The organism is Halopseudomonas sp. L-58, assembly GCF_056859475.1.
Genome location: NZ_JBSXON010000060.1, coordinates 1 through 44,509, shown reverse-complemented (window position 1 = coordinate 44,509; position 44,509 = coordinate 1). Strand labels below are relative to the sequence as shown.

Below are 44,509 nucleotides of genomic sequence, written 5' to 3'. Positions count from 1 at the left end.
GTTTGCCACTCACCTTGCATATAGCCTATTCGAGCGGCCGGCAGCGCTGCTGAAGGCTGACGAGCGAAGGCGGGACCACGCGCAATTGAGGGTTGCTATGGGGAGCCTTCAGCTATGAGCAACTTTCCCCGGACACTAGTGGACGCAGAGCGTGGGAACGATCAGTCGAGCAGTCGAGCGGTGGTGGAAGCAGCATCGGCACGGCATGCTGGGGCCCTACGGGGTGGGCTGCCCCTGCGTCGCCAGCGCCTTTATCGCTGCAAGTAACTCCCTGCGCGCAACCTCCTGACTCACCACCCTTAATCTCACCTTCTGCCCCGGCGCACACTGCGCCAACCGCGCCAGCGACAGCGGCGTCACCGCCCCCAGCCGCGGATAGCCGCCGATGGTCTGGCGGTCGTTCATCAGGATAATTGGTTGGCCGTCTGGCGGCACCTGGACGGCTCCGAGGGGGATGCCTTCGGAGATCAGCGGCTGGCCCTGATAGCGCAGCGCGGGGCCGGTGAGGCGCATGCCCATGCGGTCGGCGCGTTGGTCGAGGGTCCAGATTTGATTGAAGGCGGCGAACAGGCTGGCACCGGCGAAGGTCGCGATTTGCGCGCCGGGGATCAGGTCGAGCACGACTTCATTGCCCGGATACCAGAGCGCGCCTTCGGGCAGAGTGCGCGGTTCGGCGTTGCTGGCCTTGCCCTGCAGGCGGTCGCCGTTGTGCAGGCCGCGACCGTTGCCGTGCAGGCCGCCAAGCTGTTCGCGCATGACGGTGGCGACGGCGCCCATCACCGGGTCTGCCGCAAAGCCGCCGGGGGTGGCGAGGTAGGCGCGTACGCCGCGCTTGGGGCTGTTGAACCGCAGGGTCTGGCCGTGGCGCAGCTGAAATGCCTGGCCGGGTGCCAGTGGCTGATCGTCGAGTTTGGCATTCAGGTCAGCGCCGGTGAGTGCCAGCCAGCCGCTGGTTTGTGCGCGCAGTTGCAGGCCGCCAAGGGGGATTTCGATCACGGCGGCGTCTGCTGTGTTGCCGAGCAGCCAGTTGGCCTGCTGCATGGCGATCCAGTCCAGCGCGCCGCCCTGGGTGATGCCCAGATGGCGCACGCCAAAGCGGCCGCCGTCCTGCAGTTGGGCAAAGCCGAGGCTGTGTTCGACCAGCAACTCGATCATGCGCTGGCCTCCATCACGGTGTCATCTCCACCCAGGCGGATAAATTCGGCGTGGTCGATGGACACAAAGCGCACCCGGTCGCCGGGTTGCAGCAGGCTGCCGCGCTCGGCGCTGAACAGGGTCAGCGGGCAGCGGCCAATCAGGTTCCAGCCGCCGGGTGAGGTCAGCGGGTAGATGGCGGTCTGCCGTTCGGCGATGCCGACGCTGCCCTTGGGCACGCGCTGGCGCGGGGTAGCAAGGCGGGCCGAGGCGAGCGCTTCGTCTACCAGCCCCATGTAGGCAAAACCGGGCGCGAAGCCGAGGGTGAACACCGGGTAGTCGCGGCTGCAGTGTTGCTCGATCACCTGCTCGGGGCTGAGCCCGGCGCGCTGGGCGATGGTGGTCAGTTCGGGGCCGACGCTCTGGTGATACCAGACCGGGATGGCGTGCAGAGCGCCAGTTTCATTCGCCAGCGGTTGCAGGTTGCTCAGGCTGCGTTGAATCAGCGCGATGGCGCTCGCTTCGCTCAGGGCGTGCACGTCGTAATGCAGCAACAAGGTGGTGTACGACGGCACCAGATCAATCAGCTGCACGCCGAAGGCTTGGCGCAGCTTTGCTGCGGCGGCCATCAGCCAGGGCATGTTGGCTTCGTCGATCTCATCGAACAGGCGCACCATCAGACTGTCGATGGCTGCGCTTTCGATGCGCAGGTTCACAGCGCGTCCAGTGCGGCGCGGATGCGCGCGACCACGGCGACCGATTCGGCGTTGTCGCCGTGTACGCAGAGGCTGTCGGCGTGCAGGGTTAGCTGGCTGCCGTCGCTGGCGATGATCGGCTCGCCGCGGGCGAAGCTCAGCGCCTGGGCCAGGATACGCTCCGGGTCGTGGTGGACGGCGCCCGGCTGGTTGCGGGGCAGCAGGTAGCCGTCCGGGTCGTAGCCACGGTCGGCGAAGGCTTCAAACAGCAGGCCGATGCCCTGCTCCGCGGCCAGTTGTTCGGCTTCGTGGTTGTCGCGCCGGGCCAGCAGCATTAACGGCAGCTGCGGGTTGAAGCGGGCGACGGCCCGCATCACCGCAGTGAGCAGCGCGGGCTGCTTCATCATGTCGTTGTAGAGCGCGCCGTGGGGTTTGACGTAGCTGAGGCTGGCGCCTTCGGCGCGGCAGATGCCGTCCAGTGCGCCGACCTGGTAGAGCAGCAGGTCTTCCACTTCCTGGGCGGAGCAGGCCATCGAACGGCGGCCAAAGCCGACCAGATCCGGGTAGGCCGGATGAGCGCCTATGCGCACGCCGTGCTGCACCGCCAGCGCCACGGTGCGGCGCATGGTCGAGGGGTCGGAGGCGTGAAAGCCGCAGGCGATGTTGGCGCTGTGCACATGCGGCATCACGGCCTCGTCCATGCCCATGGTCCAGGCGCCGAAGCTTTCGCCCATGTCGCAGTTGAGTTGTAGCGGCTGCATGGTTGCTGGTTGTCCTGTGCTGTCACCGGCGCGGCGAGACTGAACCATTTGCGTCGATTGCTGCCGGATTTACTGTGTATTCATGCTGTCTGGCGCGCGTTCGCGTCACAGCCGTTGGTTCATCGATTGTAGAGAGGAGCGATATGAAGATTCTCATGGTTCTCACCTCACACGACAAGCTTGGCGATACCGGCCATAAAACCGGCTTCTGGTTGGAGGAGTTTGCCGCGCCCTATTACGTGCTGCGCGACGCCGGTGCCGAAATCACCCTGGCCTCGCCCAAGGGCGGCCAGCCTCCGCTGGACCCCAAGAGCGCCGAGCCGGACGCGCAGACCGAGGCGACCAAGCGGTTTGACGCCGACAGCGCCGCCCAGGCGCAGCTGGCGCAAACGGTGAAACTGAGTGAGGTATCGGCAGACGACTTTGACGCGGTGTTCTACCCCGGCGGCCACGGCCCGCTGTGGGATTTGCACAACAATCCGGATTCGGTGGCGCTGCTCAATGCCTTTTCCCGCGCAGGCAAGCCCATCGGAGCGGTGTGTCATGCGCCGGTGGTGCTGCTCAACGCCCGGGCGGCGGATGGCGAACCACTGGTTGGCGGCAAGCGGGTAACCGGCTTCTCGAATGCGGAGGAGGACGCGGTAGGCCTGAGCGATGTGGTGCCCCTGCTGCTGGAAGACGCGTTGAAGGACAAGGGCGGCGTCTACAGCAAAGGCGAGGACTGGGGCGAGTATGTGCTGGTGGATGGCCTGCTGGTCACCGGCCAGAACCCGGCGTCATCCGAGAAGGCGGCGCGTGAGCTGCTGACGCTGTTGAAGGTGTTGCCGGGGGTGTGAGGTGCTCCCGGGAGGGTCGAGCTCTCGCTCGACCAGCGGACGTGGGTGCATAGCGGTGGCCGAGTTGGAACTCGGCCTTCCCGGAGGCCACCATTCTTGAGGCTTGCCGCTTGCCGCTTGCCGCTTGCCGCTATCAGCTGAGAATCATATTGGTCGCCGTGGCGTACGCATACAGCGAGCCGCTTTCGTCGCGCAGATACCCTTCGCTGATGATCAGCCGGCGGGTCTTGTTGATGACCTTGCCTTCGGCGATCAGCGTTTTGTTGAAGGGCACGGGTTTGCACATCTTCACGTTGAGTTCGATGGTGCCGTAGCCTTCGCCTGCGGCTAGAGTCGTGTGCGCGGAGCAGCCGGTGACCGAGTCCATGACGGTGGCGGCAAAGCCGCCGTGTACGCCGCCGAGCGGGTTGGTGTGGCTTTCGTCGGCGGTGGCTTCAAATACCACGCGGCCCTCTTCGGCCAGCTTGACCTGCATGGGGATGGTTTTGGCAATCGGCGCTATCGGCAGGTGACCGGCTGCGGCGGCCTGCATGATCTGCAGGCCGGTCATGTCTTTGGGGTTCATTGCGTGTTCCTTGAGTCGATCAGGCCGCAGCGGCAGCCTGGGGTTGGCTGGCGAACCAGTCCAGCGCATCGCGCCAGAGCGGTTCGGCGTAGGGGCGGAAGTAACCCATGTGGCCCAGTGGCTTGAGGCCGAGGGCCTTGGGGTCGATATCCCGCGGTTGATAGGCGGCGCCGCTGAAGGCGCTCATAAAGGCGTCACGTGATTCGGGACCGGCCCACAGATCGTCGAGCGAGACGGCGCCGACAATCGGTGTGCGCACGGCGGCAAAGTGCTCGGTCAGCCAGGCCATCTTCGGGTCATCGAAGAAGTAGCGCGGGAAGCGGCACCAGTGTTTCCAGTCGCGGTAAACGCCCTTAGGCAGATCTTCACCGAGGCCCAGCCAGTTCCACGCCTGATAGCCCTTGATGGCGACGATCAGCGGCAGCACCAGATTCCACATGAACTGCACCTTGCGGCGCTCACCCTTGGGCATCCAGCCGTGCCAGCCGGCACCGGTGCCGAAGGTGTAGACGGCGTGGATGGCGTCGCGGTTGGGCAGCAGGCCGAAGGCGTGGCCGCCGAACGAGTGGCCGACCAGATACAGCGGCAGATTCTGCTGGCCGAGATAGTCGACGCCGGCGGCGAGGTCCTTGTCGGCCCAGTCCAGATAGTTCATCTCGAAGCCCTTGAGGCTGGCCGGGGCCGAGGCGCCGATGCCGCGGTAATCCAGCGTCAGGGTGGTGAAGCCGTTACGGGCGGCGAACTCGGCGAAGCGCCGGTAGAAGCCCTGCGGCACTCCGGTGGCGCTGCCGACCAGAATCTGCCCGCGTGGCTGGCTGGCCGGGTACAGGGTGCCGGCGAGCTGGTAACCATCGGCGGCGGTCAGGGTCAGGTCGCGCGGGGCGAGCGATTCAGTGGCCATTGGCAAACTCCTTTTGTTGCAGGCGAACGTGGCTGAGCAGAGCGCGAAACGAACGCTCGATCGGGTCGGTACTGCCTGCGGCGCGGGCCATCATCAGCCCTCCCTCGTAGCTGGTCAGCACCAGTGCGGCGAGATCGGCGGCGGCCTCGGCGGGGAAGCCGGCGCGGCTGATCTGTCGGGTCAGCAGGTCGCTCAGATTGTTGAACGCGCCGTTCAGCGCCAACAGCAGGTCGGTGTCCTCGGGCGAGCAGTCGAGCGCGGCGGCGGCCAGCGGACAGCCGAGCTTGAAGCTGCTGGCGGCGATACGCTGCAGCGCGCTGTCGATCCAGGCGGCAAGTGCCTCAAGCGGGTCATCGAAGCGGGCAAACATCTGCTCCAGAAACCGCGTCATCTCCTGCTCGGCGTTGGCAATGGCGGCCAGCGCCAACTCTTCCTTGCCGCCGGGAAAGTGGTAATACAGGCTGCCCTTCGGCAAACCTGCGGTTTTCAGGATCTCGTTCAGGCCAACGCCGTGCAGCCCCTTGCTTTGCAAGGCGCTCTGCATGGTTTTGACGAGGATATGGCGGCTATCTTCTTTACTCATGGTGCCAGTTATAGACCGATCGGTCTATGGAGTAAAGCGTGATGTACGGCTAGGCGACAAGCGTTTAGCTCTCCTGCCGGTCACGGCATGTCGTGACCCTGCGCAAGACGTGTGGGCGCTCGGTGACCTCTGCTGCTTTAAATTATGATTGACATTTAAATGCGTCCATTTAAATTATGACTGTAATTCAAAAGGCGTCAGCGCCCTCTTGCCCCAAGGAGCAATGCCATGACCTCCATCGTCATCGCCGGTTATCTGCGTTCCCCATTCCAGTTCGCCCGTAAGGGTGGGCTGATCAATCTGCGCCCGGATGATCTGGCCGCACAGGTGCTGCGTGGCCTGGTGGAAAAGCTCGATCTGGACCCTGCCCTGCTGGAAGACGTGATCATGGGGTGCGCCTACCCCGAGGGTGAACAGGGCACCAATGTCGCGCGTATTGCCAGCTTCCGTGCCGGCTTCCCCGAGACCCTGGGTGGCGTGACGGTGAACCGTTTCTGCGGGTCGTCGATGACTGCGATCCACTTTACCGCCGGGCAACTGCTGCTCGGCGCCGGAGAGGCCTATATCGCTGCCGGGGTCGAGTCGATGACCCGGGTGCCGATGGGCGGCTTTACCCCCTCGCCCAACCCGACCCTGCTGCAGCAGTTCCCCGAGGTCTACATGGCGATGGGGCATACCGCCGAGGAAGTGGCGCGGCGCTTTGATGTGAGCCGCGAGGATCAGGATGCGCTGGCGGTGCTGTCGCACAGCAAGGCCGCCAAGGCGCGTGACGAGGGCCTGCTGGCCGATGAAATCGTGCCGGTTACGACGCCGGATGGGGTGGTCAGCGAGGACGGCTGCATCCGCCCCGGCACCAATATGGAGGCATTGGCGGGCCTGAAGCCGGCGTTTGGCGGGGTTGTCACCGCCGGTACATCCTCGCCGCTGACCGACGGCAGCGCCGCGGTGCTGGTCTGCACCGAAGACTTTGCCCTACGCCACAATCTGCCGATGCTGGCGCGCATCAAGGTCACCGCGGTGGGTGGCTGTGCGCCGGAGATCATGGGCATGGGGCCGGTCGAGGCAACGCGTAAAGTACTTGCCCGCGGCGGTCTGACAATCAATGATGTCGACCTGATGGAAATCAACGAGGCGTTTTCCAGCCAGTCACTGGCTTGCCTGCGGGAACTGGGCATGCCGCTGGAACGCGTCAACCTGGACGGCGGCGCACTGGCGCTGGGGCATCCGCTGGGTGCGACCGGTGCGCGCATCACCGGCAAGGCGGCGGCGCTGCTCAAGCGCACGGGCGGCCGTTACGCTGTGGCCACCCAGTGCATTGCCGGTGGTCAGGGGGTGGCGACGCTGCTGGAAGCCATCTGACAGGCAGTTGAAAAGCTGGCTGCGTTGCCTGCGCGGTGTTGGAAGCACTCTCAAAATGCTCATTTACTATTTGTAAACTGCGCTTTTTCGACCGCTTCCGCCTAGCGCAGGCTGCCTCGCCGACGCTTTTAAACGCCTGTCTGAATTCAGATAACAACAGGGCCGGTAGCTGGCCCGCAGGGAGAACACATGAGGTCCGCAGCCAAACTGGTCGTGCTGGTAGGAATTCTGGGTGGATTGCTCGGATGCCGCGAGGAAGCGGCACCCGTTGCCGATAACAGCGAGGCTCCGGCGCGGCTGGTGCTGTCGATGGAGGTCCACCCGGTTACCCGCGATGGTGCCCTGTTTACCGGCGTTGTTGCTGCCCGCACCGAAAGCGAGCTGGGTTTCCGCGTCGCCGGTGAGGTGATCGAGCGGCGTGTCGATCCCGGCGACCGGGTCAAGCGCGGGGATGTGCTGCTGGTGCTGGATGTGGACGATTTCGAGCTGGCCCTGCGCGCTGCCCGGCAGCGCGTGCGTTCGGCCGAGGCGTCGGTGCGCCAGCTGCAGAATGACGAGCAGCGCTATCGTCAGCTGGCAGATAACGGTGCCGTCTCCCGCCAGGCCTACGATCAACTGGCAACCGAACTGCGCGTCGCCGAAGCCAATCTGGCCTCGGCCCGCGCCGACGCCGCCCAGGTGGAAAACCGCCGCGGCTATTCCACCCTGACCGCCGACGCCGATGGGGTGATTACCGAGGTGCTGGCAGATCAGGGGCAGGTGGTGGCTGCCGGTCAGGTGGTCGCCCAGCTGGCCCATAGCGGCGCCCGCGAGGCAGTGATCAGCATTCCGGAAACCCAGCGTGCGCTGGCCGACAGCCCGGCCCAGGCGTTTCTGTTCGGGCAACCCGATACACCCATTGGCGCGACCCTGCGTGAATTGTCGGCGGTGGCTGATCCGGTCACCCGCACCTACCGCGCGCGCTATGTGCTTGATACCACGGGCGAGCCGTTGCCGATTGGCTCGACCGTGAGCATTCGCCTGCAGGACAGCCAGAGCACGCCGCAGCTGCAGGTGCCGCTCGGCGCGCTGCTGGATCAGGGCGCTGGCACCGGCGTCTGGGTTATCGACGCGGATAATCGGGTGCGTTTTACCCCGGTTGAGGTCGCGCGACTCGGACAGGAGTTCGCCGTGATCAGCGGTGGTCTTGAGGATGGTCAGCGGGTGGTGGCGCTGGGCGCACACCTGCTGCATGAGGGGGATGCGGTGAAGCCGTTGCCGGAGGGCCAGCTGGCCGGGACCGAAACCGCGCGGAGCCTCTGACATGAGCCGTTTCAATCTGTCTGCGCTGGCGGTCCGCAACCCCGCCGTCACGCTGTTTCTGATCATCGCCGTGCTGCTGTCCGGGGCCTTTGCCTTCAGCAAGCTGGGCCGGGCTGAAGACCCTTCGTTTACCGTCAAGGTGATGACCATCACCGCCGTCTGGCCGGGTGCGACGGCCTGGGAAATGCAGGAGCAGGTCGCTGACCGGCTGGAAAAGCGGCTGCAGGAGCTGGACTACTACGACCGGGTGGAGACCACCGCGCAGCCGGGTTTCGTGTCGATGAAGGTGCAGTTTCTCAATTCCACCCCGCCGGCGCTGGTGCCCGAACTGTTTTACCAGACGCGCAAGAAGCTGAGCGATGAGGCCAGCAAGCTGCCCGATGGCGTCGCCGGCCCGTTCTTCAACGATGAATATAACGACGTTTACTTCGCGCTCTACGCGCTGGAGGCCGGGCAACTGCCACACCGCCAGCTGGTGCAGCTGGCCGAGCGCATGCGTCAGGACTTTCTGCAGCTGCCGGGGGTGAAGAAGGTCAACATCCTCGGAGAACAGGCGCAACGCATTTACGTCGAGTTCTCCTATCAGCGGCTGGCAACCCTGGGGCTGACGCCGGAGCAGATCTTTACCGCCCTGGCGCGGCAGAACGCAGTGGCGCCCTCCGGCTCGGTGGAAACCGCCGGGCCGCGGGCCTATATCCGTCTTGATGGCGCGTTCGACAGTCTGGAGCAGATCGAAAACGTACCGGTAGTCGCCAACGGCCGGGTCTTGCGCATCGCTGATGTGGCCGAGGTGCGGCAGGGCTATGAAGATCCGCCGAGCTATCGCATTCGCCATCAGGGTGAGTCGGCATTGATGCTCGGCGTGATCATGGAGAAGCACTTCAACGGGCTGGACCTCGACAGTGCGCTGCAGGCGCACGAGGCGCAGGTCCGGCAGAACCTGCCGCTGGGCATCGAGTTCACCAAGGTCTCGGACCAGGCCAGCAAGATTCGCAACGCGGTCGACGAGTTCATGCTCAAGTTCTTCGTCGCCCTTGGCGTGGTGATGCTGGTCAGCCTGCTGGCGCTGGGTTTCCGCGTCGGTCTGGTGGTGGCAGCCGCCGTGCCGCTGACACTGGCGGTGGTGTTTGTGGTGATGATGATGACCGGCCGCGAGTTTGACCGCATCACCCTCGGCGCGCTGATCCTGTCACTCGGGCTGCTGGTGGACGACGCCATTATCGCCATCGAAATGATGGTGGTGAAGCTGGAAGAAGGCATGGACCGGCTGAGCGCCGCTACCTATGCCTGGTCGTCCACCGCCGCGCCGATGCTGACCGGCACGCTGGTCACCATCATCGGTTTTCTGCCGGTGGGTTTCGCCCGCTCCGGTGCCGGAGAATACGCCGGCAACATTTTCTGGATCGTCGGCTTTGCGCTGATTGCCTCCTGGGTCGTGGCCGTGGTGTTCACGCCGTATCTCGGGGTGAAGATGCTGCCGAACATTGCCGCCAAGCAGGGCGGTCACGATGCCCTTTATGATGGCCCGGTCTATCAGCGCCTGCGCGGCGCCGTGCTGTTCTGCGTGCGTCAGCGCTGGCTGGTGACCGCCCTTGTGCTGGCGGCTTTCGTGCTCTGCGTGATGGGCATGAAGCTGGTCAACAAGCAGTTCTTTCCGAACTCCGACCGCTCGGAGGTCATCGTCGAGGTCTACATGCCGCCGGGCACCGCGTTCAAGAACACCGAGGCGGTGGTGGAGCGGGTCGAGCGGGCGATCATGGCCGAGCCGCAGACCCTGATGGTCGACTCCTACGTGGGTGGCGGCGCACCGCGCTTCTTCCTGTCGCTCAACCCGGAGCTGCCCGATGCCGCCTTTGCCAAGCTGATCGTGCAGACGCCTGACGCCGGCACCCGTGATGCGCTGATTGCGCGCCTGCGTGAGCGGGTCAGCGCTGGGGAATTCCCGGAGGCGCGGGTGCGGGTCACCCAGCTGGTGTTCGGGCCGCCGGTGCCGTTCCCGGTGGTATTCCGCGTCAGCGGGCCTGAGCTGGGGCCCCTGCGTGCCATTGCCGAGCAGGTTCGCGAGCGGGTTGAGGCCAATCCTCTGACCCGCGACACCTTTATCGACTGGGGTGAGAAGGCCAGCAGCTACCGGCTGGTGCTGGATCAGGACCGCCTGCGCCTGCTCGGCTTTACCCCGGCCCAGGTCAAGTCGCAGCTCAACGCGCTGCTCTCGGGTAACCCGATCACCGAGGTGCGCGAGGGCACGCGCACGGTGTCGGTGGTGGTGCGCGCGGTCGAGACGCAGCGCCAGAATCTGGACAGCATCGATGATCTGACCATCACCAATGACGCCGGTCAGGCGATTGCGCTGCGCCAGGTCGGGCAGTTCGAGCCGGTCATGGAGGACCCGATCCTGCGCCGCCGTGACCGCGAGCTGACCTTCGAGGTGCGCGCCGATATCGTTGCCGGGACCCAGCCGCCGGATGCAGCGATGGCCGCCTACCGGGATCTGGGCGATATCGTCGAGAACCTGCCGGCCGGTTATCACATCGTCATCGGCGGGCCGGTGGAGGAAAGCGCGATTGCCAACAAGGCACTGGCGGTGCTGTTCCCGATCATGATTCTGCTGATGCTGGTAGTGATCATGTTCCAGGTCCGTTCGTTCGGGCTGATGTTCATGGTCTTCGCTACCGCGCCCCTGGGCTTGATCGGGGCAGTGCCGGCGTTGCTGGTGTTCAACCAGCCGTTCGGTTTCAACGCGATTCTGGCGCTGATCGGCATTGGCGGCATTCTGATGCGTAATACGCTGATCTTTACCGACCAGATCCAGCAGAACCAGCACGCGGGCATGGCGATTCGCGAGGCGATCATCGAAGCCACGGTGCGCCGGGCGCGGCCGGTGGTGCTGACCGCGCTGGCGGCGGCGCTGGCCTTTGTGCCGCTGACCCTGTCGGTGTTCTGGTCGTCGCTGGCCTTTGTGCTGATTGGCGGGGTCACCATGGGGACCTTGCTGACGTTGCTGTTCCTGCCGGCGCTCTGTGCGCTGGTATTGGAGCGCAAGGCCGCACGTTCGTCGGCTCAGGTGGAATCGACAGAGGCAGTTGCCGGGCAATCGATGTAAGATGATGACCGGCATTCAATAACCGGAGGCGTTATGCGCTATTCAGAAGACCACAAGGCCAGAACCCACCAGCTGATTCTCGACGAGGCGGCGCGCCGCTTCCGCCGTGATGGCGTCGGCGCGACCGGCCTGCAACCGTTGATGAAGGCGCTCGGCCTGACCCACGGTGGTTTCTATGCGCATTTCAAATCCAAGGATGAACTGGTCGAAAAGGCCCTGCGCCACGCGGTCGACAACCTGAAGACCTCGCTGGCCATGCACACCGGCCCCGATGTGCCGCTCAGCGCTCTGCTCGATACCTACCTCTCAGACGGCCACCGGGCCAACCCCGATCAGGGTTGCCCGTTGCCGACCATCTCCGCCGAACTGGGCCAGCGCGGTCAGCAGAGCGAGATCACCGACGAGGTGGTGCAGGACCGGCTGGCTAACATCGCCGGCAAGCTGGACGGCGACGACAGCCGCGCACAGGCCATGCTGGTGCTTTCCGCGATGGTCGGCGCCTTGCTGCTGTCGCGTAGCGTCAAGGATGAAGCCCTGTCTGCCGAGCTGCTGAGCAGTACCCGCGAGCAGTTGAAAGCGCTGACCGGGTCGGCCTGACCGCCGTTGTGCTGGTGGACACGCCGTTGGCGCAGGGCGGACCAAGCGCAGCGTGTCCGCGCAATTGCCATACAAGCCGTTGCTGGCAGATTGGCGCGGGTTTGGTGCCGCTATGGTGGACACGCTGCGCTTAGTCCACCCTACGGCGCAGCGTGTCCGCGCAGTTGCCATACAAGCCGCCGCTGACAGGTTGGCGCGGGTTTGATGCCGCTATGGTGGACACGCCGTTGGCTTACTCCATCCTACGCCGCTGCTTCAGCCAAACAATTTCTGGGTGATACCCGCTACGTACTTGCCCTGGTAACGGGCGATGGCGCGCTCGCGGGCATCTGGCTGACGGGAGCCATCACCGCCGGCGATGGTCGATGCGCCGTAGGGTGTGCCGCCCTTGCCATGCTCGATATCGGCCAGTTCTTTGGTGCCGTAGCCGATGGGCACGATGACCATGCCGTGGTGCGCCAGGGTGGTCCAGGTGGAGGTAATGGTCATCTCCTGGCCGCCGCCGGTGCCGGTGGAGGTAAATACGCTGGCGATCTTGCCGTGCAGTGCGCCCTTGGCCCACAGGCCGCCCGTCTGATCGAAGAAGGTGCGCATCTGGCTGGACATGTTGCCGAAGCGGGTCGGCGTGCCCACGATGATGGCATCGTAGTCGGCCAGTTCACCCGGGCTGGCAACGTCAGCGGCCTGATCAACCTTGCCGCCGGCTGCCTTGAAGGCGTCTTCCGGCATGGTTTCCGGCACCCGCTTGATGGTGACCTCAACCCCCTGAACCTGCCGCGCGCCTTCGGCGACGACCTGGGCGAGGGTTTCAATATGTCCGTACATGGAGTGGTAAAGCACTAGTACCTTGGCCATTGCTGTCTGCTCCTGCTGTGATGGGCGTTGCCGCGCCGGCGCTCGGGTTCGCGATTGATCGGCGCGCCTCAAAGCATAGAGCATGATGTGCAGGGCAAGTTCAGGCGATCGCGCCGATCAATCCTGATAGCGGCGGTGCGGACCCTGACGCAGCGGGTCGAGCAGCGGTTTTAGCCCGTTGTGGTCGATCTCCTGCATCAGTTGCAGCAGGCGGCCGATCTCGCCCTTGGGAAAGCCCTCCCGGGCGAACCAGTTGAGGTAGTGGCCGGGCAGGTCGGCGAGCAGACGGCCCTTGTACTTGCCGTAGGGCATCTCGCGGGTGACCAGCAGCAGGAGGTCTTCGGGGTTCATGGCGGCTCGCGGGTGATGGTGGTGGGGAGGATTATGCCTGCGTGGCTTCGTCGGGTCATGTTGGGCAGGCGGTGGTGAACAGGGTATCCTGCGCGGCCGTTTTTCCCATCAAGAGAGTGATTGTCATGATCGTCAAGGCGCTGCGAGTCATCGTCGGCCAGCTGGTTGTCTTTATCAGCTTCATTACCCGCCCGAGCCCCATGCAGCGTGAGCCGGCCGCACAGGCTGCGGTCAATGACGCGGCGTCTGCGCTGGCGCTGTACCAGTTTCACGGCTGCCCGTTCTGTGTGAAGACCCGCCGCACCCTGCGTCGCCTGAATCTGCCGGTGGAGCTGCGCGATGCCTCCGGCAACGCCGAGCACCGTCAGACCCTGCTGAACGAGGGCGGCAAGATTCAGGTGCCGTGCCTGCGCATTGAGGAAGACGGCCAGACCCGCTGGTTGTACGAGTCCAGCGCGATCCGCAGCTATCTGGAAGAGCGCTTCGCGGCCTGAGCGGATGCGTCCAGACCCAGCCGCTTGAGCAGTCGGCTCAGGTTTGCCCGGTCGATACCGAGCGCCCGGGCGGTAGCGGCGCGGTTGCCCTGATGCTGTTGCAGATGGTGCTCGATCAGTTGGCGCTGAAAGGCGTCAGTGGCGGCGCGCAGGTTCTGCTCGGCGGGCAGTTCGGCGTCCGGTTGCGGCCGCAGCGGCGTCGTCTGGCTGGCCGCCTCGGTTGACTCGCCCAGATCCAGCAGCGCAGCTGCGATGCTGGCCAGCCGGCGGCGTGAGTCGACACCCGCCTGTGCCCTGAGCGCGGCGCGGCCGATCAGATGCTCCAGTTCGCGCACGTTGCCCGGCCAGCTGTACTGCACCAGCATCTCCCGCGCGGCCGGCTCCAGCCGCAAGCCGCGCAGCCCCAGCCGACGGCGGTTCTGCTCAAGAAAGTGACCAGCCAGCAGCAGCACATCGCGGCCGCGTTCACGCAGGCTCGGCACGCGGATCGGATACACGCTCAGGCGATGGTAGAGGTCGGCGCGGAACAGCCCGCCGGCGACTTCCTGCTGCAGATCGCGGTTGGTTGCTGCAATGACGCGTACGTCCACGTGGTGCGGGTGGTCGCTGCCGACGCGCTGGATTTCGCCGTTCTGCAGCGCGCGCAACAGCTTGGCCTGCACGGCCAGCGGCAGTTCACCAACTTCATCGAGAAACAGGGTGCCACCGTGTGCCAGTTCAAAGCGGCCGGCGCGTGATTGAGCGGCGCCGGAAAAGGCGCCGCGGGTGTGGCCGAACAGTTCGCTTTCGACCAGGTTCTCCGGCAGTGCGGCGCAATTGACGTAGACCAGTGGTGCGCTGGAACGGCTGGATGCGGCGTGCACCTGACGCGCCACCAGCTCCTTGCCGACGCCGGTTTCGCCGGTGATCAGCACGGTCAGATCGGAATGCGCGACCATGTCGATTTCCGCCCGCAGCGTCTGCATGGCCTTGCTCTGGCCGAGCAAGCTCTGCTGGCCGAGTTCATCAATCAGCACCCGCGCAACCTGCTGGCTCTGATCGGCACGTTGCTGCAGGCGCGCGATCAGGTTGGAGAGCTTGACGCTGGCCTCGGTCAGGCGCACGAAGGTGCGCAGCTCCTGCGGGTCGATGCGATCAAAGCTGCCGGGCTCCAGTGCGTCCAGCGTCAGCACGCCCCACGGCCGCTCGTCCACGTGCAGAGCGATGCCCAGGCAGTCGTGCACATGCAGCTGCTCGGGTGGCGCGTTGATCAGGCCATCGTAGGGATCGGGCAGCGGCGAGTCGGCGGCAAAGCGCACCGGCTCGTGGCTGAGCAGGATGCGGGCGAAGCGCGGGTGCTCGTCGACCACGAAGCGACGACCGAGGGTGTCCGGGCTCAGGCCGTCGGCCGCCAGCGGGATCAGGGTCGACTCGTGCAGCTGCAGCAGCGCCGCGGCGTCGCACGGAAAGACCTGACGCAAGCCTTGCAGCAGGCGCTGAAAGCGCTCGTGCGCTGGCGTCTCGCGGGACAGCTCGGCGCTGACGGCAAGGAACACCTCGGTCGCGCCGGATGTTGTCATTAAAACCTCATTGGAGTCATTTAGACTCGTTATTTTTGCGTGTCATAAAGACAGCATAGTTCGTAAGTTGCTGAATGGGTTATTTATTTTTTATGGCATGCGCTGTGCACTGAATAAGCCTGAAACGGCGGATGTGTTCCGCCTCCTCTCAGTCAGAAGGACAGCCCATGCTTTCACAAGCCAGTAAAGACATCATCGCCGCGACTCTGCCAGCCGTTAAGGCCTGTGCCACCGACATTACCGGGGTGTTCTACCCGCTGATGTTCGAGCGTTACCCCGAGGTCAAGGCGTTCTTCAACCAGACCCATCAGGCGCAGGGTACCCAGCGTCAGGCGCTGGCCAATGCCGTGGTTGCCTACGCGGCCAATCTGGATCGGCTGGAAGTGCTCGGCGATGCGGTATCGCTGATCGTGCAGAAGCACGTGTCGCTGGGCATTCAGCCGGAGCACTACCCGATTGTCGGCGAATGCCTGCTGGCGGCGATCCGCGAGGTGCTGGGCGAGGCGGCGACCGATGCGGTGCTGGGCGCCTGGGGCGAGGCCTACGGCCAACTGGCCGAGCTGCTGATTGGCGCTGAAGAGGCGCAGTATGCCGGCAACGCTGCCCGAGAGGGTGGCTGGCGTGGCGAGCGGGCCTTCAAGGTGGTGCGCCGCGAGCGCGAAAGCGAGGTCATCGAGTCGTTCTATCTGCAACCGGCCGATGCGGGTGCGCTGGCCGACTTCCAGCCGGGCCAGTACATCGGTCTGCTGCTGGAGATCGATGGTCAGCAGGTGCGCCGCAATTACTCGCTGTCCTGCGCCCCGGGTCTGGGTTACTACCGCATCAGCGTCAAGCGCGAGCCGGGCGGTCTGGTCTCGAGCTACCTGCATGAGCGAGTGCAGGTCGGTGACGAACTGCTGCTGAGTGCGCCGGCCGGCGACTTTGTACTCAACGACGCCGAGCGGCCGCTGGTACTGCTCAGTGGCGGCGTGGGCATCACGCCGACCCTGAGCATGCTGCGCCCGGCGCTGGAAAACGGCCGCGCGGTGCACTTTCTGCACGGTGCCCTGAACAGCCGCCATCAGGCGTTCGGTGCCGATGTTGCCGCACTGCAGCAGGACTTCCCGGCGCTGCAGCTGCAGGTGCTCTACAGCGAGCCGCTGGCCGAGGATGCGGGTCAGCCGCAGGGGCTGTTCGACCAGGCAAAACTGGCGGCGCTGCTGCCGGCCGAGCGCGATCTGGACGTGTACCTGCTCGGCCCCCGGGCCTTCATGCAAAGCTGCTACGCCAGCCTGCGTGCGCTGGGCGTTGCCGCTGAGCGTATCCGCTACGAGTTCTTCGGCCCGCTGGAGGCAATCGAAGGCTGAGGGCTCAATCCTGCTGATAGCTGTCGATGACTTCCTGCGCCGCACGGAAGGCATCGATGGCGGCCGGTACGCCGGCATAGACTGCGCAGTGCAGCAGCGCTTCGCGGATCTCTTCCACCGTGCAGCCGTTGTTCAGGGCCCCTCGCACGTGGCCTTTGAGCTCCTGCGGGCACTTCAGCGCGGTCAGGGCGGCCAGGGTAATCAGGCTGCGGGTCTTGCGGTCCAGCCCCTCGCGATTCCATACCCCACCCCAGGCGTGTTCATTGACGAACTCCTGCAGCGGCTGACTGAATTCGGTTGCATTGTTCAGCGCACGGTCGACGAAGGCGTCGCCCATGACTTCCCGGCGTACCTGCACGCCTTCCTGCCTGGTCTTGCTCATGGTTGGGTCCTCTTTCTGCGGTGCTGGCCGCAGTCTATCAGGCTGCCTTGCGAAAGCTGACGCAGATCAGCGCGTATCGGCAGCAGAGATCATTAAACTGTGCCAGAGTGGTGCAATCATAACGAAACACTGGAGGTAGACAGGCATGGCGAGTATTCGGTTTCTCGGTGCAGCGCAGGAAGTAACAGGCTCCTGCCACCTGCTGAGTTCGGCTGCGGTGGGCAAGGTGCTGCTCGACTGTGGTATGCATCAGGGTGGCGACGCGGTAGACCGCCTGCAGGAGGAGCGTTTCGCCTTCAAGCCCGCCGAGATCGATGCGGTGATCCTGTCCCATGCCCATATCGATCACTCCGGGCTGCTGCCCAAGCTGGTCTGCGAAGGCTTTCGCGGGCCGATTTACTGCACGCGCGCGACTGCCGATCTGCTGGAAGTCATGCTCAATGATGCCGCCGGGCTGTATGAGCGTGATCTGGAGCGTGAGAATCTGCGCCGTGCCCGTCGGGGTGCGCCGGACCTGCCGCCGGCCTATACCCGCGACGATGTCGAGCGGGTGTTCAAGCAATGCTCCCCGCAGCGCTACCACCAGCCGTTTGCGATTGGTGAGGCGGGCAGCGTGACCTTCCACGACGCCGGCCACATTCTGGGTTCGGCGATTGTCGAGCTGACCCTGCAGGAGCAGGGCCGGGAGAAGCGTCTGGTGTTCTCCGGCGACCTGGGCAAGAAGGATAGCGTGCTGCTGTTTGACCCCGAGGTGCTGACCCGCGCCGACCTGGTAATGATGGAAGGCACCTACGGTGACCGTGATCACCGCACCCTGGGCAATACTCTGGAGCAGTTCGAGCAGGTCCTGCACGAGGCCTGGGAGCGGGGCGGTAACGTGATGATTCCGGCCTTTGCGGTCGGCCGTACCCAGGAGCTGCTGTTTTACCTCGGCCAGCTGCATGAGCAGGGCAAGCTGGATAACTGGCAGGTGTTCCTCGACAGCCCGATGGCGATCGAAGTCACCCGGCTCTACGACCGCTGGCTCAGCCAGCTCGACTGCGAGGGTGTGAAGGGGCTGTGCAGTGGCGATCAGACTCTGCTGCGTGACTTCCTGCCGCGCCTGCAGCTGACGCCCAGCACCGACGAGTCGATGATGATCAACAAGATCAAGCGCGGCGCGCTGATCATCGCCGGCAGCGGCATGTGTACCGGCGGGCGGATTCGTCACCACTTCAAGCAACGCATCTGGGATGAGCGCAATACCATCGTGTTTGTCGGTTTTCAGGCACGCAATACGCTGGGCCGCATCCTGATTGACGGGGTGCAGCGCATCAAGCTGTTCCGTGAGGAGTATCTGGTGCGCGCGCAGATTGAAACCCTCGGCGGCTTCTCGGCCCATGCCGGACAAACCGGGCTGGTGGAGTGGGTCAGCCACTTTGAAAACAACCCGAAGGTGGTGCTGGTACACGGCGAGCCGGAAGCGCTGGATGCGCTGGCCAAGCGGCTGTGGGATGAGCATCAGATTGAAGCCATGATCCCGACCCCGGGCCAGTGTCTGGCATTCTGAGTGGAGCAGCAGCATGGCCGAGCAGGGAACGTCGGTTGACTGGCACGGCATTGACCCGGCCAGCGCGCTTGAGCGTCTGGACAGTACCGATCACGGGCTGAGTCAGGCCGAGGCGCAAACGCGGTTGCAGCAGCACGGTGCCAACGCCCTGCCGCCAGCACCGCCGGAACCGGCCTGGCGGCGCTTTGCCCGCCAGTTTCAGAACACGCTGATCTATGTGCTGCTGGTCAGTGGCGTGATCAGTTTGCTGATGGGCCATCGGGTCGACGCCGGGGTGATCTTCGGCGTGGTGCTGATCAACGCGCTGGTGGGTTTTGTGCAGGAGGGCAAGGCAACCGCCGCCTTGCAGGCCATTCTCGGCATGACCCGCACCCGCTCGCTGGTCTGGCGCGATGGCCAGCTGCGGACCGTCGACAGCAGCGAGCTGGTACCGGGTGATCTGGTCAGCCTGCAGGCGGGCGACAAGGTGCCGGCGGACCTGCGGCTGGTGCAGTTGAAGGATCTGGCCTGCGACGAATCCATGCTGACCGGGGAGTCGGTGCCGGTGCGCAAGCACCTGGCGGCGACGGCGGCCGCCGCGCCGCTGGCCGAGCAGCACGGCATGGCCTTTATGGGCACGCTGGTGACCGCTGGCGTTGGCCGCGGTCTGGTGTGCCGTACCGCCGCCCAGACCGAAATAGGCCGCATCAGCGAGCTGACCCGTCAGGCCACCCTGGTGGATACCCCACTGCAGCAGCAACTGGCGCGCTTCGCTCGCCAGCTCAGCATCCTGACGTTGATTATTGCCGTGCTGACCATTGTGGTCGGCAACCTGCTGCGAGGACTGGCGCTGGACGACATGGTGCAGGCGGCTATCGGTATCGCCGTGGCGACCATTCCCGAGGGGCTGCCGGCGATTGTCACCATCGCCCTGGCCATCGGCGTGCAGCGCATGGCACGGCAGCAGGCGCTGGTGCGGCGGCTGCCCAGCGTCGAGGTACTCGGCTCGGTCGATGTGATCTGTTCGGACAAGACCGGTACCCTGACCGCCAACGCCATGACCGCCCGCCAGTGTGTGACTGCGCTGCAATTGCACCGCATCGAAGGCGATGGCTATCGGCCCGAGGGCAGCATCATGCCGCCGGCAGACGCTGCCCTGATTGCTGCCGCGCGGGTGGCACTGCTCTGCAACGACGCCAGCCTGTCGCAGGAAAACGGCCAATGGCAGCTGCATGGCGACCCGACCGAGGGTGCACTGCTGGTGCTGGCGCGCAAGGCGCTGCCGCAGTTCGGTCAGGTGCTTGAACAGTGGCCGCGGGTCGAGGAGCTGCCGTTTGAAAGTGAGCGCCGCTATATGGCGACCCTGCACCGTTGTGACAGTGAGCCAACCGCCCTGCTGGCGGTCAAGGGCGCGCCGGACCGGTTGATGATGTGCTGTGAGACGCAGTTCGGTGCCAACGGTCCCGAGCCGCTGGATCTGGCCTGTTGGCAGGCCGAGCTGAAACGCCTTGGTGCCGAGGGGATGCGGGTGCTGGCGCTGGCCGAGCGACGGTTACCGGCCGATGTCCACGCCGAGCACGGGCTGGTCGAGAAGGGCCTGTGTCTGCTGGCGCTGATCGGCATCAATGACCCGCCCCGACCGGAAGCGATCGACAGCATCGCCCGATGCCATCAGGCGGGTATCCGGGTCAAGATGATCACCGGTGACAACCCGCTGACCGCGGCGGCCATCGGCGCGGAGATGGGGCTGAATGTCGAGCGGGTGCTGACCGGTGCCGAGCTGGATCGACTCGACAGCAAGGGGCTGGACGAGGCCGCGTCTGCTGTCGATATCTTTGCCCGCACCAGCCCGGCCAACAAGCTGCAGCTGGTCGAGGCGCTGCAGCGTCAGGGGCGGGTGGTGGCGATGACCGGTGACGGGGTTAATGACGCACCGGCGCTGCGTCAGGCCAATATCGGCATCGCCATGGGCGGCAAGGGTACCGATGCGGCGCGTGAAGCGGGTGACATGGTACTGACCGACGACAACTTCGCCACCATCGCCCACGCGGTCGCTGAAGGCCGCACCGTCTACGACAACGTGGTCAAATCGATTCTCTACATCCTGCCGACCAGTCTGGCCGAGGCGACGGTGATCATTTTCGCCATCCTGCTCGGCTGGACTCTGCCGATTACCCCGGCGCAGATTCTCTGGATCAACATGGTGACCACGGTCACGCTGGCGCTGGCGCTGGCCTTCGAGCCACCGGAGCCGGGGGTGATGGCGCGTCCGCCACGGCCGGCCGGCCAGAGCCTGATCAGTGCCGAGCTGGCCTGGCGCACGCTGCTGGTATCGGTCTGGGCCGCGGGGCTGGTGTTCTGGCAGTTCGGCGATTATCTGCGCCACGGGGCGTCAGTCGAGCTGGCGCGGGCGGTCGCGGTCAACACGCTGGTAATGATCGAGGCGGTGTATCTGATCAACTGCCGCTTCCTCGATGCCTCGGTGCTGACACCGGCAATCTTCCGCCGCGCCGGGCCGATGCTGGGAGCCATCGCCGGGGTAGTGGTGCTGCAGTTGCTTTACAGCTACCTGCCCTGGTCGCAGCAGCTGTTCGGGCTGGAGTCGCTGTCAGCGGCAGACTGGCTGCGGCTGACAGCAGTGGCTCTGTCGATCTTTGTGGTGGTCGAGCTGGAGAAGGCGTTGCGCCGCTGGCAGGCGGCGCGTCACTCAGCGCGCCAGTAGCAGCGGATCGCCCTCGCCCCTGAGCACCGCCTGTTCGGCCTTGCCGAGCAGGTCGTCCAGCGGGCGGTTCAGCAGCTGTGCTGCCTCGGCGACCAGATGCGCCCAGCTCTGGCGGTTGGCGAACTGCATGCCGAAGGTATCCAGCGTGCCACCGCGGTTGCGGTAGCCGAGGAAGCGACTGGTGCGCGGGCCGGTGTCGAGGCGCCGCAGCACCCCGGTCATCACCTCGGCATGGCCGTGGCAGACGAACAGCCGGCAGCGCGCCGCCGGGATCTGCCGGGCCAGCTCGGCGTCGCTGTGCACCACCGCCTGTTCCATGGCGTCACGCCCCTCGCGCAGCAGCCCCGGCTCGATGATTGCCACCTCGCTGCAGGGCACGCCGTGATAGCGCAGGTGCTGGGCGGCTTGACGCACCGCCTGCAGCTGGTAGGCACCGACGGCTAGCAGTTGCAGTTCGGCACCCGGATCGGCATTCAGCACGGCAAAGCCGGTTTCCGCGGCCGCTTCGGCTTCGGGCACGGTGAGGCAGGCTTCCACCGGATTTTTCGGGGCGACGATCAGCGCCACCTTGCCGTGGCTGGCGTAGACCTTGCGCATCACCGCGACGGCGCTGTGGCTGTCGACCGGAAAGTAGACCGGGGCGCCGTCGCTCATCTCTTGCAGCCAGGCGTCGCACAGGGTCGGGTCTTGGTGGGACTGCTCGTTCTTGCCGTTCTCCCAGGTGTGCGAGGTGGCGATGATCGGCACGCTGAGCCAGCCGGGGGCGCGGCCCAGTTCGCGGGCGTGGCGGCTGAAGATCAGCTCCTGACGCATGGCGCCGAGCATTTTGACCGCAAAGGCTTCATAGCTGACGGCCAGGTTGATGCCCTGGCGGTTGGCCAGTGCCGCGGAGACCACGGCCTCCTCGTTCAGCGCGGTGATCACGCTGCCCTGCAGACCTTCGGCGATGCCGTCTTCGGCGGCGGTGACCCGGTGCAGCAGCTGATCGAGGGTCTGGTTCATGCGGTTGCTGCGCATTTCATCCGGGTTGCCGACCCGCACGCGCAGCTGCGGATTGGCGCGAGTCAGGGCACAGAACCACTGGTCGATGGCGGCCATCGGCGCAGCGGGCTGTTCAGCGGCAATCGGCGGCAGTCGTGGTGTGGGGACCAGAATGCGAGCCAGCGGATGATCCTTCTCCTGCGGACGCTGCTGCTGGCTGTGGGTGTTCAGGGCGGCGACCGCGGCGCGCAGCTCGGCTTCGTCCACGTGCAGCGCGGCGATGCCCTGATTGAAGCGCTCGCGGGCGGCTTCGTTGACGGCCGGGTTGTCGACCAGCGGCAGGTTGTGGGCGGCGTTGGTGCCGGCGCCCGGAAAGCCGAAGCCCTTGACGGTTTCGGCGATGGCGTAGGGCAGGCGCACCGGGTATTCCGCGTCACCTTTGATGACGGATTCGTGGGCGCGGCGCAGGCTGCGGGCCATGCTGATGATGGCCCAGGCAAAGGCGGCCGGATCGCGGCCGTCGATATCGATCGGGTCAAAGCCGTTGAGCGTCAGATGCTCGCGCAGCCAGTCGACACCGCCAACCTGCGCCATGGTCGAGCGCTGGTCGATACGCCGGCCGTTGGCGATCATGATCGGCATCACCAGCCCGCTGTCTTCACCGCGCCACCAGCGCGGCGCCCAGTCGCTGCCGCGCTGCTCCTCGAAGGCGCCGTCGCTGAGGAAGGTCACCAGTTCCTGCCCCGGCAGCGGCATGTGTACGTACTGCAGGCCGGCAAAGCCGAGGTAGCCGCCTTCGCTGATGCCGCCGCCGGTGTGCGGATTGACGTGGCTGCCAAGCGGTACCGCCGGGCGGCCTTCGGCATCAATGGCGTAGCTGTAGAAGTCCTGGCAAAGCTGGCTGAGCCCGGCATCGCTGAACGGGTAGCGCTCGGCCTGCGCCGCGTCGGTGTTGCCCAGCAGCACGTTGACCGCATCAATCGCCGCCACGCAGTGCCCTTGGCCCATCAGCCAGCTGCGGGTAGTGCCGGTCAGGGCGTTGGCCAGCAGGTAGCCAACGTAGGCCGGCACCATGTTCAGCGCGCCGCCGGTGTGGCCTTCGGGCTGGGGTTTGAAGTCACTCTGGGCGAGCGGGCGGCCGTCCAGATAGACCTGGCGGGCGTAGGTCATGTGCGCCACCTGGCGCATCGCCGCATTGCACAGCCGGTCGGCGGCCTTGAGCAGCAGCGTAGCCTGAGCCACGGTGCAGGTGCCATCGGCGGCCAGCTCTGCAAGCAGGTCGCTGATGCGGTCACGGGTCAGAAAATCGTGGTGAATGACGCCGAAGCCTTGGCTCCAGTCGTGCAACGTATCGGTCATGCTGGGTCTCCTTGCCCTGTCTGTCTGCCACGTTAGCAGAGAAAACCGCGGCTGCCTTGCGCTGGGTCACGAAGGCGGCATTTGCGATGGCTGCGGGCGATCTTCGGCAGGGGCAAACGCACAAGCACCCGCATGAAGCGGGTGCAGGGTACCTGTGGCCAGCCGGACGCTACAGCTTGGGTCGGCGGCCCATGATGAAGGACACGATAAACAGCACCAGAAAGACCAGAAACAGAATCTTGGCGATCCCGGTCGCGGTGCCGGCGATGCCACCAAAACCGAGAACCGCAGCGATGATGGCAATGATCAGAAAGGTAATGGCCCAGCTTAGCATGGTCGTTCTCCTTATCAGCAGATCCCGAGCGCTACGGTTTGATGCGCCACAGGTTCCGGGGACGCCGGGGTGGCATCTCGCCACCCCGGCCGGTCGGTTATTGCGCCTTCTTCAGGTCGCGCATCAGGTCATGGCAGGCGCGGACCTTGGGCATTTCGCTGACCAGTTCGGCGCGCAGGTCAGGATCGTTGCTCTGCATGGCGTCTTCGAATGCGTGCAGGATGCGATCCTCGGCCTCTTCCAGCTGGGCGATGTAGGTCGCTTCTTCATCACTGGACAGCGCCGCCCGGGTATCGGCGTATACCTGGCGAACCTTGCCGGTGAGCGTGCCGCCGCTGGCCGGTGTTTCCTGGTTGGCGGCAACGCGTTTTTCCAGGGCGATGATCACATTGCTTTTGGCCTGTGACATGTTGCTGAACAGGGTCTTGAGCTCGCTGCTCTTGACCTCATCGCGGGCATGTTCGTAGAAGCGTTTGCCGTCGCGGGTAATTTCGATCAGTTCGTTCAGTTGAGTGGCTGTGTTGCTCATGATCGTTCTCCGTCTCTTGGGTATATGTGACAGATGCGGGCGCCAGCCGGGGTAAGGCTGGCGCCGGGTGATCAGTTGGCGGTGCGCAGGTTCTCTGCACTCACGCCCTTGACGCCGCGGATGTTCTTGGCGGTCTCGATGGCCAGCTCTTTCTCCGCCTGGGTCATAACCGTACCGCCCAGCGCAACGACGCCGTTATTGGTATCGACCGAGATATCCAGGCCGCTGAGGTTGCTGCTGAGCAGGTAGCTGGACTTCACCTTGCTGGTGATCCAGGCGTCACTGATCGCAGCGCCTGCCTCATCGGCGGCGTTCTGCGCCTTGGCGGCGGCGGTGGCTTCACCGTCGACGCGGATCTGGTTGTCGACGCGATGCACGCCTTCGGTGTCCTTGGCCAGCATGCCGGCCAGATCCTTGGCTTCCTCGCTCTGGGCGGTACCGGTCAGGGTGACGACACCGCCGCGGGTATCGACATTAATGTCCAGACCTTCGGTATTGCTGTTCCACAGCAGCTTGGATTTGATGCTGGCAGTGGTGGTCGCGTTGCTGAAGCTTTGCGACATGCTCGGTGTGCCGGCAGTCTGTTCCTTGCGCTTGGCGTCCGGGTTGACGGTCAGCTGGTTGTCGACGCGCTGCACGCCTTCGATGCTCTTGGCGACCTGCTCGGCGAGGTCACGATCAACGTCGCTTTCGACTTCCCCGCTCAGGGTTGCGACGCCGCTTTCCACATCAACGTCGATGCTGAAGGGGTTGAGGTGACGGTTCAGGGCGATGGCGGTCCAGATCGAGCCTTCCTGACGCGCCTCGGTCAGATCACCGTCCGCAGCATGGGCGGCCAGCGGCATCATGCCCATCAGGCTGGCGGTGGCAGTGGCGAGTGCGATGGTTTTCAGCTTGTTCATGGGTGTCTCTCCTGTAATTGGTTTCCATCGGCGGCCTTTTCGTCGACCGTTGTGAGGATGATTGCAGGGCCTGTGCCAGCTTTTTTATTTTCAGCAAATCCTTTTAAATCAGATGGTTATGGTTCTTTGGCGGAATGCCATGACATGCGCATTGCACGAATGGGCAATATGGGTCGTGCAATTTGCAAGCGAATTTGCTGTCTATCTCCCGTAGGCTGGACAGCGTGCTGCGGTGATGCACCCGACAGCTCGCTACACTGCCTATGGCAGCGGCCCGCAGTGGTTAGGCCCGTCGCTGAGGTTGGTCCTTTTTCATTACTAGTCGGAGTCTGTTCCCATGTATGCGCGCGTACTTGCTGTTATGCCTTTGTTGCTGTCGCTGGCGGCTTGCCAGGGCGCAGCAGTCAAACCGGATTATGATCTCACTCACGACTTTGCCGGCGACCAGACCTGGGAATGGGCCGAGCCGCGGGTGGAGTTTCGACCCAGCGATGATCCGCGGATCGGTGGTGAGTTGATGGCTGGCCGGATAGAACAGGCAGTGGCCGAGCAGCTCGACGCCCGCGGCCTGCGCCCGGTGCTCGAGAGCAAGGCGGCTGATCTGCAGGTCAAGAGCTATGTGCTGGTGGAGAAGCGGCAGGAGAACGTCACTACCAGCTTTGGCGGCTACTGGGGCACCGGCTGGGGCGGGTTCTGGGGCGGCCCGGCGGTTCAGACCTACCCGGTGGATTACCGTCAGTTGACGCTGCAGATCGATCTGCTTGATGGCGACACCGGCCGGCTGGTCTGGCGCGGGATTGAAAGCGAGCGCATGAGCGAACGCGAGCTGACGCCAAGCCAGCGCGACGAGCAGGTGCAGCGGCTGGTGAGCCGCATCCTGGCGGCGTTTCCTCCGTATTAAAGCGAGGCAACCATCGCCTGATCGCCGCGCAGCTTGGTGACATCCGCGCGCGGCGGTGCGCCAAACATGCGGCGGTACTCGCGGCTGAAGTGTGAGGGGCTTTCATAGCCAACCCGGTAACTGGCGGTTGCCGCTTCCAGCCCCTCGGTCAGCATCAGGCGCCGGGCTTCGTGCAGGCGCAGCTTCTTCTGAAACTGCACCGGCGACATGCGGGTGACCTGTTTGAAGGTATGGAACAGGGTCGACTCGCTCATGTTCACGTCTTCCGCCAGCTCCCGTACCCGCAGCGGTTCGGCAAAGCGGTCTTTCAGCACGGCAATGACCTTGGAGATGCGGTGGGCCTGGGTATCGGTGGCGACAAAGTCGCGCAGGCGCCAGCCCATTTCGCCCATCAGCGCCCGATAGATGATCTCGCGCCGCACCAGTGGCGCCAGAACGCGCGCATCGGTTGGCGATGACAGCAGCGCGACCAGTCGGGTCATGGCCTGCAGAATGCCGGTATCCAGCGGCGCCACGCACAGCCCACAAGACGCCGCCGGGCAATCCCGTTGCTGATCCAGTGGCGGCAGTTCATCGCCCAGTTCCAGCACCAGCTCGGCGATCTCCTGCTGATTGAGCGATAGCTTGACCGCCAGATAGGGCGCGTTCGGGGTGGCATCAATGACGCAACCGCCGACCGGCAGTTCGACTGCCGAAATCATGTAACTCAGGGGGCCGTAGAGAATCTCCTTGTCGCCCAGCTGCACGGTTTTGCTGCCCTGGGCGATGACACAGAGCGCAGGTTCATAGACGACGGAACTGAAGCTGGTCGGCTGGTCTGCACGGTAGACCTCAAGCCCGGGAATACGCGTTTCATTGATCCCCTCGTTGATCGCATGCTCGCTGACCAGGTCGGCCAGCTGGCGGCACATGGGCAGGTCCAGTGGCGCTGGCTGAGTGTTGTCGTGTGACACGGTCAATGACCTCCTTCGGAGTTTCGCGACAGTATACGCAGATCAATTGATAACCAGATTACAGTCTTCAGGCAATTGCAGGATCAGGCAATAAGCTTGCAGGATTGCGCAAATCCTTGTGCGGTAAGGCTTGTTCTGCTCCTTTTGGGCGCTTTCTGTTACAGGGTCAGTGCTTGCTACAGCAGAATTAGGCGATTGCCAAATTCTCCGTATTTACAGAATTAGGCAATCTTCGCGCAGGACCGAGCTACCTGAGTGTGGCCCGTCGCACGTATCGTTTACGCCATACCCGATCCCCTCCAACCAACCGACGTGCCCCTCGGCGCGCGGGGATCCCTTTTTTTGCCTGCCAACTATTGCCCACAACACAGGGAGCGATGGATTACATGAACACGCATGCTTTTAACGGCTTTGCCCGTGCTGGCGCGGTCACCGCGCTATTGCTGCTACTGGCTGGTTGCGAGGCCAGCGGCGACCAGGCCAATAACCCGAACTTACCGGCTCCTGAGGTCGATGTGGCGGTGGCGCAGCCGCGCGATGTGACCCTTTGGGACAGCTTTACCGGCCGTATGGCTGCACCGGAAACCGTGGAGCTGCGAGCCCGCGTCAGCGGTTACATCGACAAGGTGGCTTTTGCAGAAGGTGAGCTGGTCAAACAGGGTGACGTGCTGTTTGTCATCGATCAGCGCCCTTATCAGGCGCGCCTGCAGATGGCCCGAGCGGAAGTGGCACGCGCCCGCAGTCAGGTAACGCTGGCCGCGCGCGAAGCGCAGCGGGCCGAGCAGTTGTGGGAGCGTCGGGCTATTTCCCGCGAGGAGCTGGAGCAGCGCAGTGCCGCCCGCAGTATCGCGCAGGCTGCGCTGGCCTCGGCCGACGCCGCGCTGGATAACGCCGAGCTGGAACTCGCCTACACCGAGGTCAAGGCGCCGGTTTCCGGGCGCATGGGGCGCGCGGAGATCACCCGCGGCAATCTGGTGACCGCTGACACATCCTTGTTGGCGACGCTGGTGTCGGTTGACCCGCTGTATGTGTACTTCGAGAGTGATCAGCAGACCGTCGAGGATAACCCTCACGCAGAGGCGGCTTCGGTGCCGGTGCGCCTGGGGCTGGGTAGTGGTCAGGATTACCCCTATCAGGGTCGGCTCGACTTCGTCGACAACCAGTTCAACGCCAGTACCGGCACGCTGCAGTACCGAGCGGTGATCGCCAACCCCGAGGGGCTGTTCCGTCCGGGGCAGTTTGCCCGGGTGCAGATGCCGGTCGCGGCTGCCCGGCAGGCGATTCTGATCGACCAGAAGGCGGTGTTGACTGACCAGGATCGGCGCTATGTCTACGTGCTGGACGAGCAGAACCGGGCGACTCGCCGCTTTGTCGAGACCGGCCGCCGGGTGGATGGCCTGCTGGTGATCCGTGGCGGTTTGCAGGCCGGCGACCGGGTGGTGGTCAATGGACTGCAGAAGATTCTCTATCCGGGTTTCGAGGTCGCGCCGCAGCTGGTGGCGATGGACCGCAGCCAGCCGGTTCGCAACGAGGTAGCGCTGCAGACGGCGTTCTGACCCTGACCTGATTTTCCCCTTTTAACGATATTGCTGGGGCGTGCTCTCTCGAGCACGCCAAGGGAGCGTATTGCCGTGAATATTTCACGTTTCTTTGTCGACCGGCCGATCTTTGCCTCGGTGCTGTCGATCATCATCTTCGTGGTTGGCCTGATCAGCATCCCGATGCTGCCGGTCAGCGAGTATCCGGAGGTTGTGCCGCCCAGCGTGCTGGTCAGCGCGAGCTATCCGGGTGCCAACCCCAAGACCATCTCGGAAACCGTCGCCACGCCGCTGGAGGAAGCCATCAACGGCGTGGAAGACATGATCTACATGAAGTCGGTAGCCGGCAGTGACGGCAGCCTGGCGCTGACCGTGACCTTTGCCCTGGGTACCGACCCGGATCAGGCGCAGGTGCAGGTGCAGAACCGGGTCTCGCAGGCCCTGCCGCGCCTGCCCGAGGATGTACGTCAGCTAGGGGTGACCACGCAGAAGCAGTCGCCCAACCTGATGATGGCGGTGCATCTGATCTCACCGGATGACAGCCTGGATGCGACCTACATTCGCAACTATGCGGTGCTGCACATCCGTGACGAGCTGGCGCGCATCCCCGGTGTTGGTCAGGCCGGCCTGTTCGGTGCCGGCGACTATGCCATGCGCCTGTGGGTTGACCCCCAGCGTGCGACCTCCCTCGGCGTTACCGCCGGCGATATCGTCGCTGCCGTGCGCGAGCAGAACGTGCAGGTGTCGGCCGGGCAGATCGGCGCACCACCGATGCCGCAGGGCTCGGACATGCTGATTTCGATCAACGCCAAGGGGCGTCTGGACAGTACCGAAGCCTTTGGCGATATCGTGCTGAAGACCGGTGCTGACGGCGAGATTACCCGCCTGCGTGACGTAGCCCGAATCGAGCTGGCGGCGCAGGAAGACGCCCTGCGCGCCCTGCTCGACGGCCGTCAGGCGGTGGCCCTGCCGATCTTCCAGTCACCGGGCTCCAATGCCCTGGATGTGTCTGCGGCGGTACGTGCCAAGATGGCCGAGCTGGCTGAAGACTTTCCCGAGGGCCTGAGCTGGGAAGTGGCCTACGACCCGACCGTGTTTGTCAGCACCTCCATCAGCTCGGTGATCACCACCTTGCTCGAAGCGGTAGCGCTGGTGGTGCTGGTGGTCATTCTGTTCCTGCAAACCTGGCGCGCGTCGCTGATTCCGCTGCTGGCGGTGCCGGTGTCGATTGTCGGCAGCTTTGCCGTGCTGCTGATGCTGGGCTTCTCGATCAACACCCTGACGCTATTTGCCATGGTGCTGGCGATCGGCATTGTGGTGGACGACGCCATCGTGGTGGTCGAGAACGTCGAGCGTAACATCGAGCAGGGGCTGGCTCCGCTGGCGGCGGCGCATCAGGCGATGCGTGAGGTCAGCGGCCCGATTGTGGCGATCAGTCTGGTGCTCTGCGCGGTGTTTGTGCCGATGGCGTTTCTGGATGGCATTACCGGCCAGTTCTATCGCCAGTTCGCCGTGACCATTGCCATTACCACGGTGATTTCGGCGATCAACTCGCTGACCCTGTCGCCGGCGCTGGCTGCTACCCTGCTCAAGCCCCATGGCGCCGAGCCGGATCTGCCGACCCGGGTAATCAACCGCAGCTTCGGCTGGTTGTTCCGCCCGTTTAACCGCTTCTTCCAGCGTAATGCCGAGCGCTATGAAGGGCTGGTAGGCCGCAGCCTTGGACGACGCGGCATGGTGTTTGTGGTCTATCTGCTGCTGTTGGGTGTCACCGTGGTGATGTTCCGTCAGGTGCCGGGTGGCTTTATCCCGGTTCAGGACAAGACCTACCTGATCGGCAGCATCCGCCTGCCCGAAGGCGCCACACTGGATCGGACCGAGGCGCTGGCGCGTCAGGTCAGCGACCTGGCACTGGAAACCGAGGGCGTGGCCAACGCGGCGGCCTTTGTCGGCTTTAACGCGCTGCAGGGCACCAATACGCCGAACGTCGGTACCGTGTTTATCCTGTTTGACGACTTTGACATTCGCGAGCGCACGGCCGATGAGATTGCCGCCGAGATCAACGGCAAGCTGGGGCAGTTGAAGGAAGGCTTTGCCATTTCCTTTATGCCGCCGCCGGTGTTTGGCCTGGGCGCGGGGTCGGGTTATTCGCTGTACATCCAAGATCGCCGCGGCAATGGCTACGGTGCGCTGCAGCAGGCGACCGACAGCATGGCTATGGCATTGAGTCAGACGCCGGGGCTGGGCTTCCCGATTACCTCCTATCAGGCCAACGTGCCGCAGCTGGACGCTGAAGTAGACCGGCTGCAAGCCAAGGCGCAGGGCGTGCGCCTGGATGAGCTGTTCGGCACCCTGCAGCTGTATTTCGGCGCGCAATACATCAACGACTTCAACCTGTTTGGCCGGACCTATCAGGTGCGTGCGCAGGCTGATGCGCCGTTTCGCGATGAGCCGAGTGACCTGGACAGCCTCTACGTGCGCAACGCCGCCGGCGAGATGGTGCCGCTCAATACCATGGTCAGCCTGACGCCGAGCTTCGGCCCGGACCCGGTGATCCGTTACAACGGCTACCCGGCTGCTGATCTGATCGGCCAGTCCGATCCGGCCATGCTGTCGTCCACCGAGACGCTGGATACGGTCACTGCGGTTGCAGCCAAGGCGCTGCCGCCCGGCATGCAGATTCAGTGGACCGATCTGAGCTTCCAGCAGGTCAATCAGGGCAGCGCCGCGCTGGTGGTGTTCCCGGTCGCGTTGCTGCTGGTGTTCCTGGTGCTGGCGGCGCTGTACGAGAGCTGGGTGATGCCGCTGGCGGTGATCCTGATCGTGCCGATGTGTCTGCTGGCGGCGATGCTCGGGGTCTGGTGGACCGGTGGTGACGCCAACATCTTCGTCCAGGTCGGTCTGGTCGTGCTGATGGGGCTGGCGTGCAAGAACGCGATCCTGATTGTCGAGTTTGCCCGCGAGCTGGAGATGCACGGCATGGAGACCGTCAAGGCCGCGCTGGAAGCCAGCCGCCTGCGTCTGCGCCCGATCATCATGACCTCGGTGGCCTTTATCGCCGGCGTGCTGCCGCTGGTGCTGGCCGCTGGCGCCGGCAGCGAAGTGCGCAACGCCATGGGGATTACCGTCTTTACCGGCATGCTCGGTGTGACCCTGTTCGGGTTGCTGCTGACGCCGGTGTTCTATGTGGCGCTGCGCAAACTGGCTGGCACCTCGCTTGCCGTTGAGCCGACAGCGCACGCGGAGGAAAAAAATCATGCATAAGCTGTTACCTCTGGCCCTCAGCGTGATGCTGACGGCCTGTGCGGTGGGGCCCGATTACCTGGCGCCGGAGCCGGTGCCGCTGGCCGGTTTCAGCCAGGCCGATGCAGTGGCCGACCAAAGTCAGGACAGCGAGAAGCGCTTCTGGTCCGGCTTCAATGACCCGCAGTTGGCGGCGCTGATCGACCGCGCGCTGGCGCAGAATCTGGATCTGCAAACCCTGCTGGCACGTTATCAGGGGGCTGAAGCGCTGCTGCGCGGCGCCCGTCGGGACCGCTGGCCCAGCGTGACCCTGCAGGGCAGTGCCGGCGAGCAGCGCCTGGCCGAAGTCGAGCGCAGTGAGCCGAGCAGCGACCGGGTCGAGCAGTACTCGCTCGGCGCGGTGGCCAGCTGGGAGCCGGACTTTTATGGTCGTCTGCAGCGGGCGGTGGAGGCCGGCGAGGCGGATCTGCAGGCCAGCGCCGCAGACCTGCAGGCGCTGCAGGTCACCATTGCCGGGCAGGTCGCCAGTGGCTACTTCACCCTGCGCGGCCAGCAGCAGTTGCTGGCCGTTGCCGAGCAGAATGTCGACCTGCAGCAGCAATCACTGGATATCGTCACCGCCAGGCTGGATGCCGGCCGCGGTACCGAGTTTGATCGGGTGCGAGCGCAGGCGCAGCTGGATGCCCTGCGCGCGGCGGTGCCGCAGCGTCAGGCCGATGTGCAGCTGAGCCTGCACCGGCTGGCAGTACTCACCGGGCAACCACCGGCGGCGCTCAATCAGCAGCTGGCAGAGGCCCGCCCGCTGCTGGCCATGCGTGCGCGCATCCCGGTTGCTACCCCGGCCGAGGTGCTGCGCCGGCGCCCGGATATACAGGCAGCAGAACGCCGTCTGGCGGCGGCGACGGCAAGGATTGGCGTAGCGACTGCGGACCTGTTCCCGCGCTTTACCCTCGGCGCGCTGCTCGGCTCGGTGGTGGGCAGCGACGGTGACCTGTTCAGTGCCGGGGCGCAATCGCGCGCGGTGACCCTGGGCATCGACTGGACGTTTCTTGATGTGGAAGGTGTGCGGGCACGCATCGCCGCGGCCGACGCCACCGGCGCCGAGCGGCTGGCGCAATACCAGCAGACCGTGTTGCTGGCGCTGGAAGAAACCGAAAACGGCTTGGTGCTCTACCGCCACGCGCGGGAGCGCGGCCGCTGGCTGCAGGCTTCCAGTGAAGCGGCGCAGGCGGCGGTTGATCAGGCGCGGCTGCGCTACGAGCAGGGCTATATCGAGTACTTCGAAGTGCTGGATGCCGAGCAGCAACTGACCGCTGTGCGCAGTGATCTGGTGCAGAGCCGGATTGAGGCAGCGACCGCCATGGTCAGCGTCTATCGTTCCCTCGCCGGAGCCCCGCCGGTACCCGCGGCGCAGGGTCACGGCATGCCATGACCGGACGGCCTTGCAGACGGCGCTGGGCGAGGTGGTCCAGATCGCGCGGTGGAGAAGCCTGTGGCGTTCTCCACCCTACGAGTCATCGGCGGAAGCTTAGAAGTTGGCGGGTGTCGTCGCGCTGATCAGCACGCAGGGCTCGTCGAACGGGTTACGAAAACGGTGCGGCTGGTTGCTGTCGAAGTAGTAGCTGTCGCCGGTTTCCAGTACATAAACCTCGCTGCCGACGGTCACTTCCAGCTGGCCGCTGACCACGGTGCCGGCTTCTTCGCCTTCGTGGTTGAGCATGTCCGGGCCGGTATCGGAGCCGGGTGGGTAGGTCTCGTTGAGGAAGGAGAAGGCACGGTTGGGGTGACCCTTGCCGACCAGTTTCATGGTGACTTCGTTGGAGCCGATATCCAGCAGTTCGTCGGCGCGGTAGATCACCTTGCGTTGGGTGTCTTCCTCCAGCTCCAGCGAGAAGAAATCGACCAGCGACATCGGGATGCCTGAGAGCACTTTCTTCAGTGAACTGACCGAGGGGCTGACGCTGTTTTTCTCGATCATGGAGATAGTGCTGTTGGTGACGCCGGCGCGTTTGGCCAGTTCACGTTGGGATAAACCTTTGAGTTTGCGGATGGTTTTGAGACGGGCACCAACGTCCAATGGCAGATTCCTCCGGGGAATGGTCGGACTGAACGCCGCAGGGGGGCATTCGACCGGGGGATAATTGCACGGCTGTTCAGAATTTTCAACAGCCGTGCCGCCGCCATCACCCAATGTAGTGACGGGGTACCCGGTTCAGGTTGCAGAACAGCTGGTACGGGATGCTGTCGGCCCAGCCTGCCACTTCACTGGCGTTCAGGCCATCACCCCAGAGGGTGACGCTGCTGCCCAGTCCGCTGCCGGGCAGGTCGGTTAGTTCGACGGTCAGCATGTCCATTGATACCCGGCCGATCAGTCGGCTGCGCTGGCCATCGACCAGCACCGGTGTGCCGTCTTTGGCGTGGCGTGGATATCCGTCGGCATAGCCCATGGCAACCACGCCGACGCGGGTTGGCCGGGTGGTAATGAAGCGTGAGCCGTAGCCGATCGGCTCGCCCGCTGGCAGCTCGCGCACGGCAATGATGCGCGAGGTCAGTTGCATCACCGGACGCAGTTTGGCGGCATGCTCCTGCTCGAACTCGAACGGGGTTGCGCCATACAGCATGATGCCGGGGCGCAGCCAGTCGTTGTGGGCCTGCGGCCAGGCCAGCACGCCGGGCGAGTTGCACAGGCTGGCCGGGCCATCGAGCCCGGCAGTGGCGGCGGCGAAGGTCGCCAGCTGCTGTTCGGTACGACCGGTGTCGGGCTCGTCGGCGCGGGAGAAGTGGGTGATTTTGGTCAGGCTGGCTACCTGTGGCAGCGCGGCCAGACGGCCCCAGATCGTGGCGTATTCCTCGGGGCTGAAACCAACCCGGTGCATGCCGCTGTCGAGCTTCAGCCAGATGTGCAGCGGTCGGCTGAGGTTGGCCGCTTGCAGTTGCTGCAGCTGGGCATCGTGGTGCAGCACCGCCCAGAGGTCATGCTCGGCCAGCAGTGGCAGCTCGTCGGCATCGAACCAGCCTTCGAGCAGCAGGATCGGGCCGCGAATGCCGGCTGCGCGCAACTCCAGCGCTTCCTCGATGCAGGCGACGGCGAAGCCGTCGGCATCGGTCTGCAGCGCTTCGGCGCATTGAACGGCGCCATGCCCGTAGGCGTTGGCCTTGACCACCGCCAGCGCCCGGCGCTCGGACAGCGACTTGGCCAGTTGATAGTTGTGACGCAGGGCAGACAGATCGATCAGGGCTTGGGCTGGGCGCATGGGCAAGGCATCTTGAATAAAAAAGACGGGGCAATGTGCCCCGTCAGAATATCAGACACCACTGAACGCGTGGGAGCGGTGACTGAGAGGGTGAAACAGGTTTTGCCGCAACCTCAGGGCAGTGCAGCGACGACTGACATCTCGACCAGAATTTCCGGCTCACACAGCTTGGCTTCGACGGTCGCGCGGGCAGGGGCGGTGCCGGCGGGCAGCCACTGATCCCAGGCGCTGTTCATGGCTTCAAAGTCGGCGTCGATGTCTTTCAGGTAAATGGTCACCGACAGGATGTTGGTCTTGTCGGTACCCGCCTCGGCCAGCAGTTTCTCGATCTCTGCGAGCGTGCTGCGGGTCTGCTCGGCGGCATCCTTGGCAAGGTCGTCATCGGCGGCCACCTGACCGGCAAGATAGACCGTGTTCTGGTGAATCACGATCTGACTCATGCGGTGGTTAGTGTGCAGACGCTGGATGGCCATGGTGCTGGTGTTCCTTGTGGTTGGTGTAGCGGTCAAAGCTGTAATCGCCGGCGTTCAGCGCCGGCTTTTCGCCGGACAGCAGGTCAGCCAGCAGTTTGCTGGAGCCGCAGGACATGGTCCAGCCCAGGGTGCCGTGACCGGTGTTGAAATACAGGTTGCGCAGACTGCTGGTGCCGATGATCGGCGTGCCGTCCGGGGTCATCGGGCGAAAGCCGGTCCAGAAGGTCGCTTCGGCCACCTCGCCACCCTGCGGGAACAGGTCGGAGACAACCATTTCCAGTGTTGCGCGACGCTTTTCTTTCAGGGTGTCGTCAAAACCGGTCAGCTCTGCCATACCGCCCACGCGGATGCGGTCGGCGAAGCGGGTGACGGCAACCTTGTAGGTTTCATCCATGATGGTGGAAACCGGCGCCATGGCGTCATCCGCCACCGGCAGGGTCAGCGAGTAACCCTTGACCGGGTAGATCGGCAGGTCAAAGCCGAGCGGACGGGCCAGTTTCGGCGAGTAGCTGCCAAGGGCCAGTACATAACGGTCGGCGGTCAGTACTTCGCCGCTTTCCAGACGTACGCCGTTAATCTGGGCGCCGTCGCTGAGCAGTTCGTCGATGGCACAGTTGTAGCGGAACTCGACGCCCAGCTCGGCGGCTTTGGCGGCCAGGCGGGTGGTGAACAGGTGGCAGTCGCCGGTCTCGTCGTTCGGCAGGCGCAGCCCGCCAACGATCTTGTCGGCGCTGGCGGCCAGGCCGGGTTCTACGCGCACGCAGCCTTCCCGGTCGAGCACCTCGTACGGCACGCCGCAGCGTTCCAGCACGGCGATGTCCTGGGCAGCGGCGTCCATCTGCTTCTGGGTGCGGAATACCTGCAGGGTGCCCAGCTCGCGGTGTTCGTAGTCGACGCCGCTGTCGGTGCGCAGATCCATCAGGCAGTCGCGGCTGTATTCCGCCAGGCGCATCATGCGTTCCTTGTTGATCGCATAACGGGCTTCGGTGCAGTTGGCCAGCATCTGGACCATCCAGCGGTACTGATGCGGGTCGCTGGTCGGGCGGATGGACAGCGGCGGATGCTTGGCCAGCATCCATTTGACGGCCTTGAACGGCACGCCCGGTGCGGCCCACGGGGCGGAGTAGCCGGGGGAGATCATGCCCGCGTTGCCGAAGCTGGTTTCCAGGCCGGCGCCCGGCTGGCGATCAACCACGGTGACCTGATGGCCGGCGCGGGCCAGATACCAGGCGCTGGTAACGCCGATGACGCCACTACCGAGGATGAGAACCTGCATGACATTGCTCCCGGAAAATTTGCTGTGAATTTGCCCTTGGGCGATATCGCTATTCTATGGCAAGTGATCTGGTCTGATTTTTCGTTTATTTTGCCTGTTACAGAGCAAGATTCTTTTGTGAGTACGTTTTTCAGGGGTATTTTATGAAAACCAGAAAGGCCTCCAGTCGCGAGCTAGATCGGATTGACCGCCACATCCTGCAATTGCTGCAGGAAGAGGGGCGGATGTCCTATGTGGAGCTGGGCGAACGGGTGGGGTTGTCGACCACTCCGTGCATGGAGCGGGTGAAGCGGCTGGAGCGGGAGAAGTTCATCCTTGGCTACGGTGCCCGGCTCAACCCGCACAAGCTGCAGGCGAACCTGCTGGTGTTCGTGGAGATCAGCCTCTACTCCAAGTCTGCCGACATCTTCGACGACTTTCGCCGCGCCGCGATCAAGCTGCCGCATGTGCTGGAGTGTCATCTGGTATCGGGTGACTTCGATTACCTGATCAAGGCGCGCATTTCCGAAATGGCGTCCTATCGCAAGCTGCTGGGCGACATCCTGCTGCGTCTGCCGGGTGTGCGGGAGTCGAAAAGCTACATTGTCATGGAAGAGTTGAAGGAGACGCTGGCGCTGCCGATTCCCGATGCAGACTGAGCGGGATTGTCGGGCCGGCGGTATCTGGTTATGCTGGGCGTCAATTTTTATTTACGCTGTTTCACGATTTCAAACGCCAACGACCGCTAACGGATAGCCCCATGCTGCGCAGTTCAACCCATACCCACGAGCACGCTCCTTCGTATTACGCCGCGACCACCAACCAGCAGCTCGGGCTGCCGGTCCTGCAGGGGGAGGAGCAGGCCGACGTCTGCATCGTTGGCGGTGGCTTTACCGGCGTCAACACCGCGCTGGAACTGGCCGAACGCGGGCTGTCGGTGGTGCTGCTGGAGGGGCATCAGATCGGCTGGGGCGCCAGTGGCCGTAATGGTGGTCAGCTGATTCGCGGCGTTGGTCACGATGTTGACCGGTTCGAAAAGCAGATTGGCGCAGACGGCGTACGCAACCTCAAGCTGATGGGCATCGAGGCGGTCGAAATCGTCACCCAGCGGGTGGCACGTTTCAACATCGACTGCGATCTGACCATGGGCTACTGCGATCTGGCCAACAAGCCGGCGCACATGGAGGGCTTTCTCGCCGACCGCGAGGAGCTCAAGTCGCTGGGCTATCGTCACGATATGACTATCATCGAGCGTGATCAGCTGCATACCGTGGTCGGCTCCGACCGCTACATCGGCGGCATGACCGACATGGGCTCAGGCCACCTGCACCCGCTCAATCTGGTGCTGGGTGAGGCGGCTGCAGCGCGGCAGCTGGGTGCGCGCCTGTTCGAGCATTCGCCGGTCACCCTCATTGACTATGGCGACACCCTGACCGTGCATACCGCAACTGGGCGGGTACGGGCCAAACAGCTGGTGCTGGGCTGCAATGCCTATATGGGACAACTGAATCCGAAACTCGGCGGCACCGTGATTCCGGCCGGCAGTTACGTGATTGCCACCGAACCGCTGGGCGAGGAACGCGCGCGCAGCCTGATCCCGCAGAATATGGCGTTGTGTGACCAGCGCGTGGCGCTGGATTACTACCGCCTCTCCGCCGATCACCGTCTGCTGTTCGGCGGTGCCTGTCACTACTCTGGCCGCGACCCGGCAGACGTAGCGGCCTACATGCGGCCGAAAATGCTCAAGGTGTTTCCGCAGCTGGCGGATGTGAAAATCGATTACCAGTGGGGCGGCATGATTGGCATCGGCGCCAACCGTCTGCCGCAGATCGGGCGCCTCGATGACCAGCCGAACGTGTTCTACGCCCAGGCCTACTCTGGCCACGGCGTCAACGCCACCCACCTGGCCGCGCGGCTGTTGGCGGAGGCCATTACTGCCCAAGCTGGCAGCGGCTTCGATATCTTTGCCAAGGTGCCGCATATGGCCTTCCCGGGCGGTCAGCGCTTCCGCGCGCCGCTGCTGGCGATGGGCATGTTGTGGGAGCGGACGAAAGAGCTGTTTTGACCCCGCGCGCTTGGGCGCGCGGGGAGCTGCAAGCTGCAAGCTACAAGCTAAACAAGCGTGAGCTGGCAGCAAAGTCGTGCGCTGCGGGGTTCTACTTGCGGCTTGAGGCTTGCGGCTTGTCGCTCGGGTTTAGGTCGATCAACCCCCACGGCAGTTCGGCCACCTTGGCTGGGTGAGCGCTGAGGTCGATCAGGTCGCCGTTGGCGGGTATCAGCCCGCCCAGTCCCAGCTCGCGTCCCAGCGCCATGTGTGCCTGCTGGTGGTAGCGCTCGCCGTGTACGGGGAGCAGGTGGCGGGCCTTCAGCCAGTTGTAGAGCTGGCGCAGGTCGTCTTGTGGCGGGTGGCCAGAGGCGTGCACATCGGGTTGCATGTCGTCGTCGATCAGTTCGACGCCCTGCTCTTTCAGACCCTGCTTGATGCGCTCCAGTGCCAGTTCGTTGCCGGGAATCAGGCGCGAGGAGAAAATCACCGTGTCGCCCGGCTCCAAGCTCAGCTGCGGATGGCTGCCGGCGGCCAGCCGGCCGAGCGCGGCCCCGGGTTCACCCTGGCTGCCGGTGCAGACCCAGAGCTGCTGCTCGCGCGGCAGATGGCCCAGTTCCCATGGCCCGATGTAACCGGGACGCCCAGGCAGATAGCCCTGGGCGCGGCCAATGCTGTGCATGTGGGTCAGGCTGCGGCCGAGCAGCGCGGCGTAGCGGCCGCAATCGAAGGCAATGTCTGCCAGACTGTGCAGGCGCGCCAGGTTGCTGGCAAAGCAGGTGACGATGACTCGCTGGCGGCAGGGCCGAATGGCGTCCTGCAGGCCATTTTGCACCGTGGCTTCGGAGCGACTGGCGCCGGGTACTGGGGCGTTGGTCGAGTCGCCGATGATGACATCAATGCCGGCTCGGCCCAGTTGCTGTAAGCGGGCCTGCGCGGTCAGCTCGCCAACGACCGGATGATTGTCTAGCTTCCAGTCGCCGCTGTGGTACAGGCGCTTGCCGGCAACCTCCAGCACGATGGCGTGCGACTCGGGGATCGAGTGGGTGACCGGAATCCATTCGGCCTGAAAGGCGCCGATGCCGATGGGCTCCAGCGGGCGTATTTCCTGCAGGCGCGGCCAGGTCAGGCCGGGATCAAGCTTGGCGCGAATCAGCTGGGCGGCAAAGGGGCTGGCGTAAATCGGACAATCCAGCGCACGCCACAGGTGCGGAATGGCGCCGATGTGATCTTCATGCCCGTGGGTAATCAGCAGCGCCGACAGCTTGATGTCGTGCCGCTCCAGTGCGGACAGGCTTGGCACCGAAACACTGTTGCGCCCGCTGGGTGTCGGATTCAGGGCAAAGCCGCAGTCCACCGCAATCCATTCGCCACCCGAGCCGTACAGATAAAAGTTCGCCCCGAACATGCCAGCGCCGCCGAGGGCCACAAACCAGGGGCCGGGTTGGCGGTGGAGTTGATCGAAGCGGGCGCGCATTGGGAAGCCTTATATCGGTTGTGAAGCGGGAACTGACAGCTTCAAGCCTCAAGCTTTAAGCTGCAAGTAAAAACCGTGTGGTGTTGAATCGTGAGGGTTTTACTTGCAGCAACAGGCGGCAGTATAGGTGAGCCGAAAACAGTTGCTGGGTCTGCGGCCGAGCGCATCCTGATTTTGCTTGCCGCTTGCCGCTGCTTTTAGCCAAAAAACCAATAACATACCCCAATGGCGGTAAGCATGCCGGCCAGGTCGGCCAGCAGGGCACAGCCGAGGGCGTGGCGCACGCGGCTGATGCCGACCGCGCCAAAGTAGACCGCCAGCACATAGAACGTAGTCTCGGTGCTGCCCTGGAAGGTCGCGGCCAATTGGGCGGCGAAGCTGTCGACTCCGAAGGTGTTCATGGTCTCGATCATCATCGCGCGTGAACCGCTGCCCGAGAGTGGCTTGATGAACGCGGTGGGCAGTGCGTCGATAAAGCGGGTGTCCCAGCCAAGCCCCTCTACCAGCCAGCGGATACCATCGAGCAGTGCGTCGAGCACGCCGCTGGCGCGCAATACGCCAACGGCGACCAGCATGGCGACCAGAAATGGCAGCAGCGAGATGGAGACCTCGAAACCCTGTTTGGCCCCCTCGATAAAGCTGTCGTACACGTTGACCTTACGCAGTGCCGCGATCAGCAAAAAGGCGATGACGATGCCGAACAGGGTGAGATTGCCCACCAGGGTCGAGGTCGCGGCCAGTGCTTCAGCCGACAATCCGGCGAGTATCGTCAGCAGCAACCCAAGCGCTGCTGCACCGGCGGCCAGATAGGCCAGCACCACAGGGTCCCAGAGTTTCAGCCGCTGGATCAGGGCAACGCTGAGCAGGCCAACCAGGCTGGAGGCGCTGGTTGCCAGCAGAATCGGCAGAAATACTTCGGTCGGATCGCTGGCGCCCTGCTGGGCGCGGTACATAAAGATGGTGACTGGCAGCAGGGTGAGCGATGAGGTGTTCAGCACCATGAACAGGATCTGCGCGTTGCTCGCCGTATCCTTGCTGGGATTCAGGCTTTGCAGAGCGTGCATGGCCTTGAGGCCGATGGGGGTGGCGGCGTTGTCCAGCCCCAGCACGTTGGCGGCAAAGTTCATGGTGATATGACCGAGGGCGGGATGCCCGCTGGGCACCTCGGGCATCAGTCGGCGGAACAGTGGATCAAGCAGGCGCGCCATGACGGCAATCAGGCCAGCGCGTTCGGCAATCTGCAAAAAGCCCAGCCACAGGGTCATGGTGCCGACCAGCACCAGAACGATCTCGACGCTGAGGCGGGCCATATCGAACAGTGCGGCGACCAGCCGGCTGAATACATCCGCGTCACCCAGCCCCAGCCATTGCCAGAGCGCGGCGGCGAAGGCACTGAGGAAAAAACCAAGCCAGATCCAGTTGAGCATGGGCCTGTCAGTCCCCGCTGGCGCTGCAGGGGGGCAGGCGCGGAGGCAGGCTGTTGGCGTCCGGGTCGAACCACTGTGGCGCCGACTGGTTCAGCAGGATGCTGGCCTGGCCCGGTACCAGCGCGGCCAGAATGGCGGCGGTTTCGCTGTCGGGTAGACCGTCGAAGCGGGCGGGGCGAAAACGCATCTGGAACGCCGCAATCACGTTGCGGGTTGCCTCATCCAGTTCGCCATGCAACGGAGCGTCGTAGCCCCAGTCGTGCAGGGCGTTCTGGAACCAGCTGATAGTCGGTATACGCCCGCCCAGCCAGTGCTGCATGACGCGTTGACGCTGAGGGTCTGGGCCGACGGCGACGCCGGCGTCGATCAGTTGCTGCCAGGGGAAAAGCGGCCCCGGATCGACCTTGCGCTGGGGAGCGATATCACTGTGTCCGAGCACATTTTCCGGGCTGATGCCGTGGCGTTGCTGGATATCGCGCAGCAGCCGAATCAGCGCATCAATCTGACGCGGATCCCAGGGCGGCCACCGGCGGCAGCTTGCCTGGTCGATATAGCCCGGGTGTACCAGCTCAATGCCGATCGAGCTGCTGTTGAGCCAGGTTCTGCCGCGCCAGCTGCTTTCTCCTGCGTGCCACGCCCGACGGTTCTCGTCGACCAGCCGGTAGATAACCGGATCATGGTCGCTGATCAGATAGTGGCTGCTGACGTCCTGCTCGGTCAGGGTATGCAGCGAGCGCTCGAACCCGGACGAGGTGTAGTGCAGGACGATATATTGGCTGCGACTGTCCTGGCTGCGAGCCTGATAGCGGTCATCAATAATGAGTGCCGGGCTGCAGGCGTTGAGCAGCGCCGCGCAGAAGAGCAGCAGGGTAAGGCGCAGGGCATGGCTCATGGTGAATCGGCGGCGACTATCCGGTTGCGGCCGGCTTCCTTGGCCTGGTACATGGCTCGGTCTGCGCGCTCGAAGGTGCTGTCCAGAGTGTCGCCTTCGCGGAACTCGGTGAAACCGATGGAGATGGTCACCGGCACCGGTTCGTTCTTGAAGTGGAACGGGGCGTGTTCAATCCCGTTGCGCAGCTCTTCCAGTGCGGTGGCTCCCTGCTCAGGCGTGACGCCCGGCATCAAGATGACAAACTCCTCACCACCAAAGCGGCCGATGAAGTCGGTCTTGCGCAGTCGCCGCGAGAGTTGCTGGGCAATCAGTCGCAACACCTTGTCGCCTGCCAGATGACCGAAACGGTCGTTGATCGACTTGAAGTGATCCACGTCCAGCACCACCAGCAGCAACCGGCCGCCATAGCGTTGCCAGCGCTCGTGTTCCTCTTCCATGCGGCGCTGCAGTCCGGCGCGATTGGCCAGCCCGGTCAGGCTATCGATCATGGCCTGGCGGCGCTGCTCCTCCAGGTGGCGGCGGAAGGTCTGCGCTTCTACCTCCATCACCTGAATGCGCTCGACCATGGTGGTGAGCTGTTGCGAAACCTTGTTATCACGTTCCTCGCGCAGTTCACGGGCGCGGTCGATGTTTTCCAGCAGGGAGTTGAGTCGCAACTCCACATTGGCCTTGAGTGAGCTCAAATCGTCTGCGTCGCGCACGTTCTCATTGAGGTCGGCGACCTGGTTGCGAATATCGCCGGCCAGTTCCCGTTCCGCCTCAAGTGAGCCGTTGTAGTTGGTGTGCGCTTGCTCAAGATTGCCCTGGAACTGGCTAAGACGCTGGTTCAACTGCTGCAGATAGCCCTCAAACTCCGCCTGGCGACTCTGCTGGGCTCCCAGTATCAAGCCGGTCAGGCTGTCGAGCAGCGCAGCCAGTTCATACCAGTTGAGCCCGCGACTGACCTGCTCACGCAGGCGGTCGCGAATGGTCTGCTGGACTTCTATCACCTGCAGCTCGTTAAGCAGGTTCAGCAGGATAGACTCGATATGGGCGGCGACCTGGGAGAAGCTCTGTTGTTCTCCGCTGATCACACCTGTGATGGCCGGTTGCTCTGGTTCGACAGGCCCGGCCTGATCATCTTCGTGATGCGCGAGTTGTTCGCTCGCCTCAGGCAGAGGGCCCGCCTGGCTGGGTTCATTGTCAGCGCGGCGTTCACCTCGACCGAACAGGCGCCCCCACAGGCCGGCGGTTTCTGCTTCCGGCTCGGACTGGAGGATCTCGCCCTGCAGTTGCTGAAGGTCTCCAAGAATGCTGTCGAGCTGGCGTGGCAGCTCACCCAGATCAGTCAGGCGGCGACCGAGCGTGCGCAGTGCCTTGGCTGCGTCCTTCGGCGGTTCGCTGTCCTGCAGTTGGTCGATGATGGTCTGCAGGCTTTTGGCGATATTGCTGGCGCGCTCCTGACGTTTCTGGTCCGCGGTGAGTACGGCATGTTCCAGCTTGGGCAGCAGGTCGGCCAGCATGCTGGGTGGTGCATCCGCCCGCAGGGCGCGACGCAACTCGTTCAGGCGCTTGTCCAGCAGGGGGTCGATGCCTGATGCGGCAATACTGACGCGAACCAACCCTCGCTTGAGCAGTTCCGTCTGCTCGCCGGGCTCAACAGTCTGGCAAGAGCCTTCGGCGATAGGGTGGATATCCGGCATGGGGGCTCCAAGGATTGGTGTCTCAGAGATTATAGGTGATGCAGATGTTCTGACTAGGGCCTGTTAACGCTAATTAGCTTCAAGTCTCTCCATGTGTGATACTTCGCGCATGGAAATTACCCCCGAACAATTCTCGATCATTGAGCATTGCTTCCCGCGACAGCGGGGCAACGTAAGTCTGTCCAACCTGAA

General features: G+C 64.2%; 38 protein-coding genes. 15 read left to right on the top strand and 23 right to left on the bottom strand.

Annotation, left to right across the window (positions count from 1 at the left end):
* Positions 1–216: 216 nt before the first annotated feature.
* Genes AC13EY_RS09685 through AC13EY_RS09675 form a run of 3 tightly spaced genes read right to left on the bottom strand, consistent with a single transcriptional unit; the run spans position 217 to position 2,590 of the window.
* The gene (locus tag AC13EY_RS09685) at positions 217–1,155 is read right to left on the bottom strand and encodes a 5-oxoprolinase subunit C family protein (protein ID WP_228245574.1); all 939 of its coding nucleotides are present in this window, start codon (positions 1,153–1,155) and stop codon (positions 217–219) included.
* Positions 1,152–1,850, bottom strand: coding sequence for a 5-oxoprolinase subunit PxpB (gene pxpB / locus AC13EY_RS09680; RefSeq protein ID WP_228245575.1), 699 nt, complete (start codon positions 1,848–1,850; stop codon positions 1,152–1,154). Before pxpB ends, AC13EY_RS09685 begins: the two co-directional genes overlap by 4 nt.
* On the bottom strand, positions 1,847–2,590 hold the full coding sequence (locus AC13EY_RS09675) for a 5-oxoprolinase subunit PxpA (RefSeq protein ID WP_228245576.1): 744 nt from the start codon (positions 2,588–2,590) through the stop codon (positions 1,847–1,849). The genes pxpB and AC13EY_RS09675 overlap by 4 nt, the downstream gene beginning before the upstream one ends.
* A gap of 143 nt (positions 2,591–2,733) precedes the next feature.
* Here AC13EY_RS09675 and AC13EY_RS09670 point away from each other — a divergent pair, with 143 nt between their 5' ends.
* Positions 2,734–3,426: a type 1 glutamine amidotransferase domain-containing protein gene (locus AC13EY_RS09670; protein ID WP_228245577.1), complete on the top strand. Its 693-nt coding sequence runs from the start codon at positions 2,734–2,736 to the stop codon at positions 3,424–3,426.
* 133 nt (positions 3,427–3,559) lie between these two features.
* Here AC13EY_RS09670 and AC13EY_RS09665 read toward each other — a convergent pair whose 3' ends face one another.
* Genes AC13EY_RS09665 through AC13EY_RS09655 form a run of 3 tightly spaced genes read right to left on the bottom strand, consistent with a single transcriptional unit; the run spans position 3,560 to position 5,475 of the window.
* A complete protein-coding gene (locus tag AC13EY_RS09665) occupies positions 3,560–3,991 on the bottom strand; it encodes a PaaI family thioesterase (protein ID WP_228245578.1) in 432 nt (143 codons plus the stop codon).
* A 19-nt stretch (positions 3,992–4,010) separates the two neighbouring features.
* The gene (locus AC13EY_RS09660) at positions 4,011–4,892 is read right to left on the bottom strand and encodes an alpha/beta hydrolase family protein (protein ID WP_228245579.1); all 882 of its coding nucleotides are present in this window, start codon (positions 4,890–4,892) and stop codon (positions 4,011–4,013) included.
* Positions 4,882–5,475 (bottom strand): TetR/AcrR family transcriptional regulator, encoded by a 594-nt coding sequence (locus tag AC13EY_RS09655; RefSeq protein ID WP_228245580.1) that lies wholly within the window; start codon positions 5,473–5,475, stop codon positions 4,882–4,884. The genes AC13EY_RS09660 and AC13EY_RS09655 overlap by 11 nt, the downstream gene beginning before the upstream one ends.
* 228 nt (positions 5,476–5,703) lie before the next feature.
* Here AC13EY_RS09655 and AC13EY_RS09650 point away from each other — a divergent pair, with 228 nt between their 5' ends.
* The 4 genes from AC13EY_RS09650 (at position 5,704) to AC13EY_RS09635 (ending at position 11,836) form a co-directional block, all read left to right on the top strand.
* Positions 5,704–6,834 (top strand): thiolase family protein, encoded by a 1,131-nt coding sequence (locus AC13EY_RS09650; protein WP_228245581.1) that lies wholly within the window; start codon positions 5,704–5,706, stop codon positions 6,832–6,834.
* A gap of 189 nt (positions 6,835–7,023) precedes the next feature.
* Positions 7,024–8,136 (top strand): efflux RND transporter periplasmic adaptor subunit, encoded by a 1,113-nt coding sequence (locus tag AC13EY_RS09645; protein WP_228245582.1) that lies wholly within the window; start codon positions 7,024–7,026, stop codon positions 8,134–8,136.
* A 1-nt stretch (position 8,137) separates the two neighbouring features.
* A complete protein-coding gene (locus tag AC13EY_RS09640) occupies positions 8,138–11,239 on the top strand; it encodes an efflux RND transporter permease subunit (RefSeq protein ID WP_228245583.1) in 3,102 nt (1,033 codons plus the stop codon).
* A 33-nt stretch (positions 11,240–11,272) separates the two neighbouring features.
* Entirely contained in the window at positions 11,273–11,836 is a 564-nt protein-coding gene (locus AC13EY_RS09635) for a TetR/AcrR family transcriptional regulator (protein ID WP_228245584.1), read from the top strand.
* Between the two features lie 255 nt (positions 11,837–12,091).
* On the opposite strand, the gene wrbA is transcribed toward AC13EY_RS09635, so the two are convergent.
* Entirely contained in the window at positions 12,092–12,691 is a 600-nt protein-coding gene (wrbA, locus tag AC13EY_RS09630; protein WP_228245585.1) for an NAD(P)H:quinone oxidoreductase, read from the bottom strand.
* A 117-nt stretch (positions 12,692–12,808) separates the two neighbouring features.
* Positions 12,809–13,042, bottom strand: coding sequence for a DUF3820 family protein (locus tag AC13EY_RS09625; RefSeq protein WP_228245586.1), 234 nt, complete (start codon positions 13,040–13,042; stop codon positions 12,809–12,811).
* Between the two features lie 125 nt (positions 13,043–13,167).
* On the opposite strand from AC13EY_RS09625, the gene AC13EY_RS09620 reads away from it, so the two are divergent.
* A complete protein-coding gene (locus AC13EY_RS09620) occupies positions 13,168–13,536 on the top strand; it encodes a glutaredoxin family protein (RefSeq protein WP_228245587.1) in 369 nt (122 codons plus the stop codon).
* Here AC13EY_RS09620 and norR read toward each other — a convergent pair.
* Entirely contained in the window at positions 13,509–15,095 is a 1,587-nt protein-coding gene (gene norR, locus AC13EY_RS09615) for a nitric oxide reductase transcriptional regulator NorR (protein WP_228245588.1), read from the bottom strand. The two genes, AC13EY_RS09620 and norR, sit on opposite strands and share 28 nt — an antisense overlap.
* A 167-nt stretch (positions 15,096–15,262) precedes the next feature.
* On the opposite strand from norR, the gene hmpA reads away from it, so the two are divergent.
* Positions 15,263–16,441 carry an NO-inducible flavohemoprotein gene (gene hmpA, locus AC13EY_RS09610; RefSeq protein WP_228245589.1) on the top strand — a complete coding sequence of 393 codons (1,179 nt, stop codon included), beginning with the start codon at positions 15,263–15,265 and terminating at the stop codon, positions 16,439–16,441.
* 4 nt (positions 16,442–16,445) lie between these two features.
* Here hmpA and AC13EY_RS09605 read toward each other — a convergent pair whose 3' ends face one another.
* Complete coding sequence (locus AC13EY_RS09605; protein ID WP_228245590.1) at positions 16,446–16,823, bottom strand: carboxymuconolactone decarboxylase family protein; 378 nt, start codon at positions 16,821–16,823, stop codon at positions 16,446–16,448.
* A 145-nt stretch (positions 16,824–16,968) separates the two neighbouring features.
* Here AC13EY_RS09605 and AC13EY_RS09600 point away from each other — a divergent pair, with 145 nt between their 5' ends.
* On the top strand, positions 16,969–18,372 hold the full coding sequence (locus tag AC13EY_RS09600; RefSeq protein ID WP_228245591.1) for an MBL fold metallo-hydrolase RNA specificity domain-containing protein: 1,404 nt from the start codon (positions 16,969–16,971) through the stop codon (positions 18,370–18,372).
* Between the two features lie 13 nt (positions 18,373–18,385).
* Entirely contained in the window at positions 18,386–21,073 is a 2,688-nt protein-coding gene (locus tag AC13EY_RS09595) for a cation-translocating P-type ATPase (RefSeq protein ID WP_335598835.1), read from the top strand.
* On the opposite strand, the gene AC13EY_RS09590 is transcribed toward AC13EY_RS09595, so the two are convergent.
* From AC13EY_RS09590 to AC13EY_RS09575, 4 genes are all read right to left on the bottom strand, one after another.
* Positions 21,059–23,413 (bottom strand): phosphoketolase family protein, encoded by a 2,355-nt coding sequence (locus AC13EY_RS09590; protein WP_228245593.1) that lies wholly within the window; start codon positions 23,411–23,413, stop codon positions 21,059–21,061. The genes AC13EY_RS09595 and AC13EY_RS09590 overlap by 15 nt on opposite strands.
* A 169-nt stretch (positions 23,414–23,582) precedes the next feature.
* Entirely contained in the window at positions 23,583–23,747 is a 165-nt protein-coding gene (locus tag AC13EY_RS09585; RefSeq protein WP_088276880.1) for a DUF1328 domain-containing protein, read from the bottom strand.
* A 97-nt stretch (positions 23,748–23,844) separates the two neighbouring features.
* Positions 23,845–24,276: a ferritin-like domain-containing protein gene (locus tag AC13EY_RS09580; RefSeq protein ID WP_228245594.1), complete on the bottom strand. Its 432-nt coding sequence runs from the start codon at positions 24,274–24,276 to the stop codon at positions 23,845–23,847.
* A 71-nt stretch (positions 24,277–24,347) separates the two neighbouring features.
* Complete coding sequence (locus AC13EY_RS09575) at positions 24,348–25,178, bottom strand: BON domain-containing protein (protein WP_228245595.1); 831 nt, start codon at positions 25,176–25,178, stop codon at positions 24,348–24,350.
* A 337-nt stretch (positions 25,179–25,515) separates the two neighbouring features.
* Between AC13EY_RS09575 and AC13EY_RS09570 the strand changes: the two genes are divergently transcribed.
* Positions 25,516–26,079 carry a DUF4136 domain-containing protein gene (locus tag AC13EY_RS09570; protein WP_228245596.1) on the top strand — a complete coding sequence of 188 codons (564 nt, stop codon included), beginning with the start codon at positions 25,516–25,518 and terminating at the stop codon, positions 26,077–26,079.
* Here the strand turns inward: AC13EY_RS09570 and AC13EY_RS09565 are convergent.
* On the bottom strand, positions 26,076–27,032 hold the full coding sequence (locus tag AC13EY_RS09565) for an AraC family transcriptional regulator (RefSeq protein ID WP_228245597.1): 957 nt from the start codon (positions 27,030–27,032) through the stop codon (positions 26,076–26,078). The genes AC13EY_RS09570 and AC13EY_RS09565 overlap by 4 nt on opposite strands.
* 386 nt (positions 27,033–27,418) lie before the next feature.
* Here AC13EY_RS09565 and AC13EY_RS09560 point away from each other — a divergent pair, with 386 nt between their 5' ends.
* The 3 genes from AC13EY_RS09560 to AC13EY_RS09550 all read left to right on the top strand — a co-directional run bounded on the left by AC13EY_RS09560 (position 27,419) and on the right by AC13EY_RS09550 (position 33,245).
* Positions 27,419–28,588, top strand: a complete 1,170-nt coding sequence (locus tag AC13EY_RS09560; protein WP_228245598.1) for an efflux RND transporter periplasmic adaptor subunit — start codon at positions 27,419–27,421, stop codon at positions 28,586–28,588.
* A gap of 75 nt (positions 28,589–28,663) precedes the next feature.
* On the top strand, positions 28,664–31,834 hold the full coding sequence (locus AC13EY_RS09555) for an efflux RND transporter permease subunit (RefSeq protein ID WP_228245599.1): 3,171 nt from the start codon (positions 28,664–28,666) through the stop codon (positions 31,832–31,834).
* Entirely contained in the window at positions 31,827–33,245 is a 1,419-nt protein-coding gene (locus tag AC13EY_RS09550; protein ID WP_482876204.1) for an efflux transporter outer membrane subunit, read from the top strand. The genes AC13EY_RS09555 and AC13EY_RS09550 overlap by 8 nt, the downstream gene beginning before the upstream one ends.
* Positions 33,246–33,341: 96 nt before the next feature.
* On the opposite strand, the gene AC13EY_RS09545 is transcribed toward AC13EY_RS09550, so the two are convergent.
* The 4 genes from AC13EY_RS09545 to AC13EY_RS09530 form a co-directional block, all read right to left on the bottom strand.
* Entirely contained in the window at positions 33,342–33,890 is a 549-nt protein-coding gene (locus AC13EY_RS09545; RefSeq protein ID WP_228245601.1) for a cupin domain-containing protein, read from the bottom strand.
* Positions 33,891–33,996: 106 nt separating this feature from the next.
* Complete coding sequence (gene alr / locus AC13EY_RS09540) at positions 33,997–35,067, bottom strand: alanine racemase (RefSeq protein ID WP_228245602.1); 1,071 nt, start codon at positions 35,065–35,067, stop codon at positions 33,997–33,999.
* Positions 35,068–35,180: 113 nt separating this feature from the next.
* Positions 35,181–35,540 (bottom strand): RidA family protein, encoded by a 360-nt coding sequence (locus AC13EY_RS09535; RefSeq protein ID WP_228245603.1) that lies wholly within the window; start codon positions 35,538–35,540, stop codon positions 35,181–35,183.
* Positions 35,515–36,816, bottom strand: a complete 1,302-nt coding sequence (locus AC13EY_RS09530; RefSeq protein ID WP_228245604.1) for a D-amino acid dehydrogenase — start codon at positions 36,814–36,816, stop codon at positions 35,515–35,517. The genes AC13EY_RS09535 and AC13EY_RS09530 overlap by 26 nt, the downstream gene beginning before the upstream one ends.
* A gap of 143 nt (positions 36,817–36,959) precedes the next feature.
* Between AC13EY_RS09530 and AC13EY_RS09525 the strand changes: the two genes are divergently transcribed.
* Positions 36,960–37,454: an Lrp/AsnC ligand binding domain-containing protein gene (locus AC13EY_RS09525; protein WP_088276904.1), complete on the top strand. Its 495-nt coding sequence runs from the start codon at positions 36,960–36,962 to the stop codon at positions 37,452–37,454.
* Between the two features lie 101 nt (positions 37,455–37,555).
* Positions 37,556–38,860 carry an NAD(P)/FAD-dependent oxidoreductase gene (locus AC13EY_RS09520; RefSeq protein WP_228245605.1) on the top strand — a complete coding sequence of 435 codons (1,305 nt, stop codon included), beginning with the start codon at positions 37,556–37,558 and terminating at the stop codon, positions 38,858–38,860.
* A gap of 91 nt (positions 38,861–38,951) precedes the next feature.
* Here AC13EY_RS09520 and AC13EY_RS09515 read toward each other — a convergent pair whose 3' ends face one another.
* The 4 genes from AC13EY_RS09515 to AC13EY_RS09500 all read right to left on the bottom strand — a co-directional run bounded on the left by AC13EY_RS09515 (position 38,952) and on the right by AC13EY_RS09500 (position 44,317).
* Positions 38,952–40,316: a ribonuclease J gene (locus AC13EY_RS09515; RefSeq protein WP_228245606.1), complete on the bottom strand. Its 1,365-nt coding sequence runs from the start codon at positions 40,314–40,316 to the stop codon at positions 38,952–38,954.
* A gap of 197 nt (positions 40,317–40,513) precedes the next feature.
* The gene (locus tag AC13EY_RS09510; RefSeq protein ID WP_228245607.1) at positions 40,514–41,743 is read right to left on the bottom strand and encodes a nucleoside recognition domain-containing protein; all 1,230 of its coding nucleotides are present in this window, start codon (positions 41,741–41,743) and stop codon (positions 40,514–40,516) included.
* 7 nt (positions 41,744–41,750) lie between these two features.
* Positions 41,751–42,635: an N-acetylmuramoyl-L-alanine amidase gene (locus AC13EY_RS09505; RefSeq protein ID WP_228245608.1), complete on the bottom strand. Its 885-nt coding sequence runs from the start codon at positions 42,633–42,635 to the stop codon at positions 41,751–41,753.
* Positions 42,632–44,317: a GGDEF domain-containing protein gene (locus tag AC13EY_RS09500; RefSeq protein WP_228245609.1), complete on the bottom strand. Its 1,686-nt coding sequence runs from the start codon at positions 44,315–44,317 to the stop codon at positions 42,632–42,634. Before AC13EY_RS09500 ends, AC13EY_RS09505 begins: the two co-directional genes overlap by 4 nt.
* Positions 44,318–44,509 lie beyond the last annotated feature (192 nt).

Bases quoted from the DNA above. Each gene is read 5' to 3' on its own strand.
- AC13EY_RS09685 (WP_228245574.1), bottom strand. From the start codon at position 1,155: ATGATCGAGTTGCTGGTCGAACACAGCCTCGGCTTTGCCCAACTGCAG.
- AC13EY_RS09675 (WP_228245576.1), bottom strand. From the start codon at position 2,590: ATGCAGCCGCTACAACTCAACTGCGACATGGGCGAAAGCTTCGGCGCC.
- AC13EY_RS09670 (WP_228245577.1), top strand. From the start codon at position 2,734: ATGAAGATTCTCATGGTTCTCACCTCACACGACAAGCTTGGCGATACC.
- AC13EY_RS09665 (WP_228245578.1), bottom strand. From the start codon at position 3,991: ATGAACCCCAAAGACATGACCGGCCTGCAGATCATGCAGGCCGCCGCA.
- AC13EY_RS09660 (WP_228245579.1), bottom strand. From the start codon at position 4,892: ATGGCCACTGAATCGCTCGCCCCGCGCGACCTGACCCTGACCGCCGCC.
- AC13EY_RS09655 (WP_228245580.1), bottom strand. From the start codon at position 5,475: ATGAGTAAAGAAGATAGCCGCCATATCCTCGTCAAAACCATGCAGAGC.
- AC13EY_RS09650 (WP_228245581.1), top strand. From the start codon at position 5,704: ATGACCTCCATCGTCATCGCCGGTTATCTGCGTTCCCCATTCCAGTTC.
- AC13EY_RS09645 (WP_228245582.1), top strand. From the start codon at position 7,024: ATGAGGTCCGCAGCCAAACTGGTCGTGCTGGTAGGAATTCTGGGTGGA.
- AC13EY_RS09640 (WP_228245583.1), top strand. From the start codon at position 8,138: ATGAGCCGTTTCAATCTGTCTGCGCTGGCGGTCCGCAACCCCGCCGTC.
- AC13EY_RS09635 (WP_228245584.1), top strand. From the start codon at position 11,273: ATGCGCTATTCAGAAGACCACAAGGCCAGAACCCACCAGCTGATTCTC.
- wrbA (WP_228245585.1), bottom strand. From the start codon at position 12,691: ATGGCCAAGGTACTAGTGCTTTACCACTCCATGTACGGACATATTGAA.
- AC13EY_RS09625 (WP_228245586.1), bottom strand. From the start codon at position 13,042: ATGAACCCCGAAGACCTCCTGCTGCTGGTCACCCGCGAGATGCCCTAC.
- AC13EY_RS09620 (WP_228245587.1), top strand. From the start codon at position 13,168: ATGATCGTCAAGGCGCTGCGAGTCATCGTCGGCCAGCTGGTTGTCTTT.
- norR (WP_228245588.1), bottom strand. From the start codon at position 15,095: ATGACAACATCCGGCGCGACCGAGGTGTTCCTTGCCGTCAGCGCCGAG.
- hmpA (WP_228245589.1), top strand. From the start codon at position 15,263: ATGCTTTCACAAGCCAGTAAAGACATCATCGCCGCGACTCTGCCAGCC.
- AC13EY_RS09605 (WP_228245590.1), bottom strand. From the start codon at position 16,823: ATGAGCAAGACCAGGCAGGAAGGCGTGCAGGTACGCCGGGAAGTCATG.
- AC13EY_RS09600 (WP_228245591.1), top strand. From the start codon at position 16,969: ATGGCGAGTATTCGGTTTCTCGGTGCAGCGCAGGAAGTAACAGGCTCC.
- AC13EY_RS09595 (WP_335598835.1), top strand. From the start codon at position 18,386: ATGGCCGAGCAGGGAACGTCGGTTGACTGGCACGGCATTGACCCGGCC.
- AC13EY_RS09590 (WP_228245593.1), bottom strand. From the start codon at position 23,413: ATGACCGATACGTTGCACGACTGGAGCCAAGGCTTCGGCGTCATTCAC.
- AC13EY_RS09585 (WP_088276880.1), bottom strand. From the start codon at position 23,747: ATGCTAAGCTGGGCCATTACCTTTCTGATCATTGCCATCATCGCTGCG.
- AC13EY_RS09580 (WP_228245594.1), bottom strand. From the start codon at position 24,276: ATGAGCAACACAGCCACTCAACTGAACGAACTGATCGAAATTACCCGC.
- AC13EY_RS09575 (WP_228245595.1), bottom strand. From the start codon at position 25,178: ATGAACAAGCTGAAAACCATCGCACTCGCCACTGCCACCGCCAGCCTG.
- AC13EY_RS09570 (WP_228245596.1), top strand. From the start codon at position 25,516: ATGTATGCGCGCGTACTTGCTGTTATGCCTTTGTTGCTGTCGCTGGCG.
- AC13EY_RS09560 (WP_228245598.1), top strand. From the start codon at position 27,419: ATGAACACGCATGCTTTTAACGGCTTTGCCCGTGCTGGCGCGGTCACC.
- AC13EY_RS09550 (WP_482876204.1), top strand. From the start codon at position 31,827: ATGCATAAGCTGTTACCTCTGGCCCTCAGCGTGATGCTGACGGCCTGT.
- alr (WP_228245602.1), bottom strand. From the start codon at position 35,067: ATGCGCCCAGCCCAAGCCCTGATCGATCTGTCTGCCCTGCGTCACAAC.
- AC13EY_RS09535 (WP_228245603.1), bottom strand. From the start codon at position 35,540: ATGGCCATCCAGCGTCTGCACACTAACCACCGCATGAGTCAGATCGTG.
- AC13EY_RS09530 (WP_228245604.1), bottom strand. From the start codon at position 36,816: ATGCAGGTTCTCATCCTCGGTAGTGGCGTCATCGGCGTTACCAGCGCC.
- AC13EY_RS09525 (WP_088276904.1), top strand. From the start codon at position 36,960: ATGAAAACCAGAAAGGCCTCCAGTCGCGAGCTAGATCGGATTGACCGC.
- AC13EY_RS09520 (WP_228245605.1), top strand. From the start codon at position 37,556: ATGCTGCGCAGTTCAACCCATACCCACGAGCACGCTCCTTCGTATTAC.
- AC13EY_RS09515 (WP_228245606.1), bottom strand. From the start codon at position 40,316: ATGCGCGCCCGCTTCGATCAACTCCACCGCCAACCCGGCCCCTGGTTT.
- AC13EY_RS09510 (WP_228245607.1), bottom strand. From the start codon at position 41,743: ATGCTCAACTGGATCTGGCTTGGTTTTTTCCTCAGTGCCTTCGCCGCC.
- AC13EY_RS09505 (WP_228245608.1), bottom strand. From the start codon at position 42,635: ATGAGCCATGCCCTGCGCCTTACCCTGCTGCTCTTCTGCGCGGCGCTG.
- AC13EY_RS09500 (WP_228245609.1), bottom strand. From the start codon at position 44,317: ATGCCGGATATCCACCCTATCGCCGAAGGCTCTTGCCAGACTGTTGAG.